The sequence below is a fragment of the Pseudomonas sp. FEMGT703P genome (genome assembly GCF_002786345.1).
Lineage (GTDB): Bacteria > Pseudomonadota > Gammaproteobacteria > Pseudomonadales > Pseudomonadaceae > Aquipseudomonas > Aquipseudomonas peli.
The window spans coordinates 225,205-282,875 of record NZ_PGCM01000012.1 but is presented as its reverse complement, the minus strand read 5'-3'; the positions used below and the strand labels follow the sequence as shown (position 1 = coordinate 282,875).

General features: G+C 61.7%; 51 protein-coding genes and 1 pseudogene (2 of these 52 only partly in view). 23 read left to right on the top strand and 29 right to left on the bottom strand.

The features are described from left to right. Window positions 1-690, bottom strand: a pseudogene (locus tag CUR33_RS20860) (HAMP domain-containing protein); its annotated part reaches 417 nt to the left of the window's first position; the annotation flags it as partial. A 247-nt stretch (window positions 691-937) separates the two neighbouring features. Between CUR33_RS20860 and CUR33_RS18965 the strand changes: the two are divergent. Then, window positions 938-1,522, top strand: coding sequence for a lipoprotein (locus CUR33_RS18965; RefSeq protein WP_289240580.1), 585 nt, complete (start codon window positions 938-940; stop codon window positions 1,520-1,522). Window positions 1,523-1,635: 113 nt separating this feature from the next. Further along, window positions 1,636-2,370 carry a DUF6882 domain-containing protein gene (locus CUR33_RS18960; RefSeq protein ID WP_289240579.1) on the top strand — a complete coding sequence of 245 codons (735 nt, stop codon included), beginning with the start codon at window positions 1,636-1,638 and terminating at the stop codon, window positions 2,368-2,370. Between the two features lie 207 nt (window positions 2,371-2,577). Here CUR33_RS18960 and CUR33_RS18955 read toward each other — a convergent pair whose 3' ends face one another. The 3 genes from CUR33_RS18955 to CUR33_RS18945 all read right to left on the bottom strand — a co-directional run bounded on the left by CUR33_RS18955 (window position 2,578) and on the right by CUR33_RS18945 (window position 6,658). Continuing rightward, on the bottom strand, window positions 2,578-3,345 hold the full coding sequence (locus tag CUR33_RS18955) for a gamma-glutamyl-gamma-aminobutyrate hydrolase family protein (RefSeq protein WP_289240578.1): 768 nt from the start codon (window positions 3,343-3,345) through the stop codon (window positions 2,578-2,580). Window positions 3,346-3,741: 396 nt separating this feature from the next. Then, on the bottom strand, window positions 3,742-5,238 hold the full coding sequence (locus CUR33_RS18950) for a CoA-acylating methylmalonate-semialdehyde dehydrogenase (protein ID WP_289240577.1): 1,497 nt from the start codon (window positions 5,236-5,238) through the stop codon (window positions 3,742-3,744). A gap of 73 nt (window positions 5,239-5,311) precedes the next feature. After that, window positions 5,312-6,658, bottom strand: coding sequence for an aspartate aminotransferase family protein (locus tag CUR33_RS18945; protein WP_289240576.1), 1,347 nt, complete (start codon window positions 6,656-6,658; stop codon window positions 5,312-5,314). A gap of 145 nt (window positions 6,659-6,803) precedes the next feature. On the opposite strand from CUR33_RS18945, the gene CUR33_RS18940 reads away from it, so the two are divergent. From CUR33_RS18940 to CUR33_RS18900, 9 genes are all read left to right on the top strand, one after another. Beyond that, window positions 6,804-7,721: a LysR family transcriptional regulator gene (locus CUR33_RS18940; protein ID WP_090255384.1), complete on the top strand. Its 918-nt coding sequence runs from the start codon at window positions 6,804-6,806 to the stop codon at window positions 7,719-7,721. Window positions 7,722-8,073: 352 nt separating this feature from the next. Further along, window positions 8,074-8,745: a TetR/AcrR family transcriptional regulator gene (locus CUR33_RS18935; RefSeq protein ID WP_289240575.1), complete on the top strand. Its 672-nt coding sequence runs from the start codon at window positions 8,074-8,076 to the stop codon at window positions 8,743-8,745. Next, window positions 8,745-9,329 carry an IMPACT family protein gene (locus CUR33_RS18930; protein WP_289240574.1) on the top strand — a complete coding sequence of 195 codons (585 nt, stop codon included), beginning with the start codon at window positions 8,745-8,747 and terminating at the stop codon, window positions 9,327-9,329. The genes CUR33_RS18935 and CUR33_RS18930 overlap by 1 nt, the downstream gene beginning before the upstream one ends. Before the next feature lie 180 nt (window positions 9,330-9,509). Continuing rightward, window positions 9,510-11,090, top strand: a complete 1,581-nt coding sequence (locus tag CUR33_RS18925; protein ID WP_289240647.1) for an ABC transporter ATP-binding protein — start codon at window positions 9,510-9,512, stop codon at window positions 11,088-11,090. A gap of 11 nt (window positions 11,091-11,101) precedes the next feature. Continuing rightward, the gene (locus CUR33_RS18920; protein WP_289240573.1) at window positions 11,102-12,199 is read left to right on the top strand and encodes an ABC transporter permease; all 1,098 of its coding nucleotides are present in this window, start codon (window positions 11,102-11,104) and stop codon (window positions 12,197-12,199) included. Between the two features lie 23 nt (window positions 12,200-12,222). After that, window positions 12,223-13,149: an ABC transporter permease gene (locus CUR33_RS18915; protein ID WP_090255394.1), complete on the top strand. Its 927-nt coding sequence runs from the start codon at window positions 12,223-12,225 to the stop codon at window positions 13,147-13,149. Between the two features lie 204 nt (window positions 13,150-13,353). Then, on the top strand, window positions 13,354-14,436 hold the full coding sequence (locus CUR33_RS18910; protein WP_289240572.1) for a BMP family ABC transporter substrate-binding protein: 1,083 nt from the start codon (window positions 13,354-13,356) through the stop codon (window positions 14,434-14,436). A gap of 131 nt (window positions 14,437-14,567) precedes the next feature. Next, window positions 14,568-15,536 (top strand): 2-oxoglutarate and iron-dependent oxygenase domain-containing protein, encoded by a 969-nt coding sequence (locus CUR33_RS18905; RefSeq protein ID WP_289240571.1) that lies wholly within the window; start codon window positions 14,568-14,570, stop codon window positions 15,534-15,536. A 140-nt stretch (window positions 15,537-15,676) separates the two neighbouring features. Then, the gene (locus tag CUR33_RS18900; RefSeq protein ID WP_289240570.1) at window positions 15,677-16,624 is read left to right on the top strand and encodes an adenosine deaminase; all 948 of its coding nucleotides are present in this window, start codon (window positions 15,677-15,679) and stop codon (window positions 16,622-16,624) included. A 78-nt stretch (window positions 16,625-16,702) separates the two neighbouring features. Here the strand turns inward: CUR33_RS18900 and CUR33_RS18895 are convergent, their stop codons facing one another. The 14 genes from CUR33_RS18895 to CUR33_RS18830 form a co-directional block, all read right to left on the bottom strand. After that, a complete protein-coding gene (locus tag CUR33_RS18895; RefSeq protein ID WP_167147538.1) occupies window positions 16,703-17,236 on the bottom strand; it encodes a cytochrome b/b6 domain-containing protein in 534 nt (177 codons plus the stop codon). Next, window positions 17,236-17,502 carry a PepSY domain-containing protein gene (locus tag CUR33_RS18890; RefSeq protein ID WP_090255403.1) on the bottom strand — a complete coding sequence of 89 codons (267 nt, stop codon included), beginning with the start codon at window positions 17,500-17,502 and terminating at the stop codon, window positions 17,236-17,238. Before CUR33_RS18890 ends, CUR33_RS18895 begins: the two co-directional genes overlap by 1 nt. Before the next feature lie 137 nt (window positions 17,503-17,639). Then, window positions 17,640-19,733, bottom strand: a complete 2,094-nt coding sequence (locus tag CUR33_RS18885; protein ID WP_289240569.1) for a TonB-dependent copper receptor — start codon at window positions 19,731-19,733, stop codon at window positions 17,640-17,642. A 76-nt stretch (window positions 19,734-19,809) separates the two neighbouring features. Beyond that, window positions 19,810-20,181 carry a DUF2946 domain-containing protein gene (locus tag CUR33_RS18880; protein ID WP_289240568.1) on the bottom strand — a complete coding sequence of 124 codons (372 nt, stop codon included), beginning with the start codon at window positions 20,179-20,181 and terminating at the stop codon, window positions 19,810-19,812. A 202-nt stretch (window positions 20,182-20,383) separates the two neighbouring features. Further along, the gene (locus CUR33_RS18875; protein ID WP_160089038.1) at window positions 20,384-20,674 is read right to left on the bottom strand and encodes a c-type cytochrome; all 291 of its coding nucleotides are present in this window, start codon (window positions 20,672-20,674) and stop codon (window positions 20,384-20,386) included. Window positions 20,675-20,993: 319 nt separating this feature from the next. Further along, window positions 20,994-21,542: a putative natural product biosynthesis protein gene (locus CUR33_RS18870; RefSeq protein ID WP_289240567.1), complete on the bottom strand. Its 549-nt coding sequence runs from the start codon at window positions 21,540-21,542 to the stop codon at window positions 20,994-20,996. 89 nt (window positions 21,543-21,631) lie between these two features. Next, on the bottom strand, window positions 21,632-22,015 hold the full coding sequence (locus tag CUR33_RS18865) for a DUF2946 domain-containing protein (RefSeq protein ID WP_289240566.1): 384 nt from the start codon (window positions 22,013-22,015) through the stop codon (window positions 21,632-21,634). Then, window positions 22,015-22,497, bottom strand: a complete 483-nt coding sequence (locus tag CUR33_RS18860) for a copper chaperone PCu(A)C (RefSeq protein WP_289240565.1) — start codon at window positions 22,495-22,497, stop codon at window positions 22,015-22,017. Before CUR33_RS18860 ends, CUR33_RS18865 begins: the two co-directional genes overlap by 1 nt. A gap of 30 nt (window positions 22,498-22,527) precedes the next feature. Further along, complete coding sequence (locus CUR33_RS18855; RefSeq protein ID WP_289240564.1) at window positions 22,528-24,558, bottom strand: TonB-dependent receptor; 2,031 nt, start codon at window positions 24,556-24,558, stop codon at window positions 22,528-22,530. Between the two features lie 142 nt (window positions 24,559-24,700). Further along, complete coding sequence (locus CUR33_RS18850) at window positions 24,701-26,083, bottom strand: PepSY-associated TM helix domain-containing protein (RefSeq protein ID WP_289240563.1); 1,383 nt, start codon at window positions 26,081-26,083, stop codon at window positions 24,701-24,703. Between the two features lie 46 nt (window positions 26,084-26,129). Next, entirely contained in the window at window positions 26,130-27,578 is a 1,449-nt protein-coding gene (locus CUR33_RS18845) for a hypothetical protein (RefSeq protein ID WP_448703213.1), read from the bottom strand. Next, a complete protein-coding gene (locus CUR33_RS18840) occupies window positions 27,566-29,611 on the bottom strand; it encodes a TonB-dependent receptor family protein (RefSeq protein WP_289240561.1) in 2,046 nt (681 codons plus the stop codon). Before CUR33_RS18840 ends, CUR33_RS18845 begins: the two co-directional genes overlap by 13 nt. 112 nt (window positions 29,612-29,723) lie before the next feature. Next, window positions 29,724-30,110, bottom strand: a complete 387-nt coding sequence (locus CUR33_RS18835; protein WP_289240560.1) for a DUF2946 domain-containing protein — start codon at window positions 30,108-30,110, stop codon at window positions 29,724-29,726. 82 nt (window positions 30,111-30,192) lie between these two features. Beyond that, a complete protein-coding gene (locus CUR33_RS18830; protein ID WP_289240559.1) occupies window positions 30,193-31,110 on the bottom strand; it encodes a LysR family transcriptional regulator in 918 nt (305 codons plus the stop codon). Between the two features lie 104 nt (window positions 31,111-31,214). Here CUR33_RS18830 and CUR33_RS18825 point away from each other — a divergent pair, with 104 nt between their 5' ends. From CUR33_RS18825 to CUR33_RS18815, 3 genes are all read left to right on the top strand, one after another. After that, entirely contained in the window at window positions 31,215-31,508 is a 294-nt protein-coding gene (locus CUR33_RS18825; protein WP_170049140.1) for a putative quinol monooxygenase, read from the top strand. 10 nt (window positions 31,509-31,518) lie between these two features. Then, window positions 31,519-32,535 (top strand): zinc-binding alcohol dehydrogenase family protein, encoded by a 1,017-nt coding sequence (locus CUR33_RS18820; protein ID WP_289240558.1) that lies wholly within the window; start codon window positions 31,519-31,521, stop codon window positions 32,533-32,535. Window positions 32,536-32,694: 159 nt separating this feature from the next. After that, window positions 32,695-34,536 (top strand): PAS domain S-box protein, encoded by a 1,842-nt coding sequence (locus CUR33_RS18815; RefSeq protein WP_289240557.1) that lies wholly within the window; start codon window positions 32,695-32,697, stop codon window positions 34,534-34,536. 362 nt (window positions 34,537-34,898) lie between these two features. Here the strand turns inward: CUR33_RS18815 and CUR33_RS18805 are convergent, their stop codons facing one another. From CUR33_RS18805 to CUR33_RS18795, 3 genes are all read right to left on the bottom strand, one after another. Then, window positions 34,899-36,083 (bottom strand): multidrug effflux MFS transporter, encoded by a 1,185-nt coding sequence (locus CUR33_RS18805; protein ID WP_167147487.1) that lies wholly within the window; start codon window positions 36,081-36,083, stop codon window positions 34,899-34,901. Window positions 36,084-36,226: 143 nt separating this feature from the next. After that, window positions 36,227-39,355 (bottom strand): efflux RND transporter permease subunit, encoded by a 3,129-nt coding sequence (locus CUR33_RS18800; RefSeq protein WP_289240556.1) that lies wholly within the window; start codon window positions 39,353-39,355, stop codon window positions 36,227-36,229. A gap of 12 nt (window positions 39,356-39,367) precedes the next feature. Beyond that, window positions 39,368-40,507, bottom strand: a complete 1,140-nt coding sequence (locus tag CUR33_RS18795) for an efflux RND transporter periplasmic adaptor subunit (RefSeq protein ID WP_160089068.1) — start codon at window positions 40,505-40,507, stop codon at window positions 39,368-39,370. A 138-nt stretch (window positions 40,508-40,645) separates the two neighbouring features. On the opposite strand from CUR33_RS18795, the gene CUR33_RS18790 reads away from it, so the two are divergent. After that, entirely contained in the window at window positions 40,646-41,290 is a 645-nt protein-coding gene (locus CUR33_RS18790) for a TetR family transcriptional regulator (protein WP_289240555.1), read from the top strand. On the opposite strand, the gene CUR33_RS18785 is transcribed toward CUR33_RS18790, so the two are convergent. Then, window positions 41,277-41,489 (bottom strand): heavy-metal-associated domain-containing protein, encoded by a 213-nt coding sequence (locus tag CUR33_RS18785; RefSeq protein WP_289240554.1) that lies wholly within the window; start codon window positions 41,487-41,489, stop codon window positions 41,277-41,279. The two genes, CUR33_RS18790 and CUR33_RS18785, sit on opposite strands and share 14 nt — an antisense overlap. Before the next feature lie 147 nt (window positions 41,490-41,636). Between CUR33_RS18785 and CUR33_RS18780 the strand changes: the two genes are divergently transcribed. After that, a complete protein-coding gene (locus CUR33_RS18780) occupies window positions 41,637-44,024 on the top strand; it encodes a heavy metal translocating P-type ATPase (RefSeq protein WP_289240553.1) in 2,388 nt (795 codons plus the stop codon). A 22-nt stretch (window positions 44,025-44,046) separates the two neighbouring features. Then, on the top strand, window positions 44,047-44,445 hold the full coding sequence (cueR, locus tag CUR33_RS18775; protein ID WP_289240552.1) for a Cu(I)-responsive transcriptional regulator: 399 nt from the start codon (window positions 44,047-44,049) through the stop codon (window positions 44,443-44,445). A 147-nt stretch (window positions 44,446-44,592) separates the two neighbouring features. Here cueR and CUR33_RS18770 read toward each other — a convergent pair whose 3' ends face one another. After that, entirely contained in the window at window positions 44,593-45,180 is a 588-nt protein-coding gene (locus CUR33_RS18770; RefSeq protein ID WP_289240551.1) for an HAD family hydrolase, read from the bottom strand. Between the two features lie 16 nt (window positions 45,181-45,196). Next, window positions 45,197-46,066: an acyl-CoA thioesterase II gene (tesB, locus tag CUR33_RS18765; RefSeq protein ID WP_167147477.1), complete on the bottom strand. Its 870-nt coding sequence runs from the start codon at window positions 46,064-46,066 to the stop codon at window positions 45,197-45,199. A 184-nt stretch (window positions 46,067-46,250) separates the two neighbouring features. Between tesB and CUR33_RS18760 the strand changes: the two genes are divergently transcribed. From CUR33_RS18760 to CUR33_RS18750, 3 genes are read left to right on the top strand one after another with little or no spacing between them, the layout of a single operon-like run. After that, window positions 46,251-47,171 (top strand): histone deacetylase family protein, encoded by a 921-nt coding sequence (locus tag CUR33_RS18760; RefSeq protein ID WP_289240550.1) that lies wholly within the window; start codon window positions 46,251-46,253, stop codon window positions 47,169-47,171. A gap of 56 nt (window positions 47,172-47,227) precedes the next feature. Beyond that, entirely contained in the window at window positions 47,228-48,388 is a 1,161-nt protein-coding gene (gene ampC / locus CUR33_RS18755) for a class C beta-lactamase (RefSeq protein WP_289240549.1), read from the top strand. Window positions 48,389-48,402: 14 nt separating this feature from the next. After that, window positions 48,403-49,227, top strand: coding sequence for a class I SAM-dependent methyltransferase (locus CUR33_RS18750; RefSeq protein WP_289240548.1), 825 nt, complete (start codon window positions 48,403-48,405; stop codon window positions 49,225-49,227). Window positions 49,228-49,268: 41 nt separating this feature from the next. Here CUR33_RS18750 and CUR33_RS18745 read toward each other — a convergent pair whose 3' ends face one another. Further along, window positions 49,269-50,402: an aminotransferase class V-fold PLP-dependent enzyme gene (locus tag CUR33_RS18745; protein ID WP_289240547.1), complete on the bottom strand. Its 1,134-nt coding sequence runs from the start codon at window positions 50,400-50,402 to the stop codon at window positions 49,269-49,271. Window positions 50,403-50,515: 113 nt separating this feature from the next. Here CUR33_RS18745 and CUR33_RS18740 point away from each other — a divergent pair, with 113 nt between their 5' ends. The 3 genes from CUR33_RS18740 to CUR33_RS18730 all read left to right on the top strand — a co-directional run bounded on the left by CUR33_RS18740 (window position 50,516) and on the right by CUR33_RS18730 (window position 53,303). Beyond that, complete coding sequence (locus CUR33_RS18740) at window positions 50,516-51,757, top strand: TIGR03862 family flavoprotein (RefSeq protein ID WP_289240546.1); 1,242 nt, start codon at window positions 50,516-50,518, stop codon at window positions 51,755-51,757. A gap of 85 nt (window positions 51,758-51,842) precedes the next feature. Further along, the gene (locus CUR33_RS18735; protein ID WP_090255453.1) at window positions 51,843-52,844 is read left to right on the top strand and encodes a response regulator; all 1,002 of its coding nucleotides are present in this window, start codon (window positions 51,843-51,845) and stop codon (window positions 52,842-52,844) included. Window positions 52,845-52,847: 3 nt separating this feature from the next. Beyond that, entirely contained in the window at window positions 52,848-53,303 is a 456-nt protein-coding gene (locus CUR33_RS18730) for a PAS domain-containing protein (RefSeq protein WP_090255456.1), read from the top strand. 69 nt (window positions 53,304-53,372) lie between these two features. On the opposite strand, the gene CUR33_RS18725 is transcribed toward CUR33_RS18730, so the two are convergent. The 4 genes from CUR33_RS18725 to CUR33_RS18710 all read right to left on the bottom strand — a co-directional run. Next, the gene (locus CUR33_RS18725; RefSeq protein ID WP_289240545.1) at window positions 53,373-54,713 is read right to left on the bottom strand and encodes a DEAD/DEAH box helicase; all 1,341 of its coding nucleotides are present in this window, start codon (window positions 54,711-54,713) and stop codon (window positions 53,373-53,375) included. A 138-nt stretch (window positions 54,714-54,851) separates the two neighbouring features. Continuing rightward, complete coding sequence (gene zapE, locus CUR33_RS18720) at window positions 54,852-55,946, bottom strand: cell division protein ZapE (protein WP_167147462.1); 1,095 nt, start codon at window positions 55,944-55,946, stop codon at window positions 54,852-54,854. A 116-nt stretch (window positions 55,947-56,062) separates the two neighbouring features. Further along, complete coding sequence (locus tag CUR33_RS18715) at window positions 56,063-57,409, bottom strand: tryptophan--tRNA ligase (RefSeq protein ID WP_289240544.1); 1,347 nt, start codon at window positions 57,407-57,409, stop codon at window positions 56,063-56,065. A 185-nt stretch (window positions 57,410-57,594) separates the two neighbouring features. Next, a protein-coding gene (locus CUR33_RS18710; protein ID WP_289240543.1) for an alpha/beta hydrolase crosses the window boundary here: on the bottom strand, window positions 57,595-57,671 show its 3' portion. The gene runs 553 nt beyond the window's last position; the window shows 77 of its 630 coding nt (coding positions 554-630); the start codon falls outside the window, past its right edge — the gene reads right to left on this strand; its stop codon occupies window positions 57,595-57,597.

Here is a 57,671-nt window from a genome sequence, read left to right as displayed (position 1 = left end):
ATCCACCAGCAAGGTGCCGCTGCCCTCCGCCAGCATCAGAAACCCGGTTTCGCCGAAGCGCACCTTCTGCGCCATATCGGTGAGCGCCTTGAGCGACACATCCACCGCCACCACCCCGGCGAACTGCCCGGCGGTGTCCTTGAAGCCCTTGAGCACCGAGACATACACCGCGTCATCCGGCTCCCAGTAATAACCGTCGCGGCGGGCCAGGGTGAAATTGGCGTCGCGGCCAATGGGGTACCACTCGCGCTGGCGCGGGTCCCAGTCACCGTAACCCCCGGTGCCCGGCCACTCCACATAGCCGCCCTTGGTATCGCTCATGTACACGTAACCGAAGGTGGGGTTGTTCTTACCGATGCTGGAGAAGTAATCGAAGATCTGTTTCTCGCGTCCACCATTGGCGGTCGCCACCTCGCCCGGTTTGCGCGCCTCACCGAAGTAGGTGGTCAGATCGCCGTTCTGGGCATCCTGCACTGCGGGGTATTCCGCCAGGGCGGAAACGGTGTGGCCCACCGAATCAAAGAAAGTGGCAAAGCTGTTGTTCACCAGTTTCATATCCAGGCTGCTGGACACCAGAAAGTTCTCTTTAGCCTGCTGCGTGACATTGCGAATCGTCAGCAGCGCCACCACCAGAACCGGAATCAGGGTTGCCACCAGAAAGCTCAGCAACAGTTTGGATTTGATATTCATGGGACATCGCCTTCTAGCTGGCCAGTAATACGCTCTATCGGCGCTTGTTGAGGATAGTTAAGGCGTATGACAGCGCCAGCGTCGGGCCAAACAGCTGAACGTCACCTGGCAGCAAACGCTGCCCAACATCATCAATGCCAATTTGCCATCACCGCACATTGTCATTAGCCTGTGCGCCGCCCAGGGACGGGCGATAACAGATGGCCGTTCCTTGCGTACTAACCCGCTGTATCGACAAGGATTCGCCATGAAAAAGATTGCCTACCTGCTGGCCCTGACCCTGCTCGCCACCCTGACCGGTTGCACCATCAAGCACCCGATTGCCGAGGACTACCCCGCCTACCTGAGCAACAACACCGGGGACAGCCAACTGCCCAGCGCCAGCGGCCCTGCCGCCTACGCCCTGAGCCCGGCCACCAGCAGCCACCATTACGAATTCCGCTCCGCCGTGGTGGGCCATGCCAACCTGTGGATCGTCAACTTCGGCCAGATGCTCGACAACACCCTGCAATCGACGGATGTACAACAAGCCTTCGGCCGCCTCGAAGCGAGCCAGAGTGGTGATCTGCCGCTGCTGAGCTTCGAGCTGCAGGAATACCGCTTCGCCGACTTCCGCGCCTACATCACCTTGAAGGTGAACGTCAGCGCGGACGAACAGCAGCTGTTCTCCAAAACCTACAAGGTCGAGGGCAAAAGCCAGGGCGGCAAAATGTTCTGGGGCGGCTCCTTCGCCATGAAAAACGCCATCCAGCAATCCACCAAACTGGCCCTAGACGACATCCTGCGCGACTTTATTCAGGACTATAACCAGCTGAATCTCGCCCAGAAGTAAGTGGCAGCTCTCCGGTCCAATGGTGAATTGGGCCGGTTGATAATGATTTAACCGGGATTACACTTCTCGCCCTTACGGCGATGCATCTGCCCTACTTCTTTTAAGGAAACGCTATGAGCGATGAAGAGAAGAAAGTTGAATGTGGCGTGCATGGAACCAGTGCAGCTACGTTCCTCTGTCGCCATCTCAATGATGGTGAGGGTCAGGGGTTCAATGTGGGTTACGACCCGGAGCACCCAGACAATCTCTACCCCGATGCATGGTGTGACCAATGTGACGCCGTGCTGGAACAAGAGGGGGAATGGAATGACCGTGCGGAGGCGTTTGCGGGTATCCGCCTAGTTTGCGCGGAGTGTTATTGCCATATCCGAGAGCTTAATTGGCTTCAAGATGAAGACATGCTGCATGCGCTGATCACCGATAGCTTCAACTATCTGCAAGAGCAGCAGAACAGCTTTATGGCCACCTACAAGATTGGCGAGCACAGCCGCTGGGATTGGTATCAGGAAACCGGCAAGCTTATTTTCTCGAATGAGGGCACACCGGCGGTAGAGTGTGATGTCGATTTCGTAGGCACCTTCTCGAACCGTTCCGACTTCTGGATGTGGGCCTGGGCGAATGAGTCGTTTCTGGAATTGGTCAAGGCCAGGTCTCGGGAAGTCCGCGCGCTAGGTGATTCATTGAACTTGCTGAAACTGGCTTGTGCCACCTGGTCGGCAGACCCGGTCGACGGCTGGGAAATGACGGCAGTGATGGCTAAGCACCTGGGCGCCATCGGCTCTTATAGAGCCCCCGGTGAAAATGGATTTCTCTACATGGTGGTACGTGAAGCCAGCTGGGTGAGCTAGAGGCCGCAATAGGCTTGGCTCGCTCTCTCCTACCCGGCCATCGTTTGGCTTTAAGCCATCAAGCCGCAATAACCCAGACGACGCCAAACCTAGAGCTTCGAGAGGAGCTTGAGCGTTTGAAAAGCCGACTCGAAAGTCTTATCAACTAAAAACAAGGCCCGCATAACAGCGAGCCTTGTTAGTTCTCAAAACATACTGCTACTAGCCTTATGCCAGAACAGTACTCCTGCTTTTAGACTTCTTCACCTGATACTCCCGCGCCGCCTGATGAAACGCCCCCAGCAGCGCGTTGTAATCCGCCTTCTCCCAATAACGATACTCAGGATGCCACTGCACCCCAACTGCAAACGCCTTGGCGCCAATCACACTGACCGCCTCGATCTGCCCATCCTCGGCCACGGCTTCAACCTGCAAGCCCTCGCCGAGGCGATCAACCCCCTGGCCATGCAACGAGTTGACCTTGATCTGCCGCTCGCCGAACAGCGAATGCAGCACGCCGCCCTCGGTCAGGGCCACGTTGTGCATCGGGCCGTAGGCCACGTCGTCCGGTACATCCTTCACCTCACGGTGATCGAGACGACCTTCCACTTCATGCACCTCGCGGTGCAGGGTGCCACCAAACAGCACGTTCATTTCCTGCATGCCCCGGCAGATGCCAAGGAAGGGAATGCCGCGCTCCAGGCATGCGCGCATCAGGCGCAGTACGGTTTCATCGCGGGGTTTGTCGGCCAGGCCAAGACCGGGATGGTCGTCGCCGTAGAAGCTGGGGTGCACGTTGGAGAGCGAGCCACCGAACATGATGCCGCTGACGCTATCCAGCACCGTGTCCATGTCCAGATCATCGCCGAACGCCGGGATCATCAGCGGGAAGGCACCGAAGCCGGTGACGGCGTGGATGTACTTCTCGCCGACCAGGTGAAACCAGCCAATATCACGGCTGGTCAGCTGCCAACGGCACAGGGGAAGGCCAATCATGGGTTTGCTCATTGCAAGGAGTCCTCTTCATAAATAATTGAAGTGGGCTGCCCTTGGGAGAGCGGGCTTGCGGGCCAGGAAACCCTGAACCCGCTCACCCAAGGGGTGCCGTAACCTGCGGTCACTGCACCAACGCCGCGCCCGCGCGGCTGGTTTGTTGCGTAAAGCGGTACTGCTCCCCTCGCCCGTTTAGTGAGAGAGGGGCTGGGGGAGATGGTTGAAAACACCGTTAAGCGGGCAACAGCCCCTCTCCCTAACCCTCTCCCCAAAGGAGCGAGGGGACTGATCGCATGCACGCGGATGGTCGCGAAAGATCGCCAGCAAGCTGGCTCCTACAGGCCGTCATCCACATCTAAAAAAGGGGGCTGATCCTGCGATCAGCCCCCTGGGTGTTACTTAGCCATTACTCGGGAAAGCGAACTGCGCCGCCTCGTGGCTGGCGCGCTGCGGCCAGCGCTGGGTGATGGCCTTCTTGCGGGTGTAGAAGCGCACACCGTCCGGGCCATAGGCATGCAGGTCGCCGAACAGCGAGCGCTTCCAGCCGCCGAAGCTGTGGTAGCTGACCGGTACGGGCAGCGGTACGTTGACGCCGACCATGCCCACTTCGATTTCGTCGCAGAACAGGCGCGCGGCTTCACCGTCGCGGGTGAAGATGCAGGTGCCGTTGCCGTATTCGTGGTCGTTGATCAGCTGCATGGCCGCTTCCAGGCTGCCGACGCGGACGATGCACAGCACGGGGCCGAAGATTTCGTCGGTGTAGATGGTCATCTCCGGGGTCACCTTGTCAAACAGGGTGCCGCCGACGAAGAAGCCGTTTTCGTTGCCGGCAACCACCAGGTCACGACCGTCGACCACCAGGCTTGCGCCCTGGGCCACACCAGCATCGATGTAGCCTTTGACCTTGTCACGCGCCGCGCCAGTAACCAGCGGACCCATGTCCAGGCCGCAGGAGGTGCCGGCACCGATTTTCAGCGCTTTGATCTGCGGCACGATCTTCTCGACCAGGGCATCGGCGATCTGGTCGCCTACGCACACGGCCACGGAGATGGCCATGCAACGCTCGCCGCAAGAACCGTAAGCGGCGCCCATCAGTGCGCTGACGGCGTTGTCCAGGTCGGCATCGGGCATCAGCACGGCGTGGTTCTTCGCGCCGCCCAGGGCCTGAACGCGCTTACCGCGCTTGGTGCCTTCGCTGTAGATGTATTCGGCAATCGGCGTGGAGCCAACAAAGCTCAGGGCTTTGACTTCCGGCGCTTCGATCAACGCATCCACCGCTTCTTTGTCGCCGTGCACCACGTTGAGCACGCCTTTTGGCAGACCGGCCTCGATCAGCAGTTGGGCGATATACAGGGTGGAGCTTGGGTCACGCTCGGACGGCTTGAGGATGAAGCAGTTGCCGCAGACGATGGCCAGCGGGTACATCCACAGCGGCACCATGGCCGGGAAGTTGAACGGGGTGATGCCGGCCACGACGCCGATTGGCTGCATGTCGCTCCAGGCGTCGATATTCGGGCCGACGTTGCGGCTGTACTCGCCCTTGAGGATTTCCGGGGCGGCGCAGGCAAATTCGACGTTCTCGATACCGCGCTTGAGTTCACCGGCGGCGTCTTCGAGGGTTTTGCCGTGCTCTTCGCTGATCAACTTGGAGATGGTCGCTTCGTGCTGCTCCAGCAGTTGCTTGAAGCGGAACATCACCTGGGCACGCTTGGCTGGCGGGGTGTTGCGCCAGGCCGGGAAGGCGCTCTTGGCCGAGTCGATGGCCAGTTGCATGGTGGCGCGGTCGGCCAGGGCGACTTTCTTGGTCGCCGCGCCGGTGGACGGGTTGAACACGTCAGCGCTGCGGCCGGTACCGGCATTCAGTTCGCCGTGGATCAGGTGGTTAACGAGGGTCATGGCAATTCCTTAATAACGGATCTTGTTTTTGCAGGAGCCTGGCTGCTGGCTCCTGCAGGGAATGAGGGGTCGCTTAGTCGAGGCTGTTCAGCACGTCGCCGACGGCGTTGAACACGGAGTCCAGCTGCTCGGGCTTGGTGTTGAAGGTTGGCCCGAACTGCAGGGTGTCGCCGCCGAAGCGCACGTAGAAACCGGCGTTCCACAGTTTGATACCGGCCTCGAACGGACGGATCACCGGGTCGCCGTCACGCGGGGCGATCTGGATCGCGCCGGCCAGGCCGCAGTTGCGGATGTCGACGACGTTCTTGCTGCCTTTGAGGCTGTGCAGCTTCTCTTCAAAGATCGGTGCCAGGGCGGCGGACTGCTCGATCAGGTTGTCGCGCTTGAGCAGCTCCAGGGTTGCCAGGCCGGCGGCGCAAGCCACCGGGTGGCCCGAGTAGGTGTAGCCGTGGCCAAACTCGACCATGTGCTCGGGGATCGCCTGGTTCATAAAGGTGTTGTAGATCTCGCTGGAAGCGATCACTGCGCCCAGCGGAATCGCGCCGTTGGTGACCTGCTTGGCGGTGTTCATGATGTCCGGCACCACGCCGAAGAACTCGGCACCGGTCCACTTGCCCATACGGCCGTAGGCGGTGATCACTTCATCGAAGATCAGCAGGATGTTGTACTGCGTGCAGATCTCACGCAGGCGCTGCAGGTAGCCAACTGGCGGCACGATCACCCCGGCGGAGCCGGACATCGGCTCGACAATCACCGCGGCAATGTTCGAGGCGTCGTGCAGTTCGATCAGTTTCAGCAGCTCGTTGGCCAGTTCCACGCCACCGGTGGCCGCCATGCCCTTGGTGAAGGCCAGGTTCGACTGCAAGGTGTGCGGCAGGTGGTCGGCGTCCATCATCTGGCCGAACATCTTGCGGTTACCGCCAATGCCACCCAGCGAGGTGCCGGCGATGTTCACGCCGTGGTAGCCACGGGCGCGGCCAATAAATTTGGTTTTGCTCGGTTGGCCTTTCAGGCGCCAGTAGGCCTTGGCCATCTTCACTGAGGTGTCGGCGCACTCGGAGCCGGAGTCGGTGTAGAACACGTGATCGAGGCCGGCTGGGGTCAGCTCGGTGATTTTCTCGGCCAGCTGATAGGACAGCGGGTGGCCGTACTGGAAGCCCGGTGCGTAATCCAGGGTGCCCAGCTGCTTGGCCACGGCCTCCTGAATTTCCTTGCGGTTGTGCCCAGCGCCACAGGTCCACAGGCCGGACAGGCTGTCGAATACGCGACGGCCCTTGTCATCGATGAAGTGATTGCCATCGGCGCCGACGATCAAACGCGGGTCGCGCTTGAAGTTGCGGTTGGCGGAAAACGGCATCCAGTGCGCATCCAGCTTGAGCTGGCTGGCCAGGGACGGGACTTCGATCTGCGGCATGTTCATGGTGGCCTCGGTGTGGGCGATTGAAGCGGTAAAGTCGAATCTGTTGCCAGTAAAGGTGCCACGGGCTTAGAGTCAGGAAAACACGACTCTTCTTATCTTTAGTTAAGCGCTCGCTAAACAAAGACCTCACCATGAGCACCTCACCATGAGCACTCGCCGCCCCGACCCACTGGCCCAAGTCAGCGACTTTGATATCCGCTTGCTCAAGCTGTTTCGTAGCGTGGTGGAGTGCGGCGGTTTTTCTGCGGCGGAAAGCGCTTTGGGCATCGGCCGCTCGGCGATCAGCCAACAGATGAGCGACTTGGAACAACGCCTCGGCCTGCGCCTGTGCCAACGCGGCCGCGCCGGCTTTGCCCTGACCGAAGAAGGCCGCGAGGTCTACCAGAGCACCCAGCAGTTGCTGGCGGCGCTGGAGAGCTTTCGCACGGAGGTCAACGGCCTGCACCAGCACCTGCGCGGCGAGCTGAATATCGGCCTGACCGACAACCTGGTGACGGTGCCGCATATGCGCATCACCAATGCCTTGGCGCGGTTGAAAGAGCGCGGCCCGGATGTGCATATCCACATCCGCATGACGCCGCCGAGCGAGGTGGAGCAAGGTGTGCTCGACGGCCGCCTGCACATCGGCGTGGTGCCGCAGGTCACGGCGTTGTCTGGGTTGGAATACCAGGCGCTGTACGACGAGCGTTCGCTGCTCTACTGCGCGGTCGGCCACCCGCTGTTCTATGTCGATGATCAACAGTTGGAGGATGAGCGGCTGAACGCCCAGGAGGCCATCGCGCCGACCTTCCGCCTACCGCCCGAAGTGCAGAGCCACTACCAGGCGCTCAATTGCACCGCCAGCGCCTCGGACCGCGAAGGCATGGCCTTTCTCATCCTCACCGGACGCTATATCGGTTACCTACCCGACCACTACGCCCAAGCCTGGGTGCAGCAGGGCCGCCTGCGCGTGCTGAAACCGGCCAGCCGCTTCTATGACATCAGCCTAGCCTCGGTGACACGCAAAGGCCGCCGCCCGCACCTGGTGCTGGAGAGCTTTCTGGAGGCCCTGGCCGAAGGTTAACAGGCCGCTGCAAAACTACCTGCGTTGGCAATACGGCGTTAAAAACAGGCTCGGAATGCTCATTTACAGCTCGTAAACTCCGCTTCCTCGCCTGTTTTGACCAGCCGGAGGCTGTTACTGGCGTAGCGCCTTGTCTTGCCTGCCTCGCCTACGTTTTCCAACAGCCTGTTGATCCGCAGCGCTTTGGATCACTGCACAACCTGCTGTTACGCGTCGTTTTTCGCACAAAGACAGTGCACAAGGCCCGGCAAATGGCGCTTAACCAGCTTTTTCTGCCCCTCGCGCTTGTCACCTCAGCGGCGCTGGGGTATCAGTGCAGGCGTCCGAAAACCTGACCACTGCGGAACCGCCCATGACTGTTGAAGTACTTGCGCACCGAGCCGATCCGAACAACAAACCTGCCGGCCGGATTCGGCAGAAAAACGAAGAGGCGATCATCAAGGCCGCCGAGGAAGAGTTCGCCCGCCACGGCTTCAAAGGCACCAGCATGAACACCATCGCGCAGAACGTTGGCCTGCCCAAGGCCAACCTGCACTACTACTTCAGCAACAAGCTGGGGCTGTATCAGGCGGTGCTGGTGAACATCCTTGAGCTGTGGGACAACACCTTCAACAACCTTACTGTCGATGACGACCCAGCCGAGGCGCTGGCGGCGTATATCCGCGCCAAGATGGAATTCTCCCGCCGCCACCCGAAAGCTTCGCGTATCTACGCTATGGAAGTGATCAGCGGGGGCGAGCACCTCTCGCAGATGCTCAATCAGGATTACCAGGCCTGGTTCCGTGGCCGCGCCGCGGTGTTCGAAGCCTGGAGCGCCGCCGGCAAGATGGACCCGGTGGATCCGGTGCACCTGATCTTTCTGCTGTGGGGCAGCACCCAGCATTACGCCGACTTTGCTTCGCAAATCTGCCGCGTCACCGGCCGCTCGCGCCTGGTGAAAGCCGATTACGAAGAAGCCGCCGACCAGCTGATCGCCATCATCCTCAAGGGCTGCGGCCTGACCCCGCCCGCCAAAGACGCCTGATGCCCTTCACCCTGCTCGGCCCTTGCGAGTACCGCGAGGAGATTCGCAAAAGCCGCTTTATCGCCCTCGCCGCGCCGGTTGCCAGCGCGGCCGAGGCGCAGGCGTTTATCACCGCGCACAGCGATGCCAGCGCCAGCCACAATTGCTGGGCGTGGAAGGTGGGTGCGCAGTACCGCTTCAGTGATGACGGCGAACCCGGTGGTACCGCCGGCCGGCCAATCCTCGCTGCCATCGACGCCCAGGAGATGGATCAGGTCGCGGTGTTGGTGATCCGCTTCTACGGTGGCATCCAGCTCGGCACAGGCGGCCTGGCCCGCGCCTACGGCGGCAGCGCCAATAAATGCCTGCAAGCCGCGCCTCGCATCGAATTGGTAGCCCGTGAGCAGTTTCACTGCCATTGCCTGTTTGCCGAACTGCCGCTGCTCAAAGCTCGCCTGGCCGAGCTCGACTGCCTGCTGGAGAGCGAAAGCTATGACGCCAGCGGGGCCGAACTGCAGCTGGCTATCCCCGCGCCACGGGTTGCCGAACTGCAGCGGCTGCTGGCGGATATCAGCCGTGGGCGGAGTGAGCTGCGGCCGCTCTAAATCCTGGCGCAACGCTCTGCACTGCGCCAAAACGCACCAGCATCTCGTCGCCTTGCACCAAGCTAGGGCCACTTAATGGCGTGGTATTACGGCAGGGCTTGCATCGACGCCGCCAGCAGGCTTTTCTGACTCACTGGCCAGCTTTTTGCTTTAGCCAGGGCAGTTGTCATTCCCGAGCCTCTGTCCATGTCCAGTTCCCCTTCTGTTCCACGCTTGCAGCTGAGCGGTATCAGCAAGCGCTACCCCGGCTGCCTGGCCAACGACCGTATCGATCTGAGCATCGCGCCTGGGGAAATCCATGCGCTACTCGGCGAGAACGGTGCCGGCAAAAGCACCCTGATGAAGATCATCTACGGCGTCACCCAACCCGACAGCGGCGAGATTCGCTGGCAGGGTGAGGCCTTGAAAATGCGTGACCCGGCCATGGCGCGCAGCCTTGGCGTAGGCATGGTGTTTCAGCACTTCTCGCTATTCGAGACCCTGACGGTGGCGGAGAACATCGCCTTGGCCATGGGCGCTGCGGCCGGCACACCGAAACAGCTGGAGCCGAAGATTCGCGAAGTCTCGCAGCGTTATGGCATGGCCCTGGAACCGGGCCGGCTGGTGCACAGCCTGTCCATCGGCGAGCGGCAGCGGGTGGAGATCGTCCGTTGCCTGATGCAGGACATCAAACTCTTGATCCTCGATGAGCCGACCTCGGTGCTAACCCCGCAAGAGGCCGACGAACTGTTCGTTACGCTGCGCCGTCTGGCGGCTGAGGGCTGCAGCATTCTGTTTATCAGCCACAAGCTCGGCGAGGTGCGTGCCCTGTGCCAGAGCGCCACGGTGCTGCGCGGCGGCAAGGTGTCGGGGCGTTGCATGCCCGCCGAATGCAGCGATCTGCAGCTGGCGCGGCTGATGGTCGGCGACGCTGAAGGCCTGGAAAGCAGTTACCCGAAAGTCACAGGCGGCCTACCGCGTTTGCGCGTGGATGATCTCAGCTGGCACAACGCCGACCCGTTCGGCTGCACCCTCAGCCAGATCCGCCTGGAAGTACGCAGCGGTGAGATCGTCGGCATCGCCGGGGTCGCCGGCAATGGTCAGGACGAGCTGCTGGCCCTGCTCAGTGGCGAAACCCGCCTGCCGCGCAGCGAGCGCGAACGCATCAGCCTGGACACGCAACCGATTGCCGACCTGTACCCGGACGCGCGGCGCAAGCTGGGCCTGGCCTTTGTTCCGGCCGAACGCCTGGGTCACGGCGCGGTGCCGGATATGAGCCTGAGTGATAACGCCCTGCTCACCGCTTTTCAGCAAGGCCTGCTGAGTAAGGGGCTGATTCAACGCGGCAAGGTGCGTGCCCTGGCTGACGAAATCATCAAGCGCTTTGCGGTGAAGACGCCGGATGCCGATGCGCCCGCGCGCAGCCTGTCCGGCGGCAACCTGCAGAAATTTATCCTCGGCCGCGAAATCCTACAGAACCCCAAATTACTGGTTGCCGCGCACCCAACCTGGGGCGTGGACGTGGGCGCGGCGGCGGCGATTCATCGCGCGCTGATTGCCCTGCGCGATGCCGGCGCGGCGATTCTGGTGATCTCCGAAGACCTCGACGAGCTGTTCCAGATCAGCGACCGCATTGGCGCGCTGTGCAGCGGCAAGCTCTCGCCCCTGGCCGCTACCGCAGAAACCGAAGCGGTAGAAGTCGGCCGCTGGATGGCCGGTGAATTCGCCCCACTTCCCCCTATCACAAGCACGCCGGCAGCCGCTGCTGCCAGCCTGAGCTGACGGAGTTTTCCATGCTGTTATCCCTCGAACCGCGTGGCCAGCAATCGCGCGCCATGCTCTGGCTATCGCCGCTACTCGCCGCGGTGCTGACTCTGTGCAGCGGCGCGCTGTTATTCGCCCTGCTCGGCCACGACCCGCTGGACACCCTGCACACCCTGCTGATCGCGCCGCTGGCCGACTGGTATGGCGTCTCCGAACTGCTGGTCAAGGCGCTGCCGATTCTGCTCTGTGCACTTGGCCTGGCCGTGGCCTACCAGGCGCGCATCTGGAACATCGGCGCGGAAGGTCAGCTGCTGCTCGGCGCACTGGCCGGCAGCGCCATGGCGATCCAGATCATCGACTGGGACAGCCGCTGGGCGCTGGTCTTGGTGGTGCTCGCCGGCGTGGCAGCGGGTGCAGCCTGGGGCGGCCTCACCGCCTGGTTGCGCACGCAGTTCAATGCCAACGAAATCCTCACCAGCATCATGCTCAACTACATCGCGCTGAACCTGCTGCTGTTCTTCGTACACGGCCCGTTGAAAGATCCGGCCGGTTTCAACTTCCCCGAATCGGCGATGTTCGGCGATGCCAGCCGCTTGCCGCTGGTCAGCGAGGACGGTCGCCTGCATGCCGGCCTGTACTTCGCCCTGCTGGCCTTGGTGGCGGTGTGGGTGTTGCTGCACAAGAGCTTTCTCGGTTTTCAGATCAAGGTGCTCGGCCTCGACCGCCGCGCCGCCGGCTTTGTCGGCTTTCGCGAGAAGCGCTTGGTGTGGTTTACCCTGCTGGTCAGCGGCGGCCTGGCCGGGCTGGCGGGTGTCGGTGAAGTGGCCGGACCGATTGGCCAACTGGTGCCGCAGGTATCACCGGGCTACGGCTACGCGGCGATCACCGTGGCCTTTCTCGGCCGCCTGAATCCGCTCGGCATTCTGTTCGCCAGCCTGCTGATGGCCCTGTTGTACCTGGGCGGCGAGAACGCGCAGATGACCATGAACCTGCCCCAGGCGATCACCCAACTGTTCCAGGGAATGATGCTGTTCTTCCTGCTCGCCTGCGACGTGCTGATCCTCTATCGGCCACGACTGAAGTGGAAATGGGCGCAGCGCACAACCAACGCCGAAGCAATGGCCTGACAACGTATCTGTAGGAATTCCCGATGGACCTCGACCTGTTAAGCAATATTTTCTACGCCATGGTGCGCACCGGTACGCCGCTGCTGCTGGTGGCGTTGGGTGAACTGATCTGTGAGAAAAGCGGCGTGCTCAACCTTGGCCAGGAAGGCATGATGCTTTTCGGCGCGGTGATCGGTTTTATCGTCGCCCTGAGTACCGGCAACCTGTGGCTCGGCGTGCTGCTGGCGATGAGCGCTGGCATGCTGCTGTCGATGCTGTTCGCCGCCGTGGCCCTGGGCTTTAACGCCAATCAGGTGGCCACCGGGCTGGCGCTGACCATCTTCGGCGTCGGCCTGTCGACCTTTGTCGGCGCGGCCTGGGTCGGCAAACCGCTGGCCGGTTTCGAGCCCATCGCCATTCCGCTGCTCAGTGAAATTCCGCTGATCGGGCGCATGCTGTTTGCCCAGGACATTCTGGTTTACCTGTCCTTCGCCCTGTTCGGTTTAGTCGCTTGGGTGCTGCTGAAAAGCCGCATCGGTTTGATCATCCAGGCGGTCGGTGAAAACCCCGACGCGGCCAGCGCCATGGGCCTGCCGGTGCTGCGCGTGCGTACCTTGGCGGTGTTGTTCGGCGGAGCCATGGCCGGCTTGGCGGGCGGTTACCTGTCGCTGGCCTATACACCGATGTGGGCTGAAAACATGACCGCTGGGCGCGGCTGGATCGCCCTGGCACTGGTGGTATTTGCCAGCTGGCGGGTATTCCGCGTATTGCTCGGCGCCTATCTGTTCGGCCTGGCCAGCATCATCCATCTGGTGGCACAGGGCATCGGCCTGTCGATCCCTTCCAACCTGCTGGCGATGCTGCCCTATGTGGCCACCATCCTGGTGCTGGTTCTGCTGTCGCGCGACGCGATCAAGACACGCCTGTTTGCCCCGGTATCACTGGGCAAGCCCTGGCAGCCGGGGCACTGACCCCCACGCACCAGCAGGCAGCACAAGCAGCACCTGACGCACCAGCACAGCACCAGCACAGCACCTCCACAGAACCCCGCTTCGGCGGGGTTCTGCGTTTTTACGCCACGCGCAGCGCTAATTGTCCAGTTGGTCAGCTTTTTGCAATCCAACCGGCAGCTGTTTAACAACAACGTACCCACACACATCGGAGTTCCGCCAACCATGTTCGAGAAGAGCAAAAAACCGCTGCTGCGCACCCTCGTTGCCGCCCTTGGCTTTAGCGCCACATTGGGCGCATCTGCCGCCGATCCGTTGAAGGTCGGCTTTGTCTACATTGGTCCGATTGGCGACCACGGCTGGACTTACCAGCATGAGCAAGGCCGTCAGGCGGTGATCAAACAGCTCGGCGACAAGGTTGAAACCAGCTACGTGGAAAACGTCCCGGAAGGTGCGGACGCCGAGCGGGTGATTCGCAACATGGCCAAGGGTGGTTATGACCTGATCTTCACCACCTCCTTCGGCTACATGAACCCGACGCTGAAAGTCGCCAAGCAGTTCCCCAAGCTGACCTTCGAGCACGCCACCGGCTACAAGCAGGACAAGAACCTCGGCACCTACCTGTCGCGTTCCTATGAGGGCCGTTATGTCGGCGGCTTCCTCGCGGCGAAGATGACCAAGACCAAGAAAGTCGGCTACGTCGCCTCCTTCCCGATCCCGGAAGTCATCCGCGACATCAACGCCATCCAGCTGGCCCTGGACAAGTACAACCCCGGCACCGAGATCAAGGTGGTGTGGGTTAACTCCTGGTTCGATCCGGGCAAAGAATCTGATGCGGCCAACGCGCTGATCGACCAGGGTGTCGACGTGGTGTTCCAGCACACTGACAGCCCTGCGCCGATCCAGACCGCCGAACGTCGCGGCGTCTATTCTGTGGGCTACGCCTCGGACATGGCGCACTTCGGGCCAAAAGCTGTACTGACCTCAATCGTCAACGACTGGGGCCCGCACTACGTCAAATCCACCCAAGCTGTGATCGACGGCAAGTGGGCACCACAGGATTTCTGGGGCGGCCTGGCTGAAGACACCATTCGCCTGCCGATCAGCGACCTGGTGCCGGCGGATGTGAAAACCGAAGCCGAGCAGATCATCGCCGACATCAAGAGCGGCGCCTTCCACCCGTTCACCGGCCCGATCAAGGACCAGAGCGGCGTAGAAAAAATCCCGACCGGCGTCGCCGCGACCAACGCCGAACTGGCCTCGATGAACTACTACGTGGAAAACGTAAAGGCTGAACTGCCGAAGTAAGTCATAACCCAGATGCCGTCCCTGCCTCACTGGCAGAACCGCATCAAAAGGACGATGCCTTAACGGGCATCGTCCTTTTTCGCTGCCCTGGGTACGAGAAGACTCGCAGCATGCCCCCACCCGGAGCCTCTATGCACACCCTACCGATTATTGACATCGCCCCGCTTTACTCAGCCGATCCAACCGCCTGGCCCGCCGTGGCTGAGCAGATAGACCGCGCCTGCCGCGAGTGGGGCTTTTTCTACATCACCGGCCACCCGATCAGCCCGGCGCGGATCGCCGAATTGCTGAGCGCCGCCAAAACTTTCTTCGCCCTGCCGGCTGCAGAAAAGCTCAAGATCGACATCACCCAGACAGCCCATCACCGTGGCTACGGCGCGATTGCCACCGAGCAGCTCGACCCGAGCAAACCGAGCGATCTCAAGGAAACCTTCGATATGGGTTTCCACATGGACCTCAACCACCCCGAGGTGCTGGCCGGCAAGCCGCTACGCGGCGCAAACCGTCACCCCGATCTGCCCGGCTGGGCCAGCCTGATGGAGCAGCACTACGCCGATATGCAGGCGCTGGCGCAAACCCTGCTGCGCGCAATGACCATTGCCCTGAATATCGACCGCGATTTTTTCGACACGCGCTTCAATGAGCCGATCAGCGTGCTACGGATGATCCACTATCCACCGCGCCACACCGCCAGCAGCGCCGAACAGCAAGGCGCCGGGGCGCACACCGATTACGGTTGCATCACTCTGCTCTATCAGGACGACGCCGGCGGCCTGCAGGTGCGCAACCGTGACGGTGAATGGATTGATGCACCGCCGATGGCTGGCAGCTTTGTGGTGAACATCGGCGACATGCTCGCGCGCTGGAGCAACGACCGTTACACCTCCACCCCGCACCGGGTCATCAGCCCGCTGGGGGTTGATCGCTACTCCATGCCGTTCTTCGCCGAACCGCACCCGGATACCGAAATCAGCTGCCTACCGAACTGCTCGGACGCCAGCAACCCACCCAAGTATCCGTCAGTAACCAGCGCCGAATACCTGCTCTCGCGCTTTGCCGACACCTACGCTTATCGGCGTGAAGAACAGGCGGGCGCATAACACCGCCCGCGCCCCGGAGGAACGGCCTTAGCCGCGAGCGCGTTGCGCGGTCAAGGCGATTTAGCGCCCGGCTGATTCGGCGAAATCCTGTCCTTACGGTTAAACTTTGTCGCGACCACGCCTGATAACGAGATCTGACCATGTACGACTGGCTCAACGCCCTGCCCAAGGCCGAACTGCACCTGCACATTGAGGGCTCGCTGGAGCCCGAGTTGCTGTTTGCCCTGGCCGAGCGCAACAAGATTGCCCTGCCCTGGAACGATGTTGAAGCGCTGCGCAGCGCCTACGCGTTCAACAACCTGCAGGAGTTTCTCGACCTGTATTACGCCGGGGCCGATGTACTGCGCACCGAGCAGGATTTCTACGACCTGACCTGGGCCTACCTGCAAAAGTGCAAAGCGCAGAACGTCATCCACACCGAGCCGTTCTTCGACCCGCAGACCCACACCGATCGGGGCATTCCCTTTGAAGTGGTGCTGCGCGGCATCAAGCAGGCGCTGGTCGATGGCGAGAAACAACTGGGCATCAGCCACGGTTTGATCCTGAGCTTTCTGCGCCATCTGCCCGAAGAAGAAGCGTTCAAAACCCTGGAACAGGCCAGGCCATTCCGCGATGCGTTTATCGCCGTCGGTTTGGACAGCTCGGAGATGGGCCACCCGCCGAGCAAGTTCCAGCGCGTGTTCGACAAGGCGCGCAGTGAAGGCTATCTGACCGTCGCCCACGCGGGCGAGGAAGGCCCACCCGAGTACATCTGGGAAGCCCTGGACCTGCTGAAAATCAAGCGCATCGACCATGGTGTGCGCGCCATCGAAGACGAGCGCCTGATGCAGCGCATCATCGATGAGCAGATCCCGCTGACCGTCTGCCCGCTGTCCAATACCAAGCTCTGTGTATTCGACGACATGCGCCAGCACAACATCCTGCAGATGCTCGAACGCGGCGTGAAGGTGACGGTGAACTCGGATGACCCGGCCTACTTCGGCGGCTACGTCACCGAAAACTTCGCCGCGCTGTACGACAGCCTGGGCATGACTCAGGAGCAGGCCAAGCGCCTGGCGCAGAACAGCCTGGATGCGCGCCTGGTTTAAGCAAAATCATCGCGACTGAAGCCCCGCCCACAGTCCGTATACGCTGTGGGCCGGGCTTCAGCCGCGACAGATAAAAACTCAGTGATCCAGCTTGCGCCGCTTACCGGTGACCATCGACAGCGGCAGGTTTTCCTTCAGGCGGTAGCTTTCAAACAGCGCCGCCGCGATGTGCAGGCCCACCAGGGCCATCAGCCCATCGGCGCAGAATTCATGGAGTTCCAGCGGTAAATCAGCGCCCCAGAAGTAATCGACCTCCTCCATCAGAAAGCCGGTCACACCCAGGCCGAGCATCAACAGCATCATGCCGATCATCACCAAGCCGCCCAGCGGGGAATGCCCCATGCGGTGGTAATCACGCCCGCTGAGCAATGCCCGCAGGTGTTCGGCCAGGCGCGCCCGGGTCGGCCAAAAGTCCGCCCAGCGCGCAGCCGGTGAGCCGATAAAACCCCACACTAGGCGGATCGCCAGCCAGGCCACGGCGTAGTAACCGAACCAGCGGTGCCAGTTCTCGCCCTCTTCGGTGAAGAAGTAATTGGCCAGGAAAGCGCTCGCCAGAGACCAATGGAACAATCTGACCAGCGGGTCCCAGAGGCGTGTGGTGGCGTTGTTCATCAGTCTTCAACGCCGCCTTTGATGACCTTGCCGCTGACCGGATCGAAGTAAATTTCGACCTTCTGGCCTTCTTTGTTGAAGCCGTAGATTTCGTAGCAGTTGCCACCGGTCACTTTGAACTTCTTAATCTCGTAGCCCTGGGCTTTGAGGTCAGCCTGGAATTTGTCCTGGTCCTGCCACTGCGCCTTGTCGGCGGTGGTGCATTGGGTGGCGGCGAAGGTCAGCGGGCTGGCCAGAACCAGAGACAGCAGAAGCAATTTGCGCATAGTGAAGTCCTCGTGATGCAGGGGAAGGTGTGTGTCTGCGGGGACTACTGTCGCGCGGCAAGCTTAAGGCTGTATTAGGAAACGCAAAGGGCCCATCAAATGATGAGCCCTTTGCCAACACGCCAGATCTATCAGGATCAGAAGTCGTAATCGACCTTGGCCCACAACGTCCGGCCTGGCTCATCAATCCGGGTATCGGCAGGGAAGCCGAAACCGGCATCACCGCCCAGGTTGAGGTGCTCGGCGTATTGCTTGTCGAGCAGGTTATCCACCCCGGCGCTGAGTTTGACCTGCTTGGTTACACGGTAAGCACCATTAAGCGAGAGCACGCCGAAGCCGGCGCTGTCGCTGAAATCCTGCCCCACCACGTTACCGCGCCCGTCCGCAATGCGGCCCTGCCCATCAACCACCCGCCACAGGGCGCCAACGCTCCAGTCGTCACGCTGATAGGTCAGGCCCAGGCGTGCTTCCAGCGGCGGCATCTGCGGCAGCGCTTCGCCATCGGAGCTGTTTTTGCCCCAGGCATAAGCCAGGGTGGCATCGGTCTTCCAGTTGGTCGTCAGGTCATAGGCCACACCCAGCTCGCCGCCCATGATGCGCGCATCGATGTTGTCGGCCTGGGTGCTCATGCCGCGGTAGTCAAACAGGATGTAGTCACGCACCTGGCCGACATAGGCCGAGGCCCAGGCCTGCAGGGCGTCGCCCTGGTATTGAATACCGACATCCAGCTGGGTGGTCTTCTCCGGTTTGATGCCGTCGAAGGCGTTTTTCGCGCCAGCCGGGCCATTGAGGCCGGCAGAGAACAGCTCCCAATAATCGGGGAAGCGCTGCACGTGACCGATACCGGCATAGACGGTAGTCGGCGAGCCGGACAGGTCGTGCTCGTAGCGCACAAAGCCACTCGGTAGGGTATCGGCGCGGGTCTCGCCAGCCGTCGGGTTGGGCGTCGACATGCCCATCATGTCGCTGAAGCTCGGCCGGTAATCCTTGGCCGTGGCACGGTCCAGGCGCGCGCCGGAGACCAGTCGATCACGCTCGTCCAGGCGCCAGGTAGACTCGGCGAACACACCGTAATTGTGCATCAGCGCGTCCTTGTCCCAGGGGAAACGATCGGCGTCGGTGTAGTTACCCATCATGCTCAGGGTGGAGCTGCGCTGGCGGTGTTCGCTGCGCTGAGCATCGACGCCGGTGATCAGCTCGACATCCTCCCACGCCCAGGTGGCAGCCAGGCGTGCACCCAGGGTGCGGCGGTCAACCTGGGCGGCCATCGGCCCGGCCATCATGCTGGTCGGGTCGGGCATGCGCAGGCGGAAGTTGTCCATGATGTGGTCGGCGTAGTTGTAGTAGACCTTGGCCTCGACCTTATCCAGCACGCCACCGAGGTTGCTGCGCTCCACGCGCAGGCCCAGGCTTTCACGCTGGAACTGGGTGCCGTCCATGCCACGGCCGCCGTAGCGCGCCTCGCCATCGCCACGGCCGGCGGTGAGCTCAATCAGCGTATCGTCATCCGGCGTCCAGCCCAGGGCCACGTCGCCGTTCCATTTATCCCAGCGCGAGGGGATGGTGTCGCCGTTTCCGTTCTCGTAATCGTCCGAATGCGAGCGGTTGCCGGTCACCCGCAGGTAGCCCTGCTCGCCGCCCACAGCGCCATCCAGGGTCTGGTCGAAACGGCCGTTGGAGCCCGCCAGCACGCTGGCATGCAGCCGCGCACCCAGCTCACCGAAACGCTCCGGCTCACGGTCGAAACGCACCACACCGGCCGAGGCACCTGGGCCCCAAATCACCGTTTGCGGGCCCTTGGTCACGGTCAGCAGGTCAAAGGTTTCCGGCGAGATGTACGAGCTGGGTGCATCCATACGCCCTGGGCAGGCACCGAGCATCTGCCCGCCGTCGGTGAGCAGCAATAAGCGCGAACCAAACATGCCGCGCAGCACGGGATCACTGTTGCTGCCACCGCTGCGAATCGCGGAGAAACCGGGAATGGTCTTCAGGTAATCGGCGGCGTCACTGGCCGGCACCGGCTGGCGCGGATCCTTGGGGTCGGCCACCACAGTCAGTGGCGAGCTCTGCTGCACGGCGGTGACCACCGTTGGCGGCAATTGCAGCGCGTGGTGTTCCGGGTCGTGTTCGGTGGTTTGCGCGGCATGCGCCTGAGTGGCCAACAGCAGGCCGATACACAGCGGCGCCAGACGGAAAGGTGCAGCGCTGATCAAAAGCGAACGAGTAGACATGAGTATTCCAGAATCGAGACAAAACCAGGGAATGGCCAGCACCGCATACGCGGCACCAGCAACAGGGCAATGGCGATCAGGAATAGGCAGGCGGTGCGCGGCTGCGCGAACCGGGGAAAATAGCTGAGCGGGCAACGCCGCTGCGTACCGGCGGACTATGCCGATCCGCAGGCGCAAAAGCCGTCAGGGCTAGCGTCGGGCTGGCACAACCGGTGGCTGGGCTGTTGAGCAACAGGTTGCAATAGCCGCACTTGGCCCACAGCGCGTCGTGATCCAGCGGGTTGTCATGGCTACCGGCATGCTCTCCGCAGGCCAACTCCGTCAGCCAGGCCGGTGCAGCCGGTGCAGTGAGCTGCGACAGCAACGGCCCGACACTGAGCAACAGCATGGCCAACAGGGCCAGCCAGCTCGCGCGGTAATCGGCGGTGAAGGAGCGATTGCGGGGCATTACGACAACTCAAGAATCCTGCGCCGAGTATGACCGAGGGTCGGCGCAGAACAGCTGATGCAAATCAATGGTGCATGGATCCTGAGCAGGTCCCAGCATAAGCGGCGCAGACCAGCGAGATAGGCTTGCCCATACAAGCAAGCAGCATGGCGTCCTGCGACAGACAGCGGCTGTCACAGGACCAGCAGCGGGTTACCTGACCTTACTTGGACATCCAGTCGATCACGGCCTTGTAGTCCTCGGCCGTACAGTCCATACACAACCCTCGCGCCGGCATGGCATTGAAGCCCTCGGTCACGTGCTTGACCAAGGTATCCGTGCCCTGAGCCAGGCGCGGTTGCCAGGCAGCGGCATCGCCCTTTTTCGGCGCGGTTGGCAACTGACCGTTATGGCACATGCCGCAGGAGCGGTTAAACACCGCCTCAGGATCTTGCGCGGCCTGTACCGAGCCCATCGACAGCAGAGCAAACGTCAGCACGACAACTTTCTTCATATCAAGACCTCATCGGTTTATGTGTTGTTATAGGTATCTGGCAGATACAGCCGATCACCCTCAACCAGGCTGTAGGCATCTTGCGAATAAGGGTGGAAAAGAGGGCTCTCCCCTGAGGGAGAGCCGGTTACCGAGCCTTGGCCGATAAAGAGACCTTCGGGCTTAACCGTGGATGCCCAGACAAGGCAAATTCCTACCCGAAGTCGGCCCATCCTATGGGCAGCCTGGCAGCGCCTCAACTGCGACAACCCGCCACAGCCGTTCGCCATCACTCAGGGGGCTGGCACCTGGGCCAACCTGCGTCAGGCTGTCGCAGCGCTTATTCAGGAATCCGCAACCAACGGCGAAAACCCGCAACGCCGCTGCGACTTAACGGAGACCAGGCAAAGTCGAACCGTGCCGGCGGCAGCACCTGAATATCACCGCCCTGCTCAGCACCACCGACCTTCCAATCCACCAGTGTCATCGGCTGAACAGAACAGGCCAACAGGATGCCCTGCGCCGAACTGGCATCACTGTTGACCCAGCGCGCTGCAGCAGCTGAAAGCAGACTCTCCACCTGTTCAGCGCTGACGTGGGGGGCATACTCAGACAGCAACAGCCAGCGGCAAACGCTGATATGAAAAGTCCAGTCCTGCGCGGGTTGGCGGCGGTAGGCCCAGACCATAAAACGCCGGAACAGGTTTAGCCCTTCCGGCGGATCAAGCTTGAGCAGTGAAGGGCACAGGTCATACAGCAGGTGCCAGTACGGCAGCAACTTGGCATCCAGCGCGATGAACGAGCGCGCGTTGCTCGGGTAATCCGGGAAGATCCGTTCGTTGGCGATACGCCTGTGCACAGGCAACGCCCGACTTTTGGATGAATGCATGATTCACGCTCCTTGCCATACAGGGTTACTGGCCGCGCAGGGCCAGTAACTCGCAGTGATGGAGCTCACTGAGGCTCCACTCGATCATCTCAATCGAGTGCAACAGGCGGGGCGCGTGATTGTGCTGCGGGGAAACGCATCGCCAACGCAGGCCACAGCCAACGCAACGACTGTGGACCCAGGCGCAGCACAGCGATGCTGAAATAGCCCCAATCCAGGCTACCCAGGGCTGGGCTGTTGATCAGTAACGAGCAATAACCGCATGCATCCAGCTTGAACTTCTGCGGCAAATCATCCGGCATGGCTGGCGATGCTGCTTGCGCCAGGCCTTCATGGCAGGCCAGTTCGGTTAACCACGACCAATCTTGCGACTCCGCGCGAGACTGGGAAAAGAGCGGTGCGAGGACAATCAGGGCGAGTGCCAGCACGCCGAGCGCGGCCCCCAGCCGATGCCCTCGCAGCGCGCTTATCATCAGTGCTGGTGCTGACCTTCACCGTGCGCACTGCCCTCAGGCGCATCCTTGTGCACGGCGATCTCCACCTCAACGGTGCCGGCCTTCTCGAAGGTCAGGGTCAGCGGAAAACGCTCACCGTCTTTGGCCTGTTGCTTCAGGTTGAACAGCATGACGTGGTAGCCCATCGGTTCGAACTTCACTTCACCACCGGCAGGAATCGCCACGCTCTGTACCTGCTGCATCTTCATCAGACCATCGGCGTGTATGTGTTCGTGCAGTTCGGCCTTGCCGGCCACCGGGGTGCTGGCACTGAGTAGGCGGTCAGCCTCGGCGCCCTTGTTGTGCACCACGAAGTAGGCTGCAGCGGTGGGTGCTACGGCCGGCATTTCCCGCGACCAGGGGTGTTCGATATGCAGCTCACCGGCGGTGTATTCATGGGCCTGGACCAGCAGTGCCGGCAGCAACAGGGAAAGACCAAGCAGGGTTTTCTTCAGCATCATGGGTATTGCCTCCTTGTAGGAAAACGAAAGTCAGAAATCCAGGGTCAAACCAGCATACAACGCACGGCCATCGCCCGGGGCATGCAGGGAATCCAGCGCGCCATCGGGGTCATACCAGACGTACTCGTAGTAGCGGTTGGTGACGTTTTTCAGTTGCATGTCCACGCTTACACTCTCACTCAGGCGGTACTCCGCACCGAGGTTGAGCAGGGTGTAGCCGCCATATTGACCGGTGCTGTTGGTGCGCTCCAGGTAGTAGTCGCTCTGGCCGTTGACCCAGGCACTTAGCTTGAGTTTTTCACTGGCCTGATAATCACCGCCCAAGGCATACAGGTGATGCGGTATGTGGTCCATTTCCTTGCCCTTGCTGGCCGGCAAGCGTGGGCCGGGCGTGAGGATTTCCGAGAACTGCCGTGAATAGGAGAACCACACGCGCGCCAGGTCGTTGGGGTACAGGTTGAGCTGCACGTCATAACCCCGTCGTAGGGTTTCACCGACGTTCTCGGTATCCCCGGACGGTGCATTGAGCCGGCGCTGTACTTCATCGGTGGCGTGCTGTTCCCAATACGCCACGCGACCATCGAACCAGGCCACTGGGTTGAACTTGATGCCGGTTTCCCAGCCTTCGTTGATCGACGGTTTCAGGTCATCCTGCAAGCTGGCCAGTTTGTAGGCACCCGAACCGACACCGATCTGGAAGGTACGTCCCCAGTTGGCGTAAAAGCTGGCCGTCTGCCAGGGGGAATAGACCAGGCTGAATTTTGGCTGATTGATGGTGCCAAAATCATTGACGCTGGCACGTTCGCCAGACAACTGATCGTGATAGTCGCCCTCAACACGGTCCACCCGGTAGGCCGGAATGAGCTTGAGGCTTTCCCAGGGTTCGATCACCGCCTGCACGTAAACACCCGTTGTGGTCAGATCGAACACCTGGTCGCGTGTCTGTGCGGTACGCACACGACTGACCGTCCGATAACGCTCACTGATCACCTCCTGGCGCTGGATATCGGCGCCACCTTCCAGGGCAAAGTCATGCAGCCCCGGTACATCAGGACGCCAAGTCAGGCTGCTGATTGCGCCGTACTGGTCTTCGTCGTTGAAGCGTTCCTGCTGCGCTGAGGTAATCCAGTACTTGGTCCAACGCCGGTCTTCAAACCGGTTGTAGTACGCCTTGCTCGACCAGGCGAGGTCGTCGGCCAGGTCGGTATCCAGATGCAGGCTGAGCGAATCCATGCTGCGCTCGCCCTTGTCCGTCGCGTTGTTCAGGTACGACTGGCGCGGGTCATCATGGGCATCGGCTTGGGTCAGGTAACCGGCCTCCAGGGCATCGGCTTCGTAATGCCGTGCGATCAGGCCGGCGCGCCAACCGGCGTCAGCGGTATAGAACCATTTGCCGGCGAAGCTCTGCCGCTCGGCATCGGCATGGTCACGGTAACCGCCGCTCTTCTGGTAAGCGACGAAGTAGTTCTGCGACCAATTACCACTTTCGATGCCCTTCACCAGTTGCAGTTCTTGCGTGTCGAAACTGCCGCTGCGCAGGCGCAGCTTGCCCTCGTTGCCGCCTTGCAAGGTGTTGATGCTGGCATTGCCGGCAATGTTGTGCAGGCCGTAGCGCGGGTCGTTGGTGCCGCGCACCACTTCGATATCTTCGATATCCAGCGGGTAAACCATGTCGATAAACGGCATGTTGCCGTCGTTGGTGTTGCTGGGGATGCCATCGATCAGCAGCTTGACCGCGTTGACTTCACCCTCGCCATTGAAGCCACGAAACGACAGCTTGCCGGAGGTGGTGCCCTGATTGAACTGAGTCAGCATGACCCCTGGCACACGGTTGAACAGCTCCCAGCTGTATTGCACGGGCTGCTTTTCCAGCACGTCACGGCCGACATAGTCCACCGAGCTGAGAATGTTGTAGCTGGACAGCGGGCCCTTCTCCTCGCCCGTCACCGTGACGCTGCCCAGCGCCAGGGTGCTGTCGGCAAGCACGGGTAAGGTTTGAACACTCAGCGCAATCGCGCTCGTGGCCAACAACAGGCTGAGTGGTTTTAGCTGAAACTGCATGTGCGTTCATTCCTGAGTAAAAGGCACGGCACTGGCCAATGCCCTGTATCGATAAGGTCGTTATGCCTCAGCCCGGTTTTGCCAGGGCAAGGTTGTTGTGGCAGCCAAGACGGTGGCCTTGGTTGCCAATGGAGCAGGTGAATCAGGTCGAAGGGGTCAGAGCGACCCGTGGCCGTATGCGTGACAGCAGCCAGTCCAACGCCCAGATCAGCAACAGGGAAGCGCCCACCAGCGGGAAAGCCACGCCCAGCAGGCCCATGATGACAATCGCGGTTTTCCAGCGTGGCAGGTCGTGGCGCAGCGGCGGTACGCCGAGCTTGCCGCTCGGCCGGCGTTGCCACCACATGATCAGGCCGCTGATCGCACTGAGCAGCACCAGCAGGCAGACCGCGAGCATCAGCAACTGGTTGGCCAAGCCGAACAGCTTGCCCTCATGCAGCATGACCCCGGTTTCCACGGTTTTCGCCACCACGCCGTAATCCTTCCAACGCACATCGGCGAGCACCGCACCGCTGTATTGATCGATATGCAGGGTGGCGTCGTTACGCGGGTCGTCGGCAAACAGCGCGATGCTGTACACCCCGGTTTCACCTTTCGGCAGGGTGATGCTGTAACCCGGCTGTACGGCGCGCTCAGCGGCGGTGTCGACCACGTACTGCAGCAGGTTGGCCGGGGCCGCAGGCGTCTCGGCAGTGGCATGGCCGTTATGCGCGGCGTGTGGATCGGAAGCCGGCAGTGGTGTGGTTTCCACCGCCCAGGCCACGGTCTGCTGACTGCTGGTGTTCAGGCTGCCGGTGAGCTTGCCGGACTGCGGTACGTCGTCCCACATCGCCGCCGGGAAGTGGTTCCAGGCACCGGCAAACTGGGCGCCCCAGAAGCCGGTCCAGGTCATGCCGGTGAGCAGCATAAACAGCAACAGCAGCGAGCCCCAGAACCCGGTGACCGCATGCAAGTCACGCCACAGCAACCGCCCACGGGCACTCAGCCTTGGCCACAGCACACCGGCGCCGAAACGCCCGCGCGGCCACCACAGGTAGAGGCCAGACACCACCAGTACAATGCCCCAACCGGCGGCCAGCTCGATCAGCCGATCGCCCAGGGTGCCGACCATCAGGTCACCATGCAGCTGGCGGGCAATGGCCTGCAGATTGAGCTGCGCGTCCTGGCTGCCGAGAATCCTGGCGCTGTAAGGGTCAACAAACACATTCAGGCTCTGGCCCTCAGCCTCCAGCACAAACTGCGCACTGCGTTCGGCGTTCAGCGGCGGCAGGTATTGGCTGATGCTCGCCTGCGGATAAGCCTGGCGCACCAACGCCAGCTGCTGATCCGCCGAGATCGCCTGCTCGGCAGGCGTGACCTGCAGCAGCTCGGCATACATCAGCGGGTCAAGTTGCGGCTTGAACAGGTAGATGATGCCGGTGACCGAGAGCAGGATCAGAAACGGAATCACAAACAGCCCGGCATAGAAATGCCAGCGCCAGGCCAGGTTGTAGAACGAGATGTTTGGCGTCGTCGGCTTCTGCATAGTCAGCTCCAGGCATGGCCATAATCAGTGATGGATCGGCAGCGGTTCATCGGTGCTGCCCGCGGCGCAGCAGGCTCAGCCCCACCAGCGCCAACAGCACATGGGCCAACGCGACGATGCCCAGCAGCAGGTGCTTGTAGCCATTGCCCAGGCCTGCGAGAAATTCCCACTTGTGCAGGTACGCAAACCCCCAACCTTCCGCACGGTCGGCATCCTGCACCCGGCTGGCCAGGGCACCGTCCAGCGGGTCGATAAACAGCGCGGTGTTGTGCGTATCGGCATAGCTGGCCTTGAACACCGGCAGGCGCTTGAAGACGAAGCCGTATTCGTGGTCAAAACTGTGCTGCAGCGTGAGCGTCTGCGCCTCACCCAACCCCAGGGACTTGGCGTAATGATCGAGGCGCTGCTGGGCATAACGGCGCGGCGTGTCATTGCCCAGCTCACGGCCCTGAGCATCCAGGTAATGCAGGCTGGACATGCTGGCGAACTGCTGCCCCTGGGCGCGCCAGATCGGTTTACCGTCGAGCTCAAGCAGGCTGAGCATGTACAGCTCTTCACCGGCCAGCAGCCAGTCGGCCGCCGGTGCCTTGTCCAGCTCGGCCACGTTAAAGCTCGGCACAAACGGCGCTGGCCAGGGCTGCGCACCTTGCTTGTGCAACAGGTGCCAGGCACCGCTGCTGGCAAAGCTCAACGTCGCTAAAGCGAGCCCCAGCCCCCACCAGCCATGCAGCCGGCGGTTGAAGGTACGGGCACGCCGACGGGCGATAAACAGCGCCACACCGAACAGCGTCGCCGAGACAATCGAGGCCAGCAGCACCAGCATCAACACCGGCCGCAACGGGCCCGCCGCATCCAGCCAGCGAAAGCTGTGCATCGTCTGGAAGAACGCACTGAACCAGGCCTTGCGCTCGTCCACCAGGGTGCCGAGGCGATCATGGAACAGGTCAACATAAAGGCGCAACGAATCATCGCGCTGGGTGTCGACCCGCGCCACCGGCAGCAGGCGGTTAATAAAGGCATATTCACCGGTGAACCGCTCGATGCTGCCGGCGTAAGCCAGCGGCTCGTCGCGGCCCAGGTAATGCCGTGCCAGGCTCTCGGCATGAGCAGCGGCCAGCTCGACCGCCTGACCACTGCGTGCATGCCAATAACGCGGCTGCAGCTCGCCGGCTAGGCGCGCCTGGTAATACGGCTCACCGGCCAGTACCAGCAGGCGCAAGCCCTGCACCTGTGCAACACCCGCAGCACCGAGCACCTGCGCAGGACTGCGCAGGTTATCCAGCGGCAACACCTGTTGCGGTGTGGCCATGGTTTGCGGACGGGGCTGCAGGTAGCCCATCAGCGGGTGCAGCATGCCGCTGCCCGCCCAGCTGAAGATGCCCAGGCAGGCCAGCAGCGCCAGGCGCTTGTGCCACGGCATCAGCCGCAGCAGGCGCTGGCGCCAGGTCAGCCGCGGTAGCTCTTGTGCTTGCAGGGCCGCTGTCAAAGCTTCCACTCCAGGCCGACATACAGGCTGCGACCGTCACCGGGCATAAACAGCGCGGCATCCTGGCTATTGGCGTTGGCCACAACGCCTGTGGTGGAGATATAGGTCTTGTCGGAGAGGTTGCGCCCTTCGACAAAGAAGCCCAGGCCTTCACGTGGACGATAACCGCCCTTCAGCCCCCAGATCGCATAGGCTTCGGCATACAGCGACTCGGCGTGGTCGGCGGCGTAGTGCACCGGCACCCACTCGACGGTTGGGCCGGCATACCAGCCATTGCGCTGCCACAGCGCCTCACCCTTGAGGAACTGGCTCGGCACGCCGGCAATGCGGTTGTTGCCGTAGGCCGGGTCGTTGTCGAAGCGGAAGTCATTGAGCAGGTACTGACCGCGCAACACCACCTCACCCAGCTGCCAGGCACCACCGAACTCGATGCCCTGGTGCACGGTGCGGTCGGCGTTGGTGGTGATCACCTGGGTCGGGGCCAGCGGGTTGACGTAACCCAGAAGCTCGTCGCGAATTTCGCTGCGGTAAACCGCCAGGTCCAGGTCCAGGTTGCCCTGGGTGAAGCGCATACCGGCTTCCAGGGTGGTGGCCTTCTGCGCCTCGTTCTCGGTGACGATGGCGCCCCCGGTCAGCTCGCTAAAGGTCGGCGGCTCGTAACTTTGGCTGAGGTTGGTGAACAGCTGCACACCGTCGGCCAGGTCATGACGCAGGCCGATCCGGCCAATCCGGGCACTATAGCTGCGGTTGAATGACGCATCCTGGAAACCCGTCGGCACCCCGACGAAGTTGAAGCTGCTTTTCAGCTTGTCATCGATATCGCGCTCGCTGTGCAGCCAGGTCAGGCCGCCGATCAGCGCCCAGTCTTCGGCCAGCGGCACTTCCAGCTCAGTAAAGGCATTCAGGCTGCGCGCTGTCTGCACCTGACGGTCCACCAGGTTGCCGCGTTTACCGCGCACGTTAACGTAGTTTTCTGCCTGGTTACGGCCTTGCAGCGCTTCCACGCCACCGCTCCAGCGCCAGCCATCCGTGCTCTGCCACTTGTGGGTCAGGCGTACGCCGACATCTTCACTGTCGACTTCCAGCACCTGGAATATCGGGTGCCACAGCGATTTCTCGCTGTAGAAGCTCGACAGCTCCAGGCTATGGCCGCCGTCCAGTTGCAGGGTGGTGATATTGCCGATGCGGTTGAGGGTGAAGTCGCGCTTGTTATCGCCGGTCACCGTGCTCAGCGCGGCCTGCTCGGGGTTACGCCGCAGCTGCGCCTTGGTCAGGCTGCCGGGGATTTCCGAATCGGTTTCCACGTGGCTGATATAGAAGCGGGTCGACAGTCGCTCGTTGATCCGCCCGCCGATATTGGCGAAGTAGCGCTGGTTCTCCTGGCGCGCGTGATCGCGAAAACCGTCCTGGGAATAGTCGGAGAAGCTCAGGTAGGCATCCCAGTTGCCAAAGTCTTCAGCCACCGCCCCGAAGATGCGCTGGTAATCGAAACTGCCCGCTTCGGTGCGCAGCTGCACCGTGGGCGCGGTCTTGCCGGTGGGCGTGACGAAGTTGATCGCACCACCCAGGTTGGCAGCACCATAGCGCCAGGCGTTGGCCCCGCGCATGACCTCGATATGGTCCAGGGCAATCGGCTCGATGGCCTGAAAGTCACCACTCCCATCCGCCAGGTTGAGTGGCGCGCCGTCCTGCATCAGCAGGATGCCGCGTTGGTGGAAGGTGCGCTGCAGGCCCGAGCCACGGATCGACAGACGCGATTCCTCGGCGCCGGAGCGCGACTGAATGTACACACCGGTGGCCTGGCCCAAAGCATCCTGCGGCGAGCTAGCGCGGCCGGTCTTGTAAGTTTCGGCATCGACGACGCTGGCACCGCCGGGAATCCGCGCAAACTCGGCGCGCTTCTCGGCAATCGTCGGCGCAGTGGCATCGCCCTGCTGTTTACCGACGATGGTGCTGTCTTCCAGTTTTAGCTGCTCGGCATAGGCAGAACTGGCCAAGCTGATGCTGACAGCCAACAGGCTGAATACGGATATCTGACGCATAGACTTCCCCAACTTCGGTCCGTCGGGCGCTCTTCAAGCACCGACAGACGCGGTTTTTTATCTGGTTTCAAGTGATCAGCGCGGCCGCAAATGCGGCCGCAGCAACAGCGACTCAAGCCAGAACAGGGGATGCGCGGGGGTTGGCCGAGGGCCAGAGGTAGCGGACAGGTCGCGGGGTGAAGAAGAACGTCAGCAGGGGCGCGCGACTGGGCGCCAGCAGGCCCAGCAGACCGAAGAACGCCGCCAGGATGATCGCACTGAAGGTGGAACTCAGGGAGCAACCGGAACCGGTGGCAGGATTGGGCGCCACCACACCGGAACCTTCCAGATCAGCACCGGCGCCGAAGTTGCCCTCGAAGGAGCAGTACTGGCTGCCCAGCCCGCTGAGTTGCAGGCCAGCCATCTGGCCATGACCGATACTGCAGGCGAACGCACTGAACAGAACGCTGAAATACAGCATCCAGGCCAGCAGGCGACGGTCAGTACGGGTTATTTTCATGGGGCGCGACTCTAGCATTGCTCCGGGGCGCATGTGACACAGCCGCACTGCGATGGATTGCCGCAGCGCGCTGGCGGCAATCTTAGTTCGGCCAGGGTGCCTGCGCCAACAACTCCGCGCAGCGAATTTGCACAAACTCACGCAGCAACAACACCGGCTTACTCAGTTGCGCGCGGTGCGCGCAGATCAGGTTGAGCGGTGTCGGCTCGCCGCGCAGCTCAGGTAGCAGCACCTGGAGCCGTCCGGCACGTACATCGCCAGCTACATCCAGCCAGGATTTGTAGACCAGCCCGGCACCGCTGACGGCCCAGCGCCGAACTACGTCGGCATCGTCACTGACCCGGTCACCTTTGACGCTGATGCCCTGCTCGCGCTTGCCGTCGCTGAAGCGCCAGCGGTCATGCAGCCGCCCACCGAGCATATAGAGCAGGCAGTTGTGCTCGGTCAGTTCATCGACCGTTTGCGGCGTTCCGTGCTTGTGCAGGTACTGCGGTGCGGCGCACAACACGCGGCGGTTGGACGCGGCCACTGGTAAGGCGACCAGACTGGAGTCCTCCGGTGCGCCGTAGCGCAGGGCGATGTCCACCGGCTCGCGAAACAGATCGGCCACGCGATCGCCCAGCAGCAGGCGCAGCTGCACCTGCGGGTGCGCCTGCTGAAACTCATCCAACCAAGGCAGCAAGGTATTGCGACCGAAATCCGACGGTGCAGACAGCTGCAACGGTCCACTGATACCGACCTTGCTACCGGCCAGCCGCTGCCGGCCGTCATCCAGACTCTGCAAGGCCAGGCGCGCATGGCCGAGAAACAGCTCGCCCTCGGGAGTCAGGCGCAGGCTGCGGGTGGAGCGGCTGAACAGGCGAACGTCCAGTTGCTGCTCCAAGCGCTTAAGCGCAGCGCTGGCCACCGCCGGGGAAATGTCCAGGCGCCGGGCGGCGGCCGACAGGTTGCCCAGGTCAGCGGTGGTGACAAACAACTGCAGATCATCAAAACGCAGCATGGCGGCTCATTTTCAAAAAAGTATTGAAAGAGACTCTAGTAGCCGCCTGTTTTTCTCGTCAATCAAATAACCGAGCATGTGCAGCACTTGAACCGGAGTCCGCCATGACCACGCCACTGACTTTGATTGCCACCATCACCGCACGCCCCGGCCATGCCGAGGCGGTTGAAGCCGGTCTGCGCCAGCTGGTGCCGCCTAGCCAGGCCGAAGCCGGTTGCCTGCAATACAACCTGCACCTGCATAAGGAGCAGCCCAACCGCTTCATCATGGTTGAACAATGGCAGGACGCCGCCGCTCTCAGCGCGCACCAGCAGACCGCGCACTTTCTGCACTTCGGCGAAACCTGCGGCAACCTGCTGGAACAGGTCGATCATCAACTGATGCAACGCATTGTCTAAGGAGCCCTTTATGAAAGCTGTCGCCTATTACCACTCCCTGCCCGCCGACCACGCCGACGCCCTGCAGGATGTTGACCTGCCGACTCCAACCCCCGGCCCGCGCGATCTGCTGGTCGAGGTCAAGGCCATTTCAGTCAACCCGGTGGACACCAAAATCCGCCGTAACGTCGCCCCAACCGACGGCGACGCCAAGGTGCTGGGCTGGGATGCCAGCGGTATCGTCAAAGCGGTGGGCAGCGAGGTCAGCCTGTTCCAGCCCGGCGATCAGGTTTACTACGCCGGGGCAATCAACCGTGCAGGGGCCAACAGCGAACTGCATGTGGTGGACGAACGCATCGTCGGGCACATGCCCAAGAGCTTGCCGTTTGCCGAAGCCGCCGCCCTGCCGCTGACCGCGATCACCGCCTGGGAGCTGCTGTTCGAGCGTCTGCAGATCACTCAGGGCAACACTGACCTGGGCCAGAGCCTGCTGATCGTCGGCGCCGCTGGTGGCGTTGGTTCGATTCTGGTGCAGCTGGCCCGCCAACTCACCGGCCTGACCGTGATCGGCACCGCCTCCCGTCCGGAAACCCAAGCCTGGGTCCGCGAGCTGGGCGCGCACCATGTAATCGACCATCGTCAGCCACTGAGTGAAGAGCTGAAACGCATCGGCATCAATCAAGTCACGCACGTCGCCAGCCTGACCCAGACCGACCAGCACTTCGCGCAACTGGTCGAAGCCCTGGCACCGCAAGGCCGTCTGGCGTTGATCGATGACCCGGAGCAGCCACTGGACATCATGCAGCTCAAGCGCAAAAGTCTGTCGCTGCACTGGGAACTGATGTTTACCCGCTCGCTGTTCGAGACCGCCGACATGATCGAGCAGCATCACCTGCTGGATCGGGTGACCGAACTGGTGGATGCCGGCACACTGCGCACCACCCTGGGCGAGCATTTCGGCAGCATCAACGCCACCAACCTGCGCCGCGCGCACACGCTGCTGGAGAGCGGGACAGCCAAAGGCAAGATCGTTCTCGAAGGGTTTTAACGGCGCGGCACTCCCCGGTTCACGTTCAGCGTGAGCCGGGCAGCTTTTTTATCACGCACCCTGCATTCGATAAGCGGCCAGCTAGACTCATTACATTGCCGTTGCAGGGGCAATTTCCCACTCAACTCTTTCAACCTGGCTTGCCATTGGCGGTAAGGGATGCAACCCGATCTTCAAGGCCCACTGCGCCTGGCTGGCGTATATATCCTGTTCAGCACCCTGTGGATTTTCGGCAGCGACTACCTGCTGCATGCTCTAGTCAGGGACAGTGAACTGATGGCCGAGCTGCAAACAGGCAAAGGCCTGCTGTTCATCTTGCTCAGCACCGGGCTGATCTTCTTTGTCAGCCAGCGTGATCGCCTGGCGCAGCGCCAATTACTGGAAAAACTCACCGATAAAAGCCGCCTGCTGCACCACACCCAACGTAACGCCGGCCTGGGCAGTTGGGAGTACCGCGACGGCTTTCATTGGAGCGAGGAAGCCCTCTGCCTGCTAGGCCGCAACGCTGAAAGCCCACCGTGCGCTCCTGAACAGCTGCTCAGTTGGCTGCACCCTGCCGAACGCGCTGCCGTGCAACGTGCTCTGCATGCCCTGCTCGATGACCACCACCGCATGATGGTCAGCGCACGCCTGCTGCAACCCAACCCCCAGCAGACAACCTGGTTGATGCTGCGCGGCGAAGCCGACGCTGATGGCCGCATCTTTGGCACCGTGCAAAACATCAGCGCGCAGAAGCGTGATGAAAGTGCCCTGCGCGAGAGCGAGCAGCGCTTTCGCCTGCTGTTCGAACAGACGCCACGGATTGCCGTACAGGGTTATGACCGCGAACGCCGGGTGATTTACTGGAACCAGGCCAGCACCCTGCTCTACGGCTACGCCGTGCATGAGGTGATGGGGCGCCGCCTGGAAGAGCTGATCGTGCCGCTTCCCGCACGCAGTAAAGTGGCCAGCGCGATCAACCAGTGGCAACTCGGCGGCTCACCAATCCCGGCGGCTGAGGTGCAGTTGCAGCGCAAGGACGGCAGCCTGGTGTGGGTCTATTCCAGCCACCTGATGCTGCGCAACAGCCTGGATCAGCTGGAGCTGTACTGCGTCGATATCGACCTCACCGAACAGAAGAAAATCGACAGCGAATTGCAGGTCAGCGAGAGCCGCTACCGCTCGCTGGTCGAGCACCTCGGCGATGCGATTTTTATCACCGATGCCGACGACAAGCTGAGTTTCCTCAACCCCGCCTGGGAAGAAATCAGCGGCTACCCCATCCATGAAAGCCTGGGCAGCCCACTGCACCGTTTTATGCCAGAACTGAGTCAGACCACTGTGCGCCAACGCCTGGAAGAACTGCGCAGCGGTAAGCTCAACAGCCTGCGCCTGGAATGCCAATTGCTCACCCACAAGGGTGAAGCTCGGCAGGTTGAATTGCAGCTGAATCTGAGCAAGCTCGAACACACGCTACACGGCAGCCTGCACGACGTGCATGAGCGCTATCAGACGCAACACCTGCAGCAGGCCCGGAATGCGGTACTCGACGAACTGCTGGGGCTGCACCCACTGTGCAACATTCTCAGCGGCATCACCCGGCGCCTGGAAAGCCTGCAGCCGCAGATGCGCGTATCGATCATGCTGCTCGACGAGCATCAGCGCCTGCGTATAGGTGCCGCACCGAGTTTGCCGGACGCCTATTGCCAGGCCATCGAGGGCGTTGAAGCCGCGCTGGAAGTGGGTTCATGCGGGCATGCGGCCGCGAGTGGCGAGTTGGTGATCGCCGAAGACCTCAGCCAGCACCCCTATTGGCGCGATTACCAACACGTTGCCCTGGCGGCTGGTCTACACGCCTGCTGGTCGCTGCCATTCAAAGATGACAATGGTCAGGTGCTGGGCACCTTTGGCATCTACTACCCGCAACCAACCCGCCCCAGCGCAGCCGATATCGCCCTGGTTACTGAGTTCACTCGCCTGGCGGGGCTCGCTGTGCAGTTCAGTGCCACACGGGTGAGTTGATCTGCCCGAAGGCAGGTCAGCGGTGATTGATTTGTTACAGGTCAATGAAAGTTCATACCGAGCAACTAGACTGGCTTCTCCGAAAACCTAATTACCACCGCTCGCGCTGTAGCCAGGCAATGCCTGGGCGTTAACAGCCACCGAGGGTTCATAACAGGTTCTTACAGAGGAGGCTCGGCGATGAATGTCATGATCCAACCGGTCAAAACGGCTGCAGGTCCCGGCTGGCAAGTCTGCTTAGGTAAGCAGAGTGTGACCTTTCGCAGTGAAAGTGAAGCACGCCAGTTTGTCAGCACCCTGCAAGCGCGCCTCAGTGCGCCACATGAATTGCCTGTGGCACATCGGCGGGCGGCCAGCTGAGCCTAAGCGCGGCCCACACCACGTTCGACCCAACGGGTAAAGAGGGAAAAACTCACGGCCAAAACCCCGCAGCCGAATATCACCACGGCAATCGGCCAGGCACTGCCGTCATGCAGCACGCCAACCATGGCGGCGGCACTGGCGGCGATCACGAATTGCAGGCTACCCAGCAGCGCTGACGCACTGCCGGCATGGCTACCCTGCCCCGCCATGGCGCAGGCCGAGGCGTTGGGCAGAAGAATGCCCAAGCTGGCAATGCAGCCGAACAAGGGAATCAGCAGCGGCCACAAGGCCTGTGGCTTGGCCAGTGCCACCAGTAGCAGCGCCAGGCCACAAGCCAGGTAGAACCACACGGTCTTGCCTAGCCAGTATGCCGGTCCGTGCCGCGCCACCAACCAGGCGTTCAGCTGCGCGACCAGAATAAAGCCAAGGGCGTTGCTGCCGAACAGCCAGCCGTAATGCTCGGCGGGGATGCCATACAGCTCGATAAATACGAATGGCGAGCCGGCGATATAGGCAAACATCCCGGCGATCGCACAGCCACCGGTCAACGCGTACCCCAGAAACGGCAAGTCAGCGAACAGCCGCTTGTATTCCCCCAACGCGCCACGCAAAGGCGCAGGCGGTGCGTCTTTGGCCAGGGTTTCCGGCAACCACCTTGCCACTGCCAATAGGCAGATAAAGCTGAACAGCGTCAGGCAGATAAAAATCGACGGCCAACCCAGTGTACTGAGCAGCAACCCACCGCCCAGCGGCGCGAGAATCGGCGCCAGGCCCATCACCAGCATCAGCTGGGAAAACACCTTGGCCGAGCTGATCGGATCACACAGGTCGCGCACCACCGCCCGCGATACCACCATCCCGGCGCAACCGCCCAAGGCTTGTACAAAGCGTGCAGTAATGAGCCATTCCAGGCTGGGCGCCAGCGCACAGGCCAGTGATGCCAGGCTGAACAGCATGACGCCGACCAGCAGAGGTTTACGCCGACCAAAGCGGTCCGCCAGCGGGCCATAGGCCAGTTGACCGATGGCCAAGCCGGCAAAGTAGGCTGCCAACGACAGCTGCACGTGCTCCACGTCCGTGGCAAATGCACGTGCCAAGGTTGGGAAGCTCGGCAGGTAAAAATCGATAGCCAACGGGCCAAAAGCGCTTAATGCACCGAGAACCAACAAAAGACGTAACGGCATGGGAGTCCAGACAAGAAGTGTTAACAGAGGCAGGCTCGGCGCATATGGCCTGCTCGGAGAGAACCCAGTAAAGCAAAAAGGGCGCCGGTTGACTTGCGCTGTGCGCTGCAAGTCAACCAACGCCCCACGTTAAAGCCAGAACATCAAATAGAGGTGTCGGCTTTTTTCCGGCCCTTGCCGACCTTCTCTGCCAACGACTCCACCAACAGGTAGAACATTGGAATCAGGAAGATCGCCAGGAAGGTTGCCGCCATCATCCCGCCGATTACCCCGGTGCCGATCGAGTGACGACTCGCCGAGCCTGCGCCCGAGCTGATCGCCAACGGCACAACACCGAGAATGAAGGCCAGCGAAGTCATGATGATCGGACGGAACCGCAGGCGCGAGGCCTCCAGTGCCGACTCAAAGATGCCCATGCCCTGATGCCGGCAGAGCACGGCGAACTCGACGATCAGAATGGCGTTCTTCGCCGCCAAGCCGATTAGGGTCACCAGACCAACCTGGAAGTACAGGTCGTTCTCGATGCCGCGCAGCCACACCGCGAGAATCGCCCCGAACACCGCAAACGGCACCGCCGTAACCACGGCCAGCGGCAGGGTCCAGCGTTCATACTGGGCAGCGAGGATCAGGAACACCATGATCAGGCCGAAGATAAAGGCACTGCTGCCCGAACCTTGCGATGCCACTTCCTGGAAAGCCGAGCCGGTCCAGCCGATGCTGTAATCGCTACCGAGCACCTCATCCGCCACTTGCTGAATCGCACTGAGCGCCTGACCGGAGCTGTAGCCAGGTGCCGGCCCGCCAAGGATCTTCGCCGCCGGGTAGACGTTGAAGCGTGCATAGGTATCCGGGCCGAGAATCCGCTCAACCTTGACCAGGCTGGCCAGCGACACCAACTCACCACTGCCCGCGCGCACATAGACCTGGGACAAATCTTCCGGCTTGCTGCGGAACTCCGCTTCGGCCTGCAGGCTGACCTGGAAGGTACGGCCATACAGGCTGAAATCGTTGACGTAGTAGCTGCCAAAGGTCGCTTGCATGGCGGTGAATACATCATTCACTGCCACACCCAGGGCGCGCGCCTTGGTCCGGTCCAGATCGATAAAGTATTGCGGCACGTTGGCGCTGAAGGTGCTCTGCACCCCTGCCAGCTCAGGGCGCTTCGCGGCGGCGGCGAGGAAGGCCTGAACCTTGGCCGCCAGTTCGGCGGTGGTGCCGCCACTGCGGTCCTGAATAAATCCTTCAAAACCGCCGGTGGTACTCATACCGGTGATCGGTGGCGGGTTGAAGCTGAGTACCACGCCATCCTTCTGCGCGGCGCCCATACCCATGAATTCACCGGTCAGGTTGCGCGCATCCAATTCAGGCGTCGTGCGCTCACTCCAGTCTTTCAGCGGCACGAAGGACACCCCGGCGTTGCTGCGGGTGCCGAAGGTCAGCACGTCGAAGCCAGCAAAGGTCACCACATCCTGCACCGCTGGGTGCGCCATCAACTGCTGGGTCACGTCACCGGTGAGTTTCTCGGTGCGAGTAAGCGACGCGGCAGGCGGCAGGAAGTAAGCGTTGATCACATAGCCCTGATCTTCATTGGGCACCAGGGAGCTGGGCACCCGGTTGAACAGCAGCACCATCACCGCGATCATCGCGCCAAACAGCAACAACCCGACTGCCGAACGCTTCAGGAAGAAACGCACACCGGCGGTGTAGCCATTGGTCAGTTTGTCGAAGACCCGGTTGAAGGCGCGGAACGGCGCCGCCGGCTCGTGGTGCCCGGGCTTGAGCAGCAAGGCGCAGAGTGCCGGGCTCAGGGTCAGGGCGACGATGCCGGAGATCACCACCGACACGGCAATGGTGATGGCGAACTGTTTATACATCTCCCCGGCCAGGCCGCCGAGGAAGCCCACTGGCACGAATACCGCGCAGAGCACCAGGACGATGGCAATGATCGGCCCGGTTACTTCTTCCATAGCCTTGATGGTCGCTTCACGCGGGCCGATCTTGTCGGTGGCCATTACCCGCTCGACGTTTTCGATCACCACAATGGCGTCGTCCACCACGATACCGATGGCCAGCACCATGCCGAACAGGGTCAGCAGGTTGATCGAGAAACCGAGCATGTACATGCCGGCGAAAGTACCGACCAGCGAAACGGGAATTGCCAGCACCGGGATCAGCGTGGCACGCCAGTTCTGCAGGAAGATAAACACCACCAGCACAACCAGGATCAAGGCTTCGAAGAAGGTCTTGATCACTTCATCAATCGATACCTGAACGAACTTGGTGGTGTCGTACGGCACCTTGTAGGTCATACCGCTGGGGAAGTTCTTCGACAGACGGTCGAGCGTCTTGCTCACCGCCTCGGCAGTGTCCAGAGCATTCGCGCCGGGCTGCAGGTACACACCGAAAGCAGCGTTCTGCTGACCGTTGAGCGAGGTCATCAGCGAGTAGTCCTGGGCACCCAGCTCGATCCGTGCAACGTCCTTGAGCAGCAGGCTGGCACCGGTGTCATCGGTGCGCAGAATGACGCTCTCAAACTCTTTCGGGTCGGTGAACCGGCCCTGGGTGGTCACCGTGTAGGTGAAATCCTGCTTCTGCTTGAGCGGCTGCTGGCCGAAGCTGCCGGCGGCGAACTGCGAGTTTTGCTCACGGATCGAATTGACCACATCGGTCGGCGTCAGGTTGTACTGCGCCAGCTTGTCCGGACGCAGCCAGATGCGCATGGAATAGTCTTTCGAGCCGAACTGGCTGACATCACCCACGCCCGGCAGACGCTTGAGTTCGTCGATCACGTTGATCAGCGCATAGTTGCTGATATACACCGGGTCGCGCGAACCATCCGGCGAGTAGAGGGTGACCACCTGAAGAATGTCCGAAGACTTCTTCTGCACCTTGACGCCCTGCCGGCGCACTTCTTCCGGTAGCTTGGCCAGTGCAGCCTGCACCCGATTGTTAACGTCGATAGTGGCCTGGTCCGGGTCTCGGCCCACCTCGAAGTACACCGACAGACTCATGGCGTTGCCGCCGGAGTTGGACTGCTGGTAGATCATCCCCTCCACGCCGTTGATCGACTGCTCCAGCGGCGCTGCCACTGTTTCAGCAATCACCTGGGCGCTGGCACCGGCATAGCTGGCGCTGACCGACACCTGCGGTGGCAGGATCTGTGGGTACTGGGCGATCGGCAGCGAGCGCATGGCCATTAGGCCCGCCAGCACGATGATGATCGAGATGACCGCGGAGAATACCGGACGGTCGATAAAGAAGCGTGAGATCACCGGGTACGCTCCTTAGGATTGGCTGGTGGCAGGGGCAACAACTTTGACGGGGCTGTCTGGACGCACTTTCGGCAGGCCTTCGACAATCACCCGATCGCCAGCGCTGATACCGGACACAATCACCCAGCGGCCTTTAGCCGTATGCCCGGTGGTGACCTGACGCTTACGCGCAACACCGCCATCGTCCACCACATAGACAAATGTTCCGCCTGGGCCCTGGGCAATCGCGCGCTCTGGCAGGGTCATGGCATTGGGAATGCTCAGGCCTTTGACCTGCACCCGGACGAACTGGCCTGGCAACAGAGTCTGATCCGGGTTAGGCACCACAGCGCGAGCGCTGACGGTGCCAGTGCCGCGATCCACCAGGCTATCGGTGAAGTCCACCTTGCCTTCCAGTGGGTAAACACTGCCGTCACCCAGTTTAATCTGCACACTCATCTTGCCGTCTTCGGGAAGCACCAGGCTGCCGTTTTGCAGCCCACTTCGCACGCTTTCCACGTCGGAATCCGGAGCGGCAAAGTTGACGTAAATCGGGTCCAGTTGGGTGATGTTGCTCAGCAGGCTGGCACTCGGATCGCCGGCCACCATCAGGCTGCCTTCGGACACGGTTTCCTTACTGGTGATACCGGAGATCGGCGCTTTTACCGTGGTGTAGTCGAGGTCGATCTGCTTGGACTGCACCTCAGCCTCGGCGGCCTGGATATTCGCCTTGCTCTGCTCGAAATTGGAGATGGCATTGTCCAGTTCACTTTCGCTGGCAAAGCCCTTTTTCTGCAGTTCGCGGATGCGTTTGAGGTCACGCTCGGTCTGCCGATAGCGCGCCTGCTCTTGCGCCAACGCACCCTTGGCACGGCTCAGGGCGGCCTGGTAGGTGCGCGGGTCGATGCGGAACATCACCTGGCCTTTCTTGACCTGGCTACCTTCCAGGTAAGTCCGCTCCTGCAGAATGCCGCTGACCTGAGCCCGCACCTGCACTTCGCGGAAGCCGGCAGTGCGCGCGGAATATTCAAGCTCCAGCGGCAACGCCTCGGCCTTCACGGTTTCGACCACCACCTCGGGCGCTGGCGCAGCGTCGGCAGCAAACAACGGGGCGGCCCAAAAAGCCAACAGCAAGGAACCGGCAGTGACCGGCAGGCGACGGGGAAAAAGCATGGATGTCTCCGAATAAACGCAAGGTGCAACGTTTGAGACCGGCAATGCTAGTTACATACACGAGTGTTTGTAAATAGAACATTACCCATAAGTTCATTACACTTTGTCCTGAGCCTAGCCAGAAATACGCCTACTGCCATGCGTCGAACCAAAGAAGAAGCCGAGAAAACCCGTTGCGCCATCCTTGAGGCCGCCGAAACGCTGTTTTTGGAAAAAGGTGTGGCGCACACCAGCCTGGAGCACATCGCCCGGCATGCCGGGGTGACGCGCGGCGCTGTGTATTGGCACTTTGCCAACAAGGCGGATCTGTTCAACGCCATGCTCGGCCAAGTCCGTCTGCCGCCCGAGCAATTGGCCGAGCGATTGCGCGGCTGCCCGGCTCACGACCCGCTCATGACCCTGCGAGAGCTGTGCATTGAGGCCATCGAAAACCTGGCGCGCGATCAACAAAAACGCCGCATCTTCACGATTTTGCTGCGCCGATGTGAGTTCACCGAAGAGCTGCGAGAGGCCGAAGAACGCCACGAAGCCTTTATCAATCTGTTTATCGCGCTCTGCGAACAGCAGTTCAGTGCACCGTCCGTCGCATCACGGCTGCACCCTGGATTGAGTCCGCGCCTTGCAGCGAGGGCGGTGCACGCGCTGATTGTCGGTTTATTCCACGATTGGTTACGCGACCCCAATCTATTCGACCCGCTCAGCGATGCTGCGCCGATGATCGATGCCTGCTTTCGTGGGCTGATCCGCGACTGGCCAGACGCAACCGTGCTTACGCCAAGCTAACCCCGTAGCCCTGTTCAACGATGGCCACCATCAACTGATCCACCGGCACGCTACTGCTCACCCGCACCTCACCGCCGGGAAATTTCACTTTCACATCCGCCGCCGGATCACAGGCCAACAGCGCCTCGGTGATGGTTTTGACGCAATGTTGGCAAGTCATGCCATCAACCCGAAATGCGTGAACCTGAGAAACTCGCATAAACAACCTCCTGAATTAATAAACCGCATGATAAACGGTTAGCTGAGTGTTGCCCTTGCCATAAGCGTAAGGTCAAGGTATATAACGGCTTGACCTTACCCGCATGGCAAGGTTGATCCTGTGCTGGAACTCAATAGAGGACCACCCATGTCCAGCCTCACTACCTTCAACCTGCCCATCAGCGGTATGACCTGCACCAGCTGCGCTGGGCGGGTCGAGCGCGCCCTGGCCAAGGTGGCGGATGTCGCCAGCGTCAGCATCAACCTGGCCAGTGAACAGGCCCGCGTCGAAGCGCCCGCTGACAGCCTGGAACAGTTGGTCAATGCCGTTAGCGCAGCCGGCTATCAAGTACCCAGCGAGCGTCTGGAGCTGGCTCTTTCCGGCATGACCTGCGCCAGCTGTGCGGGGCGTATCGAACGCGCCCTGGCGCAGCAACCGGGCGTGCTCTCGGTCAGCGTCAACCTGGCCAGCGAGCGGGCGCAGTTACAGCTGCTGCGCGGCACTGATCACCAGGTTCTGCTGCACGCTGTCAGCCAGGCCGGCTACCGCGCCAGCGTGCTGGACGATGCAAACCGGACTCAACCGACCGCCGAACGGCATCTGCAACGCGAGCGCTGGGCCCTGCTGCTGGCTATTGTGCTAACCGTACCATTGGTCATTCCCATGCTCGTCGAACCCCTCGGCCTGCACTGGATGCTACCGGCCTGGCTGCAATTCGCCCTGGCCACACCGGTACAATTTATCTTCGGCGCACGCTTCTACCGTGCGGCCTGGAGCGCCCTGCGCGCCCGTGCCGGGAATATGGACCAGCTGGTGGCCATCGGCACCAGCGCCGCCTATGGCCTGAGCCTGTATCAGTGGGCGGCAAGCCCGGCTGGCAGCATGCCGCATCTGTACTTCGAAGCCTCGGCGGTGATCATCACGCTGATCCTGCTCGGCAAATACCTGGAAAGCCGCGCTAAACACCAGACCAGCAGCGCCATCCGCGCCCTGCAGGCGCTGCGTCCGGAACGCGCCCTGCGCCTGCGCGATGGCGTCGAGCAATGGGTGGCGCTGGGTGAGCTGCAACTGGGCGACACCATCGTGGTAAAGCCCGGCGAACGCTTCCCGGTCGATGGTCTGGTTCGCGAAGGCCAGAGCCATGCCGACGAAGCGCTGATCAGCGGCGAGAGCCTGCCGCAACCCAAGCAGCCGGGTGAGAGCGTCACCGCCGGGGCAATCAACGGTGAAGGCCGCCTGCTGGTGGAAACCACCGCCTTGGGTGCGGAAACTGTGCTGTCACGCATCATTCGCCTGGTCGAAGATGCACAGGCAGCGAAAGCGCCGATCCAGAAGCTGGTGGATAAAGTCAGCCAGGTCTTCGTGCCCAGCGTGCTGCTGATCGCCCTGGCTACCCTGCTCGGCTGGCTGTTCTACGGTGCAGGTATCGAAACCGCGCTGCTAAATGCCGTGGCCGTACTGGTCATCGCCTGCCCCTGCGCCCTCGGCCTGGCCACACCCACCGCGATCATGGCCGGCACCGGCGTGGCGGCTCGCCACGGCATTCTGATCAAGGACGCCGAAGCCCTAGAAATCGCCCATTCGGTGACCCTGGTGGCCTTCGACAAGACCGGCACCCTGACCTCCGGCGCGCCGCGTATCGCCCACCTGCGTGCAGTAGACAGCGACACGACCCAGCTGCTGCAACTGGCCGGCGCCCTGCAGCGCGGCAGCGAACATCCGCTGGCCAAGGCGGTGTTGGATCAGTGCACAGAACAACAACTGAGCCTCGCCGACGTCAGCAACAGCAAGGCGCTGGCCGGGCGCGGTATCGCCGGGCAGATCGGCGAGCGACAACTGGCGCTGGGCAACAAACGCCTGTTGGAAGAACACTTCCTGCACCACGATGAACTGGCCGCCGACGCCCTGGCCTGGGAAGCCGAAGGCCGCACCCTGTCCTGGCTGCTGGAATTGGCGCCGCAACCGCAGGTGCTCGGTCTGTTTGCCTTTGGTGACACGCTCAAGCCAGGCGCAGCCGAGGCCATCGCCGCGCTGACCACTCAAGGCATTGCCAGCCACCTGATCAGCGGCGACAACCCCGGCAGCGTCAAGGCGGTCGCCGAGGCCCTGGGCATCAGTGCAGCGCATGCCGAAGTGCTGCCGGCGGACAAGGCGGCGATCATCAGCGAGCTGAAAAAACACGCGGTGGTGGCCATGGTCGGCGACGGCATCAACGACGCGCCCGCGCTGGCCGCCGCCGATGTCGGCATCGCCATGGGCAGCGGCACCGATGTGGCCATGCACGCGGCCGGCATCACCCTGATGCGCGGCGACCCGCGCCTGGTGGCCGACGCCCTGGATATAAGCCGACGCACCTACAACAAGATCCGCCAGAACCTGTTCTGGGCCTTCGCCTATAACCTGGTCGGTATTCCCCTGGCGGCCGCCGGTCTGCTTAACCCGATGCTCGCCGGCGCCGCCATGGCGTTGTCCAGCGTCAGTGTGGTGAGCAATGCCTTGCTGCTGAAAACCTGGAAACCCAAAGACCACGAATAAGCCGCAGGGCAGGAGAATAACCATGAATATCGGCCAAGCCGCCAAGAAAACCGGCCTTAGCGCCAAGATGATTCGCTACTACGAAAGCATCGACCTATTGCCTGAAGCCGGCCGCACCGACAGCGGCTACCGCCAGTACTGCCAGCAGGACCTGCATCGCCTGGCGTTTATCAAACGCTCGCGCGATCTGGGCTTTTCCCTGGCCGAAGTCAGCCAGCTACTGGCCCTGTGGCAGGACCGCCAACGCGCCAGTGCCGATGTGAAAGCCCTGGCCTCTACCCATATCGCCAAACTGGAACGCAAAATCAGCGAACTCAGCGGCCTGCGCGACACCCTCAAGGAGTTGATGGACAACTGCCAGGGCAACGACCGCCCGGACTGCCCGATCCTCAAGGATCTGGAGTCCGGCTGTTGCCATTGAAGGCTTAGAGCCTGTTTACGATCTCGCGAGCTAGAGCCAGACAAGGCAAAAACAGCCGAGGAAGCGGAGTTTACGAGCTGTAAATGAGCATTCCGAGGCTGTTTTTAACGCCGGATGGCCGACGCGCAGCAGATCGTAAACAGGCTCTTAGATCGCCTGCTGCAAGGCCCGGCAATCTACCGCGAAATGATCGGCCAACTCCGGCCAAGGGTTTTCCGCCAAGTTGACCAGCACGCTGCGCGCCCCGGCGGCGCGGGCGCATTCCAGGTCAAAGCGGTAGTCACCCACCATCACCAGTTCGCTCGGCGCCACTTGCCAGGTTCTGGCGAAATGCAGCAGGCCACCCGGATCAGGCTTGGGCGGCGCTTCGTCACGGCCAATCACGTCCGGCACGGCAAAGCAGTCGTCCAGACCGATGGCGCGCAGGGTCAGCAGCGCCAGTTCATGGGCGTTGCGGGTGAGAATGCCAAGCCGGCAACCACGCCCGCGCAGCTCGCGCACCAGCTCAATCGCCCCGGGAGCTGGCTGCGAAGCCAAAGCCAGTTCACGCTCATGCTCCAGCAGCCAGGCATGTTTGGCCGCAGCCACCGCCTCAGGCAACGACGCCAGATAGCCAAGAATGTCTTCAGCTAATGGAATATCCAGCGCCCGCTTGATGGCCTCAAAGTCGTGCACCGCCAGGGTCAGGGTGCCGTCCATATCGAACACCCAGTGCTTCGCACTGCGCAAAGTCACTTCCAATCCTCACGGCTCATTTCCAGTCCTCTCGCACGCGGGTGAGCCCTTCCTGGGCAACCGAGGCAACCAACTGGCCCTGGCGATTGAAAATGCTGCCACGGGAGAAGCCACGGGCGTTGCCAGCCCAAGGGCTGTCCATGCTGTAGAGCAGCCAGTCGTCCATGCGCAGGTTGCCGTGGAACCACAGCGAGTGGTCGAGGCTGGCGACCTGCATGAACTTCTGCCACACCGACACGCCATGCGGCAGCATCGAGGTGGTCAGCAGGTTGAAGTCGCTGGCGTAACCCAACAGGTACTTGTGCAGCTGTGGGTCATCCGGCAGCTCACCAGCCGCACGGAACCACACATGCTTGACCGGTTCGCTGGGTTTGGGCGCAAACGGGTTGCTCAGGGTGACAGGACGGATCTCGATCGGTTTATCGCTTACCGCGCGCTCACGCATGCGCTCCGGCAAGGCATCCACCACCAGGCGCGCCAGTTCGGTTTCCGATTTGAGGCCTTCAGGCCCCGGCACGTCCGGCATGCTGTTCTGGTGATGAAAGCCCTCTTCATCGAACTGGAACGACGCGCTGCAGGTAAAGATCGGCTTACCCTTCTGGATCGCCGTCACCCGCCGCGTGCTGAAACTGCCGCCGTCGCGTACGCGCTCAACCTGATACACCACCGGCAACGTGGCATCGCCGGGGCGCAGGAAATAGCCGTGCATGGAATGCACATGGCGCGCGGCCTCGACCGTCTGACTGGCCGCCGATACACATTGGCCGAGCACCTGGCCGCCATACAGCTGGCGAAAGCCCAGGTCCTGGCTGACGCCGCGGAACAAATTCTCTTCGATGGTTTCCAGGGTCAGCAGGGCGACCAACTCATTCAACACCTGACTCATGCATGCTCTCCTGTTAACGCATCTGGCTGGGGGCGAGATGGTAAAGACTTTGCCAACGCTTGTCGGCCCGACTGAAAGATGGATGTGGACAATAATGGCAGCATTCTAGCCAATCGAGCGCGGAGCTTGAGCGCAAGCAGAGCCTGCCGCCATACTTTGGCCACTTCCGCCCGAGCCCGCCCCCATGCGCCTGCCGCTGGTCTATCACGACGACTACAGCCCGCCCTTCCCGGCCAACCACCGCTTCCCCATGGAGAAGTTTCGCCTGCTGCGCGATCACCTGGTGGAAAGCGGCCTGAACACCGATGCCGAACTGCTGCGCCCTGAACTGTGCCCCACCGACGTACTCGCCCTGGCCCACTGTCCGGCTTATATCCAGCGTTTTGCCAGCGGCGAACTGGCGTATGAAGAACAACGCCGCCTCGGTCTGCCCTGGAGTGCCGCCCTGGCGCAGCGCACCATTCGCGCCGTGGGTGGCTCGCTGCTGGCGGCGGAGCAAGCGCTGCAACACGGTCTAGCCTGCCACCTGGCCGGCGGCACCCACCATGCGCATTACGACCATCCGGCCGGTTTCTGCATCTTCAATGACCTGGCAGTGATCAGCCAGTACCTGCTGGCCAGCGGCAAGGCCCAGCGCGTGCTGATCTTCGACTGCGACGTGCATCAAGGCGATGGCACCGCGCGCCTGCTGGAGAACACCACGGAAGCGATCACCGTGTCGCTGCACTGCGAAAAGAACTACCCGGCGCGCAAAGCCGCCAGCGACTGGGACATTCCCTTGCCCAATGGTATGGGCGACGCTGAATATCTGAAGGTAGTGGATGACACCCTCAACTACCTGCTACCGCTGTATCAGCCAGATATCGTGTTGTATGACGCTGGCGTTGACGTGCACCAGCACGATGCCCTCGGCTACCTCAACCTTACGGACGCGGGCATTGCCGCCCGTGACGAAGCCGTGCTTAACCACTGCCTGAGCCGCGATATTCCGGTGGTCGGCCTGATCGGCGGCGGCTACGACAAGGACCGCATGGCCCTGGCCCGCCGTCACGGCATCCTGCATCACAGTGCCGCCAAGGTCTGGCAAATGCGTGGGCTGGGATAAAAGCGCCATAGGCGCTGTCACATCGCGCATCTTCACGACCAAGGAATTCGCCCAGCATGTACGCCAAACTCAACACCTTGCCGGCCCTGCTGGCCTTACTCGCACTCGGCAGCGCCGCCCACGCTGACGACACACTGCAGACGCGGGTGGACGAAACCATTCGCCCGCTCATGGCGGAACACGATATTGCCGGTATGGCCGTGGCGATCACCCATAACGGCCAGGCGCACTACTTCAACTACGGCGTGGCGCGCCTGGACGACCCGCAGCCGGTGAGCAGCGACACCCTGTTTGAAATCGGCTCGCTCAGCAAACCGCTTACCGCCACCCTCGCCGCCCTGGCCCAGGCCACCGGCAAGCTGACCCTCGCCGACAGCGCCGGCCAGCACTGGCCCGAGCTGCAAGGCAGCCAGCTGGAACACGCCAGCTTGCTCAACCTCGGCACCTACACCGCCGGCGGGCTGCCGGTGCAGTTCCCTGACAACGTAATCGACCCGGCCAGCATGCTCGCCTATTACCGCCAGTGGCAGCCTGAATACGCGGCGGGCACACACCGGCGCTATTCCAACCCCAGCATCGGCCTGCTCGGCATGCTCGCCGCCAAGAGCATGGGCAAGCCGTTCCCCACCTTGATGGAGGGCACGCTGTTCCCCGCGCTCGGCATGTCGCACAGCTATATCCAGGTGCCGACAGCGCAGCTGCCGCGCTATGCCTTCGGCTACAGTAAGGACAACCAGCCGCTGCGCGTCACCCCGGGCATGCTCGACGCCGAAGCCTACGGGGTGAAAACCACGGCCCGGGACATGCTGCGCTTTGTCCAGGCCAACCTGAATCCTGCCGGCCTGAATAAAGACCTGCAGCGCGCCATCGCCATGACCCACACCGGTTATTACCGCGTCGGCGAGATGACCCAGGGCCTCGGCTGGGAGCGTTACCCCTACCCGATCAGCCTGGAGCGCCTGCAGGCCGGCAACTCCCCGGCCATGGCCCTGGAATCGCAACCTGCTACACGTCTCGCACCACCGGAAAGTGAGCCAAGCGACACCCTGTTCAATAAAACCGGCTCAACCGGCGGCTTCGGCGCCTACGCGGTGTTTGTCCCCAGTCAGAACCTCGGCTTGGTCATGCTGGCCAACAAGAACTACCCCAACGCAGCCCGAATCAAAGCGGCCCACGCCATACTGAACGCCTTGGATAACAACGCCGCCCCACACTGAAAAGGAATAGCGTCATGGATGATTCGTTTGCCCTGAACCAAGCCAACTGGAACGAGCGCGCCGCCTTGCATGCGGCGTCGCCCGATTACCAGGTTCAGCTGTTTATTGCCTCGCCCGCGCATTTATCCGAAGTCGTGCGCTTTGATCTGCCGCGCCTCGGCGATATCCGTGGCCTGCGCGCGGTGCACCTGCAATGCCATATCGGCACCGACACCCTGTCGCTGGCTCGCCTGGGTGCGCAGATGAGCGGTCTGGATTTCTCTGCAGCCTCGTTGGAGCAAGCCCGCCTACTGGCGAGCAGCTGCGGTGAGCAGATCGAATTTGTCGAAGCCTCTGTGTACGACGCGGCCAAGGCGCTCGACGCGCAATCGTTTGACCTGGTTTATACGGGCATCGGCGCGCTGAACTGGCTACCGCAGATCGATGACTGGGCACGCAATGTCGCCGCCCTACTCAAGCCCGGCGGACGGCTGTTTCTGCGTGAAGCCCACCCCGTGCTGATGGCGCTCGACGAAGACTGCGAGGACACCCTGCAGATTGCCCACCCCTACTTCGAACACAGCCAACCAACCGTCTGGGATGACGAGCACACCTACGTAGAAACCGACACCCTGCTGACCGCCACCACCACCCACGAATGGAACCACGGCCTGGGCGAAATCATCACCGCACTGCTGAATCACGGCATGCATCTGACGGCCCTGGAAGAGCACACCAGCCTGCCCTGGGAAGCCCTGCCGGGTCAGATGAGCCTGGGCGAGGATGGTGAGTGGCGGCTGGATAACCAACCGGAAAGGCTGCCGTTGAGCTATACGCTGCAGGCGGTTAAGGTCGGCTGACCCGCAGGCGGACAGTGAGACTGTCCACCTACGGCATTCGATTACCCCGCCAACACTTTATCCAGCGCCTGCTCAAGGGTCGCTACGGTGCGTTCGATATTGCCCAGCTTGTCCAACCCGAACAGACCCAGGCGGAAGGTCTGGAAGTCTGCTGGTTCATCGCACTGCAGCGGCACACCCGCTGCAATCTGCAGGCCCTGGGCGGCGAATTTGCTGCCGTTCTTGATGCTCGCGTCGGTGGTGTAGCACACCACTACTCCAGGGGCATCAAAGCCTTCGGCGGCGACGCTTTTAAAGCCTTTGCTGGCCAGTAATGCGCGCACGCGATCACCGAGCTCCTGCTGCTGGCTGCGCACGGTGGCAAAGCCGATGGCTTCGGCTTCGCGCATGGCATCGCGAAAGCGCGCCAGGGCATCGCTGGGCATGGTCGCGTGGTAAGCGTGGCCACCCTGCTCGTAGGCCTGCATGATCTGCAGCCATTTTTTCAGGTCACAGGCAAAGCTGGTGCTTTGAGTGGCTTCGACGCGGGCTTGGGCGGCTTCACTGAGCATCACCAGGGCGCAGCAGGGCGAGGCGCTCCAGCCTTTTTGCGGGGCGCTGATCAGCACATCGATACCGCAGGCCTGCATATCCACCCAGAGGGTGCCGGAGGCGATGCAATCGAGCACAAACAGGCCGCCGACCGCATGCACAGCATCCGCCACGGCGCGCAGGTAGCCGTCTGGCAGGATCATTCCGGACGAGGTTTCCACGTGCGGGGCAAATACCACCTGCGGCTTTTCAGCGGCGATCACCGCCAGCACATCGACCAGCCGTGGCGGCATGAATGCCGCCTGACTGCCCTCGGCAACCGGACGCGCCTTGAGCACAATCGCTTCCGAGGGGATCTGGCCCATCACGAAAATCTGCGTCCAGCGATAGCTGAACCAGCCATTGCGCAGTACCAGGCACTTCTGCCCGGTGGCCAGCTGGCGCGCTACAGCCTCCATACCATAGGTGCCGCTACCGGGCACGATAGCCACGGCATGGGCGTTGTAGACCTGCTTCAGGGTGCTGGAAATATCCGTCATCACGCCCTGAAACGACTGCGACATATGGTTGAGGGAGCGGTCGGTGTAAACCACCGAGTATTCGATCAGGCCGTCGGGGTCGATGCTGGGGTAGAGGTCAGACATAAGGGGCTCCAGTCAGAAAAGTCTCCCGCGACCCTGCCCGAAGCCGGGGCAAATGACAAGGTCGCGGCAGGCTCGGTTAGAATGCACGCCCGTAATTCCCGCCTGATATCGCCATGACCGACAGCCACCCCGCATTTGCTCCACGCGTTGCCATTATCGGCGGCGGCCCTGCCGGGCTGATGGCGGCCGAAGTGCTGGCCCAGGGTGGTGTGCAAGTCGATCTTTATGACGGCATGCCTTCGGTGGGACGCAAGTTCCTCCTGGCCGGGGTCGGCGGGATGAATATCACCCATTCCGAAGCCAAGCCGACTTTTGTCGCTCGTTATGGCCCGCGCCAGGCTGAAGTGGCCGAGCTGCTAGAGGCGCTCGATGCCGACGCCTTGCGCGCCTGGATTCACGACCTGGGTATCGACACCTTTATCGGCACTTCGGGGCGGGTATTCCCCACCGATATGAAAGCCGCACCGCTGCTGCGCGCCTGGCTCAAGCGTCTGCGTGAACTGGGTGTACAGATCCACACTCGCCACCGCTGGCTGGGCTGGAATAGCCAGGGAGCGCTGCGGATTGCCTCACCCGCTGGCGAACAGACCGTGAATGCCGACGCCACGCTGCTGGCCCTGGGCGGTGCCAGCTGGGCACGACTAGGCTCAGACGGCGCCTGGGTCAGCCTGCTGCAAGACCGTGGCGTGACCATCGCGCCGTTGCAGGCTAGCAACTGTGGCTTCGATGTAACGGCCTGGAGTCCGTTTCTGCGGGACAAGTTCGCCGGCGCGCCGCTTAAGAACGTCAGCCTTAACCTGGCCAGCGAGACGCCGCGTCTGGGCGAATTTGTGCTGACCGCCAGCGGTATCGAAGGCAGTTTGGTGTATGCCCTGTCAGCCGCTATTCGCGAGACGATCAACCAGCACGGTAGCGCTACCCTGCACCTCGACCTGCTGCCGCAAACGCCGCTTGCTAAATTGCAGACAGCCCTAAGCAAGCCGCGTGGCTCGCAGTCCATGGCTAAACACCTGCATCGCCAGGCGGGGATCGACGGGGTCAAAGCTGCTCTGCTGCGGGAACTGGCCAGTGCTGCAGCCTTCAATGATCCCGTGCTACTGGCCAATGCAATCAAGGCCCTGCCGATCACCCTGGTGCGTCCGCGGCCATTGGATGAAGCCATCAGCACAGCCGGCGGCGTGCCGTTCGAGCAACTGGACGAGCAACTGATGCTCAAGGCGCTGCCTGGCACTTTCTGCGCCGGGGAAATGCTTGACTGGGAAGCGCCCACTGGCGGCTACCTGCTGACCGCCTGCTTTGCCAGCGGCCGCCGCGCCGCCCAAGGCATGCTCAACTGGCTGCCGCACACCAGATAAGCCCACACGCCGGGCCTCAAGCGGCTATGCTTGGGAAAACCGTCACAGAGCGGTGTTCTTCCACGCGCACAGGTACTCTCCAGCCGTGATTCCACTAGTGGTCTGCGACGACTCGAACATGGCGCGCAAGCAGTTGATCCGCGCCCTGCCGCCTGAATGGCCAGTGACCATCAGCCAGGCCACCAATGGCCAGGAAGCCTTGACCGCGCTGCGTCAGGGGCTGGGCCAGGTGATGCTGCTGGACCTGACCATGCCCGTGCTGGACGGTTATGAAACCCTCGCGGCCATGCGCGCTGAGGGCCTCGCCTGCAAGGTCGTGGTGGTGTCCGGCGACGTGCAGGATGAAGCCGTCCGCCGGGTCAAGGAACTCGGTGCACTGGCCTTTATCAAGAAGCCGGCTGACCCCGACACCCTGCGTAACACCCTGCTCGAACTGGGCCTGTTCGACCCCAAAGCCACCCCGACTGCGCTTGCTCAGGCTGCCGTGCTGGATGAGTTGAAGGTCAACTTCCGCGATGCTCTGCGCGAAGTGACCAACGTCGCCATGGGCCGCGCCGCCGCGTTACTGGCCAAGGTGCTGCACGTTTTTGTGCAATTGCCGGTGCCCCAGGTGAATATCTTCGAGGTCAGTGAGCTGCACATGACCCTCACCGACGCCATGCGTGGCGAGCGCCTGAGCGCGGTGTGCCAGGGCTTTATTGGTGATGGCATCGCCGGTGAAGCACTGCTGCTGTTCCATGACTCAGAAGTCGCCGACATGGCCAAGCTGCTGGGCTGGCAGCCGAAAGACGACACCCAAACCTCGGAAATGCTGCTGGACCTGGCCAGCATCCTCACCGGCGCCTGCCTGGCCGGGATCGCCGAACAGATCGACGTGCGCTTCTCCCAGGGCCATCCACAGCTGTTGGGCCAGCATTCCTCCATCGAGCGGCTGATTCACCTCAACCAGCGGCGCTGGCGCAAAACCCTGGCCATTGAAGTGAGCTACAGCCTGGAAGCCCACAATATTCACTTTGATCTATTGCTGCTGTTTACCGAAGACTCGATCAAGCGCCTGACCAACAAACTCAACTACCTGATGAGTTAAGCCATGCCAGCACAGATAGACATCAAAGAGGTTCACTGGCTGCTCGATATCGTGCAGTGCATTGACGTTGGCGTGATCGTGCTCGACCGCCAATACCGGGTTGAGGTGTGGAACAGCTTTATGGAAAACCACTCTGGCATGGGCCCGGACGAGGTGCACGGCAAAACCCTATTCAGCCTGTTCAGTGAAATCGACGAAGCCTGGCTACGGCGCAAGGTGGATACCGTCGTAGCGCTGGGCACCCGTGCTTTCAGCCTATGGGAACAGCATCCCTACCTGATGCACTTCAAGAACTACCAGCCGATTACCGGCCAGGAAGATTTCATGTACCAGAACGTCACCCTGCTGCCACTGGGCGGCTCGGGCAACGCGGTGGAACATATCTGCGTGGTGATCTACGACATGACCGCCGCGGCCACCCATAAGAAACAACTGGAAGCGGCGCAGGCCAATCGCTAAGCGATTTGCCCGCGAGCGGCGCATTCGGGCAAAAGACGCCCCCGGATTGCATCCGGGATGCGGTTGAGATTACTTAACAAACTTACCGGGCTTACCCGCTTTCCCGCCAAAACTCGGCACCTTGCGTACGGCCTTGACCGCCGGTGCAGCCGGTTCATCGGCCTCCATCCAACGCCCCAGGCTGCCGCCTTTACCGCCGCCAACCACTTTCGGCTTCTTGGCTTTTTTCGGCTTTTTCACCACCTGGCCGCCGGGCAGGGTCTGCGGCACGCGGTGGTCGGGGATAAAGTCTGGTTCATCGATGCGCTGCAGAACTTGTTGCGTCAGGGTTTCGATGGCCGAGAGCAGCTGCACTTCATCAGCGCAGACCAGCGACACCGCCTGACCGGTGGTGCCGGCACGCCCGGTGCGGCCGATACGGTGCACATAGTCTTCGGCGACGATGGGCAGGTCGAAGTTGACCACCAGCGGCATGTCGTCGATATCCAGGCCACGGGCTGCCACATCAGTAGCTACCAGCACCTTGACCTCGCCGTCCTTGAAGCGCTGCAGGGCACGCTGGCGAGTGGCCTGGGGTTTGTCGCCGTGAATCGAGTCGGCGCTGATGCCGTGGCGTTGCAGCTCGGCCTCCAGCTCATCAACACCCTTACGGGTTTTCACAAACACCAGAGCCTGGCTCCAGCGCTTGGTTTGATAGAGGTGCAGAAATAGCTCAGTCTTGCGCTTCTTGTCCACCGGGATCAGCCACTGCTTGACCGATTTGGCGGCAGCGTTACGCGGGCTGACCTCAATGCTCAGTGGGTCATTCAGCATCTCGCCGGCCATGCTGCGGATCGTTTCGGAGAAGGTGGCGGAGAACAACAGGGTCTGGCGCTTTTTCGGCAGTGCGCGGAACACACTTTCCAACTCGTTGGCAAAACCCAGGTCGAGCATGCGGTCGGCTTCATCCAGCACCAGGGTTTGCACCTGATTGAACTTCACCGCGTTCTGCCGGAACAGGTCGAGCAAGCGGCCTGGGGTGGCCACCAGCACGTCCACACCTTTGCGCAGCTTCATCATCTGCGGGTTGATGCTGACCCCGCCATACACCGCGTAGCTGCGCAGCGGCAGGTGCTGACCGTAGGTGAGAAAACTCTGCAGCACCTGCTCGGCCAGCTCACGGGTCGGCACCAGCACCAGCGCACGCACCGAATTACTCGCCACCTCTGGGCCTTCCATCATCAGCCGTTGCAGCACCGGCAAGGCAAAGCCTGCGGTCTTGCCGGTGCCAGTCTGCGCGGCGGCCATCAGGTCGCGGCCCTGCAGAACCGGCACGATGGCCTGAGCCTGCACGGCCGTGGGGGTTTTGTAATCGAGGCTGTCGAGGGTGCGTAGCAGAGGCTCGATCAGGCCGAGGGAGGCAAACGTCATAGGGCTAACCGCTAAAATAAGTCGATGGCGCAGAGTTTATCCTGCTTGGGCGCAGACGGCCTGGCTGTCTTCACCGGGCCATCAACTACAAAGCCCGGAATGATCCGGGCTTTAAGGTACGAGCGTACACGTGTTGAGTTAGGGCTTGTGCGGCCGCGCGAGAAACTCGTGGGATTGCATTTCCAGCAGACGACTCAGCGTGCGCTGGAACTCGAAGGTAAGACGACCGCCAGTGTAGAGGTCTTTCAGCTCCACCTCGGCAGAGATGATCAGCTTGACGTTGCGGTCGTAGAACTCATCCACCAGGTTGATAAAGCGCCGGGCCATGTCGTCCTTCGCAGTGCTCATCTGCTCGACATTGGCCAGCAGCACCGCATGGAAGATTTTACCCAGTTCGATGTAGTCGTTCTGGCTACGCGGGCCATCGCACAGCTCACGGAAGTCGAACCAGGCCACGTCATCACCGACCTTGCGCGCCACGATGGCGCGGCTCTCGATCATCAGCGGCTCGTTTTCCTGCACCTCGCAGTGCTCAGGCAGCAGGCTGACAAAGCTCTTCTGCAGGCTTTCCTCGGCGGCGGCGTCCAGCGGCCAGTGGAACAGCTCGGCTTGCTCCAACGCACGCAGACGGTAGTCGATACCGCTGTCGACGTTGACGATCTCGGTGTGCTGCTTGAGCAGGGCGATGGCCGGCAGGAAGCGCGCGCGCTGCAAGCCGTCCTTGTACAGGCCATCCGGCACGATATTGGAGGTAGCAACCAAGCTCACACCGTTCTTGAACAGCTCTTCCAGCAGGGTGGCGAGGATCATCGCGTCGGTAATATCACTGACGAAGAATTCGTCGAAGCAGATCACCCGTGCCTCATCGGCGAAACGCTTGCCGATAATGGTCAGCGGGTTCTTCTCGCCCTTGAGGGTGCGCATTTCTTCGTGCACGCGCTTCATAAAGCGGTGGAAGTGCGTGCGCACCTTGCGCTCGAACGGCAGCGCATCAAAAAAGGTGTCGACCAGGTAGGTTTTGCCGCGACCCACGCCACCCCAGAAGTACAGGCCCTTGACCGGCCCCTGCGGTTTTTTGCCGAACAGCTTGCCGAAGACGCCGGCGCTGCCCTTGTCGGCAGCGATCAGGTCGTCATACAGGCGCTGCAAGTGACGCACCGCAGTTTCCTGGGCAGCGTCATGAAAGAAATCAGGGCGTTTAAGGTCAGCCTGGTAGCGTTCTAGGGGGGTCATAAACTCGTTAGCCGGGCAAGTAAAACGGGGGCGTCACTTTAGCGACGCCCCCGTTGATTGGCAATCGGCCAGCATGGCTGCTGGACGGAAATCCGATTAATGCACCGCCCTGCGTGTTACTCAGCGGGTGCTAGCGCCTCACGCAGGCGCTGAATCGCCGCCTGACATGCACTGCTGTCGGCGAATGTAGGGCTTTGCGCCACGCACTCATCGTCCAACCAGACGCCAAAACCGCCATCCTGCTCGCGCACATCCAATGCTTCACCGGATTGCAGACGCTTATTCGCCATGCCTGCCGCTTTACCATCGGCAAACGATTTGGACAGCAGCAACTGCTCGCCAGCGGCATCCAGCAGGCGGAAGCGGAAGCTGCCGTCATCGTCGCGGAAGCTGACAAAGCGCGCGCTCTTGCCCGCTTTTTTCTTCTCGCCCGCCGTATTGACGGCTTGGCTGCGGAACGAGCGCAGGCCCACAGCCTCGCGCAGCTCACCGAGAAACGGTGTAGCAGTCTTGCGCGCCTTGGCGGCACCGGCCAGGAGGATGTCTTCCAGATCGGCCGGTTTGCTGATCAGCGCATGGTAACGCTCGCGCGCCTCGCCCAGCTCGGCCTCCAGTAAGTTGCACAGCGCCTGCTTGGCTTCGCCCCAGGCCATGCCGCCTTCCAGCGCAGCACGGAAGTCCGCCTGCTGAGTGGGTGCGGCAAAGGCTTGATAAAGGGTGAACAGGTGCGAGCTGTCGGGATCTTTGGGTTCACCCGGCAGCTTGGAGTCAGTCACGACACGCGCAACGGCATCCTTGAGTTGCTTGGCACTGCCGAACAACGGGATGGTGTTGTCGTAGCTCTTGCTCATCTTGCGCCCATCAAGGCCTGGCAAGGTCGCTACGTCTTCCTCGATCACCGCTTCGGGCAGGGTGAACAGTTCCTTGCCATTACCAAACAGGTGGTTGAAGCGCTGACCGATATCGCGGGCCATTTCCACGTGCTGGATTTGGTCGCGGCCGACCGGCACCTTGTGCGCGTTGAACATCAGGATGTCCGCTGCCATCAGCACCGGGTAGCTGAACAGCCCCATGGTGATGCCCGCATCCGGGTCTTCGCCTTGCTCGACGTTCTTATCTACCGAAGCCTTGTAGGCGTGCGCGCGATTAAGCAGGCCCTTGCCGGCAACGCAGGTGAGCAACCAGCACAGCTCGGGAATCTCGGGGATATCCGACTGGCGGTAGAAAGTTGCCTTGTCGGTATCCAGCCCCAACGCCAGCCAGGTGGCGGCGATTTCCAGACGCGAACGCTGGATACGCGCAGGCTCATCGCACTTGATCAGCGCGTGGTAGTCGGCCAGGAAGTAGAACGAATCTGCATCAGCGGCGCGGCTGGCGACGATGGCCGGGCGAATCGCGCCCGCGTAGTTGCCCAGATGCGGCGTGCCGGTGGTGGTGATGCCGGTAAGGATACGAGTGGTCATGTTCAGGTTCGCTTTACTTGAGCCATCTTATGATCTCGCGAGCTAGAGCCTGGCTAGGCCCTACGTTAGTAACAGCCTACGGCTGGTCAAAACGGCGAGAAAACGGAGTTTACTGGTGTAAATGAGCATTCCGAGACGCCGCGTCCCGGCCTGTTTTTAACAACGCTAGGCCGACGCGCAGCAGATCAGAGACGCGGCAGCAGCAGATCTTTGAGATCAGTAAGCTTGCCGTGAAAAAAGTGGCCGCATTCTGCCACTTTCA

Coding starts and splice junctions, on each gene's coding strand:
- CUR33_RS18965 (WP_289240580.1), top strand. CDS start 938: ATGAAAAAGATTGCCTACCTGCTGGCCCTGACCCTGCTCGCCACCCTG.
- CUR33_RS18960 (WP_289240579.1), top strand. CDS start 1,636: ATGAGCGATGAAGAGAAGAAAGTTGAATGTGGCGTGCATGGAACCAGT.
- CUR33_RS18955 (WP_289240578.1), bottom strand. CDS start 3,345: ATGATTGGCCTTCCCCTGTGCCGTTGGCAGCTGACCAGCCGTGATATT.
- CUR33_RS18950 (WP_289240577.1), bottom strand. CDS start 5,238: ATGACCCTCGTTAACCACCTGATCCACGGCGAACTGAATGCCGGTACC.
- CUR33_RS18945 (WP_289240576.1), bottom strand. CDS start 6,658: ATGAACATGCCGCAGATCGAAGTCCCGTCCCTGGCCAGCCAGCTCAAG.
- CUR33_RS18940 (WP_090255384.1), top strand. CDS start 6,804: ATGAGCACTCGCCGCCCCGACCCACTGGCCCAAGTCAGCGACTTTGAT.
- CUR33_RS18935 (WP_289240575.1), top strand. CDS start 8,074: ATGACTGTTGAAGTACTTGCGCACCGAGCCGATCCGAACAACAAACCT.
- CUR33_RS18930 (WP_289240574.1), top strand. CDS start 8,745: ATGCCCTTCACCCTGCTCGGCCCTTGCGAGTACCGCGAGGAGATTCGC.
- CUR33_RS18920 (WP_289240573.1), top strand. CDS start 11,102: ATGCTGTTATCCCTCGAACCGCGTGGCCAGCAATCGCGCGCCATGCTC.
- CUR33_RS18915 (WP_090255394.1), top strand. CDS start 12,223: ATGGACCTCGACCTGTTAAGCAATATTTTCTACGCCATGGTGCGCACC.
- CUR33_RS18910 (WP_289240572.1), top strand. CDS start 13,354: ATGTTCGAGAAGAGCAAAAAACCGCTGCTGCGCACCCTCGTTGCCGCC.
- CUR33_RS18905 (WP_289240571.1), top strand. CDS start 14,568: ATGCACACCCTACCGATTATTGACATCGCCCCGCTTTACTCAGCCGAT.
- CUR33_RS18900 (WP_289240570.1), top strand. CDS start 15,677: ATGTACGACTGGCTCAACGCCCTGCCCAAGGCCGAACTGCACCTGCAC.
- CUR33_RS18895 (WP_167147538.1), bottom strand. CDS start 17,236: ATGAACAACGCCACCACACGCCTCTGGGACCCGCTGGTCAGATTGTTC.
- CUR33_RS18890 (WP_090255403.1), bottom strand. CDS start 17,502: ATGCGCAAATTGCTTCTGCTGTCTCTGGTTCTGGCCAGCCCGCTGACC.
- CUR33_RS18885 (WP_289240569.1), bottom strand. CDS start 19,733: ATGTCTACTCGTTCGCTTTTGATCAGCGCTGCACCTTTCCGTCTGGCG.
- CUR33_RS18880 (WP_289240568.1), bottom strand. CDS start 20,181: ATGCCCCGCAATCGCTCCTTCACCGCCGATTACCGCGCGAGCTGGCTG.
- CUR33_RS18875 (WP_160089038.1), bottom strand. CDS start 20,674: ATGAAGAAAGTTGTCGTGCTGACGTTTGCTCTGCTGTCGATGGGCTCG.
- CUR33_RS18870 (WP_289240567.1), bottom strand. CDS start 21,542: ATGCATTCATCCAAAAGTCGGGCGTTGCCTGTGCACAGGCGTATCGCC.
- CUR33_RS18865 (WP_289240566.1), bottom strand. CDS start 22,015: ATGATAAGCGCGCTGCGAGGGCATCGGCTGGGGGCCGCGCTCGGCGTG.
- CUR33_RS18860 (WP_289240565.1), bottom strand. CDS start 22,497: ATGATGCTGAAGAAAACCCTGCTTGGTCTTTCCCTGTTGCTGCCGGCA.
- CUR33_RS18855 (WP_289240564.1), bottom strand. CDS start 24,558: ATGCAGTTTCAGCTAAAACCACTCAGCCTGTTGTTGGCCACGAGCGCG.
- CUR33_RS18850 (WP_289240563.1), bottom strand. CDS start 26,083: ATGCAGAAGCCGACGACGCCAAACATCTCGTTCTACAACCTGGCCTGG.
- CUR33_RS18840 (WP_289240561.1), bottom strand. CDS start 29,611: ATGCGTCAGATATCCGTATTCAGCCTGTTGGCTGTCAGCATCAGCTTG.
- CUR33_RS18835 (WP_289240560.1), bottom strand. CDS start 30,110: ATGAAAATAACCCGTACTGACCGTCGCCTGCTGGCCTGGATGCTGTAT.
- CUR33_RS18830 (WP_289240559.1), bottom strand. CDS start 31,110: ATGCTGCGTTTTGATGATCTGCAGTTGTTTGTCACCACCGCTGACCTG.
- CUR33_RS18825 (WP_170049140.1), top strand. CDS start 31,215: ATGACCACGCCACTGACTTTGATTGCCACCATCACCGCACGCCCCGGC.
- CUR33_RS18820 (WP_289240558.1), top strand. CDS start 31,519: ATGAAAGCTGTCGCCTATTACCACTCCCTGCCCGCCGACCACGCCGAC.
- CUR33_RS18815 (WP_289240557.1), top strand. CDS start 32,695: ATGCAACCCGATCTTCAAGGCCCACTGCGCCTGGCTGGCGTATATATC.
- CUR33_RS18805 (WP_167147487.1), bottom strand. CDS start 36,083: ATGCCGTTACGTCTTTTGTTGGTTCTCGGTGCATTAAGCGCTTTTGGC.
- CUR33_RS18795 (WP_160089068.1), bottom strand. CDS start 40,507: ATGCTTTTTCCCCGTCGCCTGCCGGTCACTGCCGGTTCCTTGCTGTTG.
- CUR33_RS18790 (WP_289240555.1), top strand. CDS start 40,646: ATGCGTCGAACCAAAGAAGAAGCCGAGAAAACCCGTTGCGCCATCCTT.
- CUR33_RS18785 (WP_289240554.1), bottom strand. CDS start 41,489: ATGCGAGTTTCTCAGGTTCACGCATTTCGGGTTGATGGCATGACTTGC.
- CUR33_RS18780 (WP_289240553.1), top strand. CDS start 41,637: ATGTCCAGCCTCACTACCTTCAACCTGCCCATCAGCGGTATGACCTGC.
- cueR (WP_289240552.1), top strand. CDS start 44,047: ATGAATATCGGCCAAGCCGCCAAGAAAACCGGCCTTAGCGCCAAGATG.
- tesB (WP_167147477.1), bottom strand. CDS start 46,066: ATGAGTCAGGTGTTGAATGAGTTGGTCGCCCTGCTGACCCTGGAAACC.
- CUR33_RS18760 (WP_289240550.1), top strand. CDS start 46,251: ATGCGCCTGCCGCTGGTCTATCACGACGACTACAGCCCGCCCTTCCCG.
- ampC (WP_289240549.1), top strand. CDS start 47,228: ATGTACGCCAAACTCAACACCTTGCCGGCCCTGCTGGCCTTACTCGCA.
- CUR33_RS18750 (WP_289240548.1), top strand. CDS start 48,403: ATGGATGATTCGTTTGCCCTGAACCAAGCCAACTGGAACGAGCGCGCC.
- CUR33_RS18745 (WP_289240547.1), bottom strand. CDS start 50,402: ATGTCTGACCTCTACCCCAGCATCGACCCCGACGGCCTGATCGAATAC.
- CUR33_RS18740 (WP_289240546.1), top strand. CDS start 50,516: ATGACCGACAGCCACCCCGCATTTGCTCCACGCGTTGCCATTATCGGC.
- CUR33_RS18730 (WP_090255456.1), top strand. CDS start 52,848: ATGCCAGCACAGATAGACATCAAAGAGGTTCACTGGCTGCTCGATATC.
- CUR33_RS18725 (WP_289240545.1), bottom strand. CDS start 54,713: ATGACGTTTGCCTCCCTCGGCCTGATCGAGCCTCTGCTACGCACCCTC.
- zapE (WP_167147462.1), bottom strand. CDS start 55,946: ATGACCCCCCTAGAACGCTACCAGGCTGACCTTAAACGCCCTGATTTC.
- CUR33_RS18715 (WP_289240544.1), bottom strand. CDS start 57,409: ATGACCACTCGTATCCTTACCGGCATCACCACCACCGGCACGCCGCAT.